62 protein-coding genes and 1 pseudogene (1 of these 63 running past the window's edge) are annotated in these 57671 nt (G+C 34.2%); 14 read left to right on the forward strand and 49 right to left on the reverse strand.

Annotation, left to right across the window (positions count from 1 at the left end):
- Nucleotides 1–52 precede the first annotated feature (52 nt).
- The 6 genes from BAQ49_RS12705 to BAQ49_RS12730 all read right to left on the reverse strand — a co-directional run bounded on the left by BAQ49_RS12705 (nt 53) and on the right by BAQ49_RS12730 (nt 4922).
- Nucleotides 53–664: a phosphoserine phosphatase 1 gene (locus tag BAQ49_RS12705; protein WP_071745609.1), complete on the reverse strand. Its 612-nt coding sequence runs from the start codon at nt 662–664 to the stop codon at nt 53–55.
- Nucleotides 665–677: 13 nt separating this feature from the next.
- On the reverse strand, nt 678–1223 hold the full coding sequence (locus BAQ49_RS12710) for a short-chain dehydrogenase (RefSeq protein ID WP_071745610.1): 546 nt from the start codon (nt 1221–1223) through the stop codon (nt 678–680).
- Nucleotides 1224–1235: 12 nt separating this feature from the next.
- Nucleotides 1236–1652, reverse strand: a complete 417-nt coding sequence (gene fosB, locus BAQ49_RS12715; RefSeq protein ID WP_000943777.1) for a FosBx1 family fosfomycin resistance bacillithiol transferase — start codon at nt 1650–1652, stop codon at nt 1236–1238.
- A 59-nt stretch (nt 1653–1711) separates the two neighbouring features.
- The gene (locus BAQ49_RS12720) at nt 1712–3373 is read right to left on the reverse strand and encodes a peptide ABC transporter substrate-binding protein (RefSeq protein ID WP_071745611.1); all 1662 of its coding nucleotides are present in this window, start codon (nt 3371–3373) and stop codon (nt 1712–1714) included.
- A gap of 84 nt (nt 3374–3457) precedes the next feature.
- Nucleotides 3458–4444 carry a DUF2628 domain-containing protein gene (locus tag BAQ49_RS12725; protein ID WP_071745612.1) on the reverse strand — a complete coding sequence of 329 codons (987 nt, stop codon included), beginning with the start codon at nt 4442–4444 and terminating at the stop codon, nt 3458–3460.
- Between the two features lie 25 nt (nt 4445–4469).
- Complete coding sequence (locus BAQ49_RS12730; RefSeq protein ID WP_071745613.1) at nt 4470–4922, reverse strand: methylated-DNA--[protein]-cysteine S-methyltransferase; 453 nt, start codon at nt 4920–4922, stop codon at nt 4470–4472.
- Nucleotides 4923–5055: 133 nt separating this feature from the next.
- Between BAQ49_RS12730 and namA the strand changes: the two genes are divergently transcribed.
- On the forward strand, nt 5056–6093 hold the full coding sequence (gene namA / locus BAQ49_RS12735) for an NADPH dehydrogenase NamA (protein WP_071745614.1): 1038 nt from the start codon (nt 5056–5058) through the stop codon (nt 6091–6093).
- 29 nt (nt 6094–6122) lie between these two features.
- On the opposite strand, the gene BAQ49_RS12740 is transcribed toward namA, so the two are convergent.
- Nucleotides 6123–6782: an oxidoreductase gene (locus BAQ49_RS12740; RefSeq protein ID WP_071745615.1), complete on the reverse strand. Its 660-nt coding sequence runs from the start codon at nt 6780–6782 to the stop codon at nt 6123–6125.
- Nucleotides 6783–6898: 116 nt separating this feature from the next.
- Nucleotides 6899–7042 (reverse strand): hypothetical protein, encoded by a 144-nt coding sequence (locus BAQ49_RS34265; RefSeq protein ID WP_002075573.1) that lies wholly within the window; start codon nt 7040–7042, stop codon nt 6899–6901.
- A gap of 278 nt (nt 7043–7320) precedes the next feature.
- Here BAQ49_RS34265 and BAQ49_RS12750 point away from each other — a divergent pair, with 278 nt between their 5' ends.
- Nucleotides 7321–8271, forward strand: coding sequence for a metal ABC transporter substrate-binding protein (locus tag BAQ49_RS12750; protein ID WP_016094218.1), 951 nt, complete (start codon nt 7321–7323; stop codon nt 8269–8271).
- A 138-nt stretch (nt 8272–8409) separates the two neighbouring features.
- The gene (locus BAQ49_RS12755) at nt 8410–8880 is read left to right on the forward strand and encodes a GNAT family N-acetyltransferase (protein WP_071745616.1); all 471 of its coding nucleotides are present in this window, start codon (nt 8410–8412) and stop codon (nt 8878–8880) included.
- 18 nt (nt 8881–8898) lie between these two features.
- Here the strand turns inward: BAQ49_RS12755 and BAQ49_RS12760 are convergent, their stop codons facing one another.
- From BAQ49_RS12760 to BAQ49_RS12770, 3 genes are all read right to left on the reverse strand, one after another.
- Entirely contained in the window at nt 8899–9645 is a 747-nt protein-coding gene (locus BAQ49_RS12760; protein ID WP_071745617.1) for a VOC family protein, read from the reverse strand.
- Nucleotides 9646–9663: 18 nt separating this feature from the next.
- Nucleotides 9664–10188 carry a PadR family transcriptional regulator gene (locus BAQ49_RS12765; RefSeq protein WP_071745618.1) on the reverse strand — a complete coding sequence of 175 codons (525 nt, stop codon included), beginning with the start codon at nt 10186–10188 and terminating at the stop codon, nt 9664–9666.
- Between the two features lie 107 nt (nt 10189–10295).
- Nucleotides 10296–11246: a CobW family GTP-binding protein gene (locus tag BAQ49_RS12770; protein WP_071745619.1), complete on the reverse strand. Its 951-nt coding sequence runs from the start codon at nt 11244–11246 to the stop codon at nt 10296–10298.
- Between the two features lie 165 nt (nt 11247–11411).
- Here BAQ49_RS12770 and BAQ49_RS12775 point away from each other — a divergent pair, with 165 nt between their 5' ends.
- Nucleotides 11412–12314, forward strand: a complete 903-nt coding sequence (locus BAQ49_RS12775) for an aldo/keto reductase (RefSeq protein ID WP_071745620.1) — start codon at nt 11412–11414, stop codon at nt 12312–12314.
- A gap of 24 nt (nt 12315–12338) precedes the next feature.
- Here BAQ49_RS12775 and BAQ49_RS12780 read toward each other — a convergent pair whose 3' ends face one another.
- Both BAQ49_RS12780 and BAQ49_RS12785 read right to left on the reverse strand, forming a co-directional pair.
- On the reverse strand, nt 12339–12923 hold the full coding sequence (locus tag BAQ49_RS12780; RefSeq protein ID WP_071745621.1) for a GNAT family N-acetyltransferase: 585 nt from the start codon (nt 12921–12923) through the stop codon (nt 12339–12341).
- An 84-nt stretch (nt 12924–13007) separates the two neighbouring features.
- A complete protein-coding gene (locus BAQ49_RS12785; RefSeq protein ID WP_071745622.1) occupies nt 13008–14471 on the reverse strand; it encodes a flavin monoamine oxidase family protein in 1464 nt (487 codons plus the stop codon).
- 177 nt (nt 14472–14648) lie between these two features.
- Here BAQ49_RS12785 and BAQ49_RS12790 point away from each other — a divergent pair, with 177 nt between their 5' ends.
- Nucleotides 14649–14840 carry a DUF3896 family protein gene (locus BAQ49_RS12790; RefSeq protein WP_071745623.1) on the forward strand — a complete coding sequence of 64 codons (192 nt, stop codon included), beginning with the start codon at nt 14649–14651 and terminating at the stop codon, nt 14838–14840.
- Between the two features lie 104 nt (nt 14841–14944).
- On the forward strand, nt 14945–15946 hold the full coding sequence (locus BAQ49_RS12795; RefSeq protein WP_071745624.1) for an LLM class flavin-dependent oxidoreductase: 1002 nt from the start codon (nt 14945–14947) through the stop codon (nt 15944–15946).
- A gap of 52 nt (nt 15947–15998) precedes the next feature.
- Here the strand turns inward: BAQ49_RS12795 and BAQ49_RS12800 are convergent, their stop codons facing one another.
- From BAQ49_RS12800 to BAQ49_RS12810, 3 genes are all read right to left on the reverse strand, one after another.
- The gene (locus BAQ49_RS12800; RefSeq protein ID WP_071745625.1) at nt 15999–16940 is read right to left on the reverse strand and encodes an alpha/beta hydrolase; all 942 of its coding nucleotides are present in this window, start codon (nt 16938–16940) and stop codon (nt 15999–16001) included.
- 263 nt (nt 16941–17203) lie between these two features.
- Nucleotides 17204–17659: a DUF3939 domain-containing protein gene (locus tag BAQ49_RS12805; protein ID WP_071745626.1), complete on the reverse strand. Its 456-nt coding sequence runs from the start codon at nt 17657–17659 to the stop codon at nt 17204–17206.
- Between the two features lie 108 nt (nt 17660–17767).
- Nucleotides 17768–18211: a Dps family protein gene (locus tag BAQ49_RS12810; RefSeq protein ID WP_000105200.1), complete on the reverse strand. Its 444-nt coding sequence runs from the start codon at nt 18209–18211 to the stop codon at nt 17768–17770.
- A gap of 242 nt (nt 18212–18453) precedes the next feature.
- Here BAQ49_RS12810 and BAQ49_RS12815 point away from each other — a divergent pair, with 242 nt between their 5' ends.
- Nucleotides 18454–19494 carry a YkvI family membrane protein gene (locus tag BAQ49_RS12815; protein WP_002075563.1) on the forward strand — a complete coding sequence of 347 codons (1041 nt, stop codon included), beginning with the start codon at nt 18454–18456 and terminating at the stop codon, nt 19492–19494.
- A 34-nt stretch (nt 19495–19528) separates the two neighbouring features.
- On the opposite strand, the gene BAQ49_RS12820 is transcribed toward BAQ49_RS12815, so the two are convergent.
- From BAQ49_RS12820 to BAQ49_RS12840, 5 genes are all read right to left on the reverse strand, one after another.
- Nucleotides 19529–19897, reverse strand: coding sequence for a DUF3979 family protein (locus BAQ49_RS12820; protein ID WP_016129214.1), 369 nt, complete (start codon nt 19895–19897; stop codon nt 19529–19531).
- A gap of 266 nt (nt 19898–20163) precedes the next feature.
- Complete coding sequence (locus tag BAQ49_RS12825; RefSeq protein ID WP_071745627.1) at nt 20164–20469, reverse strand: hypothetical protein; 306 nt, start codon at nt 20467–20469, stop codon at nt 20164–20166.
- A gap of 186 nt (nt 20470–20655) precedes the next feature.
- Nucleotides 20656–22638, reverse strand: a complete 1983-nt coding sequence (locus BAQ49_RS12830; protein WP_071745628.1) for a methyl-accepting chemotaxis protein — start codon at nt 22636–22638, stop codon at nt 20656–20658.
- Nucleotides 22639–22848: 210 nt separating this feature from the next.
- On the reverse strand, nt 22849–23898 hold the full coding sequence (gene rsgA / locus BAQ49_RS12835; protein WP_071745629.1) for a ribosome small subunit-dependent GTPase A: 1050 nt from the start codon (nt 23896–23898) through the stop codon (nt 22849–22851).
- A gap of 182 nt (nt 23899–24080) precedes the next feature.
- Nucleotides 24081–24608 (reverse strand): DinB family protein, encoded by a 528-nt coding sequence (locus tag BAQ49_RS12840; RefSeq protein WP_071745630.1) that lies wholly within the window; start codon nt 24606–24608, stop codon nt 24081–24083.
- 196 nt (nt 24609–24804) lie between these two features.
- On the opposite strand from BAQ49_RS12840, the gene BAQ49_RS12845 reads away from it, so the two are divergent.
- Nucleotides 24805–25152, forward strand: coding sequence for a DUF4257 domain-containing protein (locus tag BAQ49_RS12845; RefSeq protein WP_070141977.1), 348 nt, complete (start codon nt 24805–24807; stop codon nt 25150–25152).
- Nucleotides 25153–25236: 84 nt separating this feature from the next.
- Nucleotides 25237–25461 carry a hypothetical protein gene (locus BAQ49_RS12850; RefSeq protein ID WP_071745631.1) on the forward strand — a complete coding sequence of 75 codons (225 nt, stop codon included), beginning with the start codon at nt 25237–25239 and terminating at the stop codon, nt 25459–25461.
- Nucleotides 25462–25499: 38 nt separating this feature from the next.
- Here the strand turns inward: BAQ49_RS12850 and BAQ49_RS12855 are convergent, their stop codons facing one another.
- Nucleotides 25500–26675, reverse strand: coding sequence for an MFS transporter (locus BAQ49_RS12855; protein ID WP_071745632.1), 1176 nt, complete (start codon nt 26673–26675; stop codon nt 25500–25502).
- 48 nt (nt 26676–26723) lie between these two features.
- On the reverse strand, nt 26724–27659 hold the full coding sequence (locus BAQ49_RS12860; protein WP_071745633.1) for an aldo/keto reductase: 936 nt from the start codon (nt 27657–27659) through the stop codon (nt 26724–26726).
- 107 nt (nt 27660–27766) lie between these two features.
- Between BAQ49_RS12860 and BAQ49_RS12865 the strand changes: the two genes are divergently transcribed.
- Nucleotides 27767–28075, forward strand: a complete 309-nt coding sequence (locus BAQ49_RS12865; RefSeq protein WP_071745634.1) for an ArsR/SmtB family transcription factor — start codon at nt 27767–27769, stop codon at nt 28073–28075.
- A 40-nt stretch (nt 28076–28115) separates the two neighbouring features.
- Here the strand turns inward: BAQ49_RS12865 and BAQ49_RS12870 are convergent, their stop codons facing one another.
- The 3 genes from BAQ49_RS12870 to BAQ49_RS12880 form a co-directional block, all read right to left on the reverse strand.
- A complete protein-coding gene (locus tag BAQ49_RS12870; protein ID WP_071745635.1) occupies nt 28116–29066 on the reverse strand; it encodes a serine protease in 951 nt (316 codons plus the stop codon).
- A 335-nt stretch (nt 29067–29401) separates the two neighbouring features.
- Nucleotides 29402–29689: an AbrB/MazE/SpoVT family DNA-binding domain-containing protein gene (locus BAQ49_RS12875; protein WP_000648281.1), complete on the reverse strand. Its 288-nt coding sequence runs from the start codon at nt 29687–29689 to the stop codon at nt 29402–29404.
- A gap of 118 nt (nt 29690–29807) precedes the next feature.
- Nucleotides 29808–31688 (reverse strand): FtsX-like permease family protein, encoded by a 1881-nt coding sequence (locus BAQ49_RS12880; RefSeq protein ID WP_071745636.1) that lies wholly within the window; start codon nt 31686–31688, stop codon nt 29808–29810.
- 271 nt (nt 31689–31959) lie between these two features.
- On the opposite strand from BAQ49_RS12880, the gene nadE reads away from it, so the two are divergent.
- Complete coding sequence (nadE, locus tag BAQ49_RS12885; protein ID WP_071745637.1) at nt 31960–32778, forward strand: NAD(+) synthase; 819 nt, start codon at nt 31960–31962, stop codon at nt 32776–32778.
- 43 nt (nt 32779–32821) lie between these two features.
- Here the strand turns inward: nadE and BAQ49_RS12890 are convergent, their stop codons facing one another.
- The 4 genes and pseudogenes from BAQ49_RS12890 to BAQ49_RS12905 all read right to left on the reverse strand — a co-directional run bounded on the left by BAQ49_RS12890 (nt 32822) and on the right by BAQ49_RS12905 (nt 35596).
- Complete coding sequence (locus BAQ49_RS12890) at nt 32822–33283, reverse strand: NUDIX hydrolase (protein ID WP_071745638.1); 462 nt, start codon at nt 33281–33283, stop codon at nt 32822–32824.
- Between the two features lie 29 nt (nt 33284–33312).
- Nucleotides 33313–33429 (reverse strand): annotated as a pseudogene (locus tag BAQ49_RS12895) (DUF4083 family protein); the annotation flags it as partial.
- Between the two features lie 108 nt (nt 33430–33537).
- Complete coding sequence (locus tag BAQ49_RS12900) at nt 33538–34698, reverse strand: transglutaminase domain-containing protein (RefSeq protein WP_071745640.1); 1161 nt, start codon at nt 34696–34698, stop codon at nt 33538–33540.
- Between the two features lie 145 nt (nt 34699–34843).
- A complete protein-coding gene (locus BAQ49_RS12905; RefSeq protein ID WP_071745641.1) occupies nt 34844–35596 on the reverse strand; it encodes a YwqG family protein in 753 nt (250 codons plus the stop codon).
- 224 nt (nt 35597–35820) lie between these two features.
- Here BAQ49_RS12905 and BAQ49_RS12910 point away from each other — a divergent pair, with 224 nt between their 5' ends.
- Nucleotides 35821–35979: a YjcZ family sporulation protein gene (locus tag BAQ49_RS12910; RefSeq protein WP_002118476.1), complete on the forward strand. Its 159-nt coding sequence runs from the start codon at nt 35821–35823 to the stop codon at nt 35977–35979.
- A gap of 87 nt (nt 35980–36066) precedes the next feature.
- Nucleotides 36067–37032, forward strand: a complete 966-nt coding sequence (locus BAQ49_RS12915; RefSeq protein WP_071745642.1) for a patatin-like phospholipase family protein — start codon at nt 36067–36069, stop codon at nt 37030–37032.
- A 107-nt stretch (nt 37033–37139) separates the two neighbouring features.
- On the opposite strand, the gene BAQ49_RS12920 is transcribed toward BAQ49_RS12915, so the two are convergent.
- Both BAQ49_RS12920 and BAQ49_RS12925 read right to left on the reverse strand, forming a co-directional pair.
- A complete protein-coding gene (locus BAQ49_RS12920; RefSeq protein WP_000816371.1) occupies nt 37140–37307 on the reverse strand; it encodes a DUF3933 family protein in 168 nt (55 codons plus the stop codon).
- A gap of 12 nt (nt 37308–37319) precedes the next feature.
- Entirely contained in the window at nt 37320–38765 is a 1446-nt protein-coding gene (locus tag BAQ49_RS12925; protein WP_116733453.1) for an aminotransferase-like domain-containing protein, read from the reverse strand.
- A gap of 118 nt (nt 38766–38883) precedes the next feature.
- Between BAQ49_RS12925 and BAQ49_RS12930 the strand changes: the two genes are divergently transcribed.
- Nucleotides 38884–39501, forward strand: coding sequence for a LysE/ArgO family amino acid transporter (locus tag BAQ49_RS12930; RefSeq protein ID WP_071745644.1), 618 nt, complete (start codon nt 38884–38886; stop codon nt 39499–39501).
- Nucleotides 39502–39609: 108 nt separating this feature from the next.
- On the opposite strand, the gene bcbE is transcribed toward BAQ49_RS12930, so the two are convergent.
- The 17 genes from bcbE to BAQ49_RS13015 form a co-directional block, all read right to left on the reverse strand.
- Complete coding sequence (gene bcbE / locus BAQ49_RS12935; RefSeq protein WP_084667415.1) at nt 39610–40863, reverse strand: bacillibactin exporter BcbE; 1254 nt, start codon at nt 40861–40863, stop codon at nt 39610–39612.
- A gap of 218 nt (nt 40864–41081) precedes the next feature.
- On the reverse strand, nt 41082–41288 hold the full coding sequence (locus tag BAQ49_RS12940; protein ID WP_000113539.1) for an alpha/beta-type small acid-soluble spore protein: 207 nt from the start codon (nt 41286–41288) through the stop codon (nt 41082–41084).
- A gap of 124 nt (nt 41289–41412) precedes the next feature.
- Nucleotides 41413–42255, reverse strand: coding sequence for a sugar phosphate isomerase/epimerase family protein (locus BAQ49_RS12945; RefSeq protein ID WP_071745645.1), 843 nt, complete (start codon nt 42253–42255; stop codon nt 41413–41415).
- 37 nt (nt 42256–42292) lie between these two features.
- Nucleotides 42293–43276, reverse strand: a complete 984-nt coding sequence (locus tag BAQ49_RS12950; protein ID WP_071745646.1) for a DUF6005 family protein — start codon at nt 43274–43276, stop codon at nt 42293–42295.
- A 23-nt stretch (nt 43277–43299) separates the two neighbouring features.
- Nucleotides 43300–43575 (reverse strand): petrobactin biosynthesis protein AsbD, encoded by a 276-nt coding sequence (gene asbD / locus BAQ49_RS12955; protein ID WP_071745647.1) that lies wholly within the window; start codon nt 43573–43575, stop codon nt 43300–43302.
- Nucleotides 43572–44810: an AMP-binding protein gene (locus tag BAQ49_RS12960; RefSeq protein ID WP_071745648.1), complete on the reverse strand. Its 1239-nt coding sequence runs from the start codon at nt 44808–44810 to the stop codon at nt 43572–43574. The genes asbD and BAQ49_RS12960 overlap by 4 nt, the downstream gene beginning before the upstream one ends.
- Nucleotides 44797–46635: an IucA/IucC family protein gene (locus BAQ49_RS12965; RefSeq protein ID WP_071745649.1), complete on the reverse strand. Its 1839-nt coding sequence runs from the start codon at nt 46633–46635 to the stop codon at nt 44797–44799. Before BAQ49_RS12965 ends, BAQ49_RS12960 begins: the two co-directional genes overlap by 14 nt.
- Nucleotides 46636–46695: 60 nt before the next feature.
- Nucleotides 46696–48504 carry an IucA/IucC family protein gene (locus BAQ49_RS12970; RefSeq protein ID WP_071745650.1) on the reverse strand — a complete coding sequence of 603 codons (1809 nt, stop codon included), beginning with the start codon at nt 48502–48504 and terminating at the stop codon, nt 46696–46698.
- Between the two features lie 310 nt (nt 48505–48814).
- Complete coding sequence (locus tag BAQ49_RS12975; protein WP_071745651.1) at nt 48815–49357, reverse strand: GNAT family N-acetyltransferase; 543 nt, start codon at nt 49355–49357, stop codon at nt 48815–48817.
- An 85-nt stretch (nt 49358–49442) separates the two neighbouring features.
- A complete protein-coding gene (locus BAQ49_RS12980; RefSeq protein WP_071745652.1) occupies nt 49443–50123 on the reverse strand; it encodes an MgtC/SapB family protein in 681 nt (226 codons plus the stop codon).
- Between the two features lie 172 nt (nt 50124–50295).
- On the reverse strand, nt 50296–50952 hold the full coding sequence (locus tag BAQ49_RS12985; protein ID WP_071745653.1) for a YkyA family protein: 657 nt from the start codon (nt 50950–50952) through the stop codon (nt 50296–50298).
- A gap of 15 nt (nt 50953–50967) precedes the next feature.
- Nucleotides 50968–51789 carry a peptidoglycan-N-acetylglucosamine deacetylase gene (locus tag BAQ49_RS12990; protein WP_071745654.1) on the reverse strand — a complete coding sequence of 274 codons (822 nt, stop codon included), beginning with the start codon at nt 51787–51789 and terminating at the stop codon, nt 50968–50970.
- Nucleotides 51790–51892: 103 nt separating this feature from the next.
- Nucleotides 51893–53254, reverse strand: coding sequence for a sensor histidine kinase (locus BAQ49_RS12995; RefSeq protein WP_071745655.1), 1362 nt, complete (start codon nt 53252–53254; stop codon nt 51893–51895).
- The gene (locus BAQ49_RS13000) at nt 53251–53940 is read right to left on the reverse strand and encodes a response regulator transcription factor (protein ID WP_071745656.1); all 690 of its coding nucleotides are present in this window, start codon (nt 53938–53940) and stop codon (nt 53251–53253) included. The genes BAQ49_RS12995 and BAQ49_RS13000 overlap by 4 nt, the downstream gene beginning before the upstream one ends.
- A 13-nt stretch (nt 53941–53953) precedes the next feature.
- A complete protein-coding gene (locus BAQ49_RS13005; RefSeq protein WP_071745657.1) occupies nt 53954–55201 on the reverse strand; it encodes a hypothetical protein in 1248 nt (415 codons plus the stop codon).
- 164 nt (nt 55202–55365) lie between these two features.
- The gene (locus BAQ49_RS13010; RefSeq protein ID WP_071745728.1) at nt 55366–56367 is read right to left on the reverse strand and encodes an LCP family protein; all 1002 of its coding nucleotides are present in this window, start codon (nt 56365–56367) and stop codon (nt 55366–55368) included.
- Between the two features lie 320 nt (nt 56368–56687).
- Nucleotides 56688–57671, reverse strand: partial view of a glycoside hydrolase gene (locus tag BAQ49_RS13015; protein WP_071745658.1) — the final stretch only. The gene runs 1320 nt beyond the window's last position; the window shows 984 of its 2304 coding nt (coding positions 1321–2304); the start codon falls outside the window, past its right edge; the stop codon is at nt 56688–56690.

Here is a 57671-nt window from a genome sequence, read left to right on the forward strand (position 1 = left end):
TTGCTAGTTTTTTATGCCACAAAAAAGGCCGCTACTGCGACCTTTTTTACGTTTACTGAAAATGACTTATATCTGCAAATTGTTTTACTTTACCAAGATCTTCATCAAATTCAATCACACTAAGACTCGCGCTATGCATAAATGGCTCTCCCCATACATGTTCAATTTCAAGACCTGCAAAATGTCCTACAAGTAGTTTCGCTGCTGCAGCATGAGTAACTATTAAAATGTTTTCTCCTTTATGCTTTTCTAAAAGAAAGTGTATCCCTTCAATTACTCTTTTATAAACGGCCGCAAAGTTTTCCCCTGATGTTGACTGAAAAAGATGTGGTTCATTCCAAAATAAATGTACTTCTTCTGGATATTGCATTTCCAAATCAGCAATTGTTTGCCCTTCCCATATCCCCATATTTATTTCATAGAAACGTTCATCTTCTATAATTGGAATATCGCGTTCCCCTTTAATCAATTCTGCAGTATGAAGCGTTCTTTCGCTTGGACTACTATATATGGCATGGAGTGGTAAATCCTTCATACGCTCCCCTAATTGTTTCGCTTGTATCATACCATTCTCTGTTAATGCTGAATTTTTCCGTCCTTGCATCCGCCCTGCTACATTCCATTCTGTCTCACCGTGCCTTGTTACATATACCGTTGTCTCCATTTCCCATGCCTCCTTACCATTTTGGCCGCGATTCCCACGGCTCTACTCTCCCTACAATCCATTCTGTGCATTTACTTTCAATTCCTTTTATAACTCCGTCAGCAATCTCTTCATGAGTAAGCCATCTTGCATATGTATCTTCTAAAATAAACCCTAATATAATTCTATAATAGCTACATAATACCCCACCTATTTTTTGTGACTTCGTACGTGATGCACTACTACCTAATATATGAAATAAACTGTACTTTTCCGATGACAATTCAACCTCATTACAAATGAGTCGTAATGCATGCTTAGCACTCGAATGTATCCATGCAACAACTAATGTAATTGGACCATTCTGTTCAATTGTATTTGTAATAGATCGCTTTAGATCATCGTCATTTTGATAATCTAAAGGAAGACATGTTATATTTTCTGGTGCCGAACTCGCTTGCTTAACATTTTCTAATTTCACTTCATCTCGTCCAATAACAGACACACGAAATCCTTGATCACAAAGCCACATAGAAACTTTCTTTAACATTCCTGTTCCACCAATTACAAGTGCATGCAACTTCTTTCCCCCTTAGTAAAATGTCATATGAGGTTTCTCTTCCCTATAATAATTAAGTCGATCTTGTAACGTCCCTGAATGAAACTCAAATTTATGGCCATCTGGATCTTGAAAATATATAGATTCACAATCCCTCACATCTCGTTCTCTACCCTTTAAAATATGAACTTCATTTTCTTCTAATCGCTTTAACAAACAATTAAAATCTTCTTGTTCTACAGTGAATGAAATGTGCGTATAAGATTGATGAATCTCATTTCTTGGAATATGTACCTCTTCATTAAGTGCTACCCACACTCCGCATATATTAAAATATGCAAGCTTTCTTCCTTTGACCAATAATTCTCCTTCTAGTATCTTTTCGTAAAACACAATAGATTTCTCTAAATCTGAAACCGAAAAACAAAGATGATTGATTCCCCTTAACAACTATAGCTCCCCCTTATACAAATAAAAGATGAGTGAAAATTCACTCATCTTTTATCATACTATTTCTTTGTAATATATGCCCATTTATAACTAAAGTCCCCACCAAATGTATGGTTAGCGATACCTTTTACAAATGTCTTCTCTAAATAAGCCGTACTTTGCTGATAAGCAGGTGAGATTGCAGCGTCTTGACCAATTAAGATTTTTTCAGCTTCCGCAAGTGCTTTCCAGCGTGCTGCATCATCTTTTAATAATTCTCCTTTTGATTTTGCTACTAAATCATCATACTTCGGATTAGAATAGTCCATTTCATTAAATGAGCTTCCAGTTACAAACATATCAATATAAGTCATTGGATCTGGATAGTCTGGACTCCATGCCGATAATGAGAATTCATATTCAAATTTCTTTTCTAATTCTAGCTTCTGCTTATATGGTTGTTGTTTCAAATTCACTTTAATACCAGGTAAATTTTTCTCTAACTCTTCTTTAATAAAGTCGCCCACTTTTTTACGGCTACCGTTATCATCATTTAGAAACTCTACTGTAATTGTATCTTGGCCAAGCTCTTTCTTCGCTTCTTCCCATAATTTTTTTGCTTTTGCTGCATTATCTTTACTGTCACGGAAATTTTTATTAACAGCACGGAAATCTTTCCCATCTGGCCCTGTCGTAAATTTTTCAGGTACTAAGAAATATGCTGGCAATGATCCGTCATTTAAAATAACATTCGCAATTCCTTTTTTATCATATGCCAAATCAATTGCTTCACGGACTTTTTGGTTTTTAAATGTTGCATTTTTTTGGTTAAAACGCAAGAAATACATGCGTGGATCTAACTTCGTTTTAAATTCATCTGGCTTATTCTTTTTATATTTATCAACAAATTCAGAAGTTAAAATAACTCGATCTGCTTGATCACTATCATATAAATTTACTCCCGTGCTTGTTTCCTTCACAATACTTACATTAATTTCGTCCAACTTTACAGTATCTTTATCCCAATAATTAGGGTTTTTCTTCAACTGATAATTTTGTTCATGTTTCCATTGACTCATTGTAAATGGTCCATTATATAATAATTTATCTGCTTCTAATCCGTATTTATCTCCTTGCTCTTTCACATATTTTTCATTTAATGGGAAAAATGTAGGGAACGACGTAAGCTCAAGAAAATAAGGTGCTGGTTGCTCTAATTCTACTACCAACGTTTTATCATCCTTCGCTTTAACACCCAATTGATCTGATGGTAATTCTCCTTTATTTACTTTCTGTGCATTTTTCACATCAAATAAAATGAATGCATATTCTGCCGCTATTGCTTTATCTAATGTACGTTGCCATGCATATACAAAATCTTGTGCTCGAACTGGATCACCATTTGACCATTTCGCATCACGTAATTCAAAAGTATATGTCTTTTTATCTTCACTAATCTTCACATCTTTTGCCATGCCTGGTGTTGGTTTATTATCTTTATCTAGACGATATAAACCTTCCATTGCATTTACAAATACACGGAAAGATACAGAATCCGTTGATTTAGATGTATCCATTGAAGGAATTTCAGCTGTTTCTAGCAAATTTAAAACTTGTTTATCTGCCATTCCGTTATTCGATTCTTTCTTCGTTGTCGAAGCCTTCTCACCATTCCCACATCCTGCAACCAATACACTCGTCGTTAACGCAAGTGCAGCAATTGTTGTTGTCTTTCTCTTCATTCTTCCTTCCCCCAATCTATATGTATAAGTTAAATCCTATATAATATATTTTATTATACAAAAAATTCTGATTATTTTAAATATTTATTTTAACAAACATAGAAAAAAGCGGTCGGAAATTTCTTTCCAGCCGCTTTCTTGAATAGCATTTACTTGTAATCCATCCTCTATATCAAATGGATTTTGAACCTTAAATATTTCTTCCATCATCTTCAAAAACTCTTCTTCATTTTTAGATTCACCATTAACCGTAAGTGAGTATGGTTCCACTTCACCCAATTTATAATCGACAACAAATTGAATCGTCACCTTTTGTCTTGGCGTTCCGGCGTTATATCCTTGGAATTCTACTAATTCTAACCCTTCCGTTCCACGATAATATATCCAACCTGAATTTTGAAAATAATTTTCGAAAGATTCACCTATTGAAAAGAAAGGATATTCATAAAGCGAGCTTGTACGAACCTTTTGAATAACGTCTCGATCAGTTGGAAAAAAGAAATGGCTTAAAAGAAGGCTAGCAACTGCTAAAATAGTTACGATTGTTGCTCCCATTTTACTCGTTTCACCACTATCACGGATGAGATAATTTTCAACCGCTTCATCTTTAATTCCCCGTGCTTTTATTCGATATATACGCCTTTCTGCAAATTGATAATATAATCCATTCGCAAAAATCCCCATCCCAAATAGAATAAAAACGAGTAATAAAAACGTAAGAGGCACCATATTAATGATTGGCAATGCTACGTTGAACCCCATATAATAAGAAAACGCATCACATGCTACTAATAACAGTATAAATAAAGCAGCAGGTAAATAATACTTACGATATCCAAGCCAACCCACATTGAAAATAGCAGCCAAACCATTCCAGCTCCACCTAGCAATTCGCTTGTTTTCAAGCTCCCATTTTCTTTTGTAATACGGATATTGTCTCCCTACATATACTTCTAATTCTTTGTCTATTAACGAGCTACTTTCCCCTTGTTCATTATGCAAATTTCGTTGGCAATTTGCACAATTTAACTGATCATTAGTACAAGGTTGCCCACAATTTATACATTTCAAAACGATCCCTCTTTCCATCCACACTTCATTTTAAAATACCTTCATGCTTCAATAACCACTCTTTCCTCCATAAACCACCCGCATACCCAACAAGCTTTCCACTCTTTCCTATTACACGGTGACATGGAACGATAATTGAAATTGGATTCCGGCTATTTGCTCCTCCTATCGCTCGTACAGCTTTTGTATTGCCGACCTTCTCCGCAATATCTAAATATGAAGCACTTACGCCGTACGGAATAGTATAGAGCGCATCCCATACATTTTTTTGAAATAATGTTCCCTCAGCAGACAACGGAACCGTGAACTCTTTTCTTTTCCCCTTAAAATATTCCTCTAGCTCATTTATACACTGATCCATCATTTCATTTGTACGTTCTTCTTGTCGTTCATCAACAAATATAACAGACGTAATTCCTTTATCATTTGCTGTAATTTCCAGCAAACCTAATTCACTTTCATAATAAGCCTGATACATATGTCATCCTCCAATTCATTTCATATTAGTCATTGTAACACGAATAGACAAAATTTTTCGTATAAGCGTTTTGTTAGGGAAACAAAAAAGAGAATGATACAATGTAAGAAAATTCAATCAAGGAGGCTATTTGATGCATTCCCAACTTTTTTCACCCTATACAATTAAGGACGTTACACTAAAAAACCGTATCGTTATGTCGCCTATGTGCATGTATTCATCAGAAAACGCGGATGGTCAAGTAACTAATTTTCATCTCGTCCATTATGGAACCAGGGCCGCTGGTCAAGTAGGTCTAGTTATGATTGAAGCAACAGCTGTGTTACCTGAAGGACGAATTTCTAACAAAGACCTAGGCATTTGGGATGACATTTTAATTGAAGGCTTACATAAAACGACAACTTTTATACATGATAACGGTGCAAAAGCAGCCATTCAACTCGCTCATGCCGGAAGAAAGGCTGAATTAGAAACAGACGCTTTCGCTCCCTCAGCAGTTCCATTTAGCGACGGAATGAAAATACCAGTAGAAATGAATAAACAGCAAATTAAAGAAACCGTTTCTGCTTTTCAAAAAGCAGCTTTCCGCTCTAAACAAGCGGGATTTGACATTATTGAATTACACGGTGCTCACGGTTATCTTATTAACGAATTTCTTTCTCCACTTTCCAATAGGCGGACTGATGAATACGGGGGCTCACCTGAAAATCGCTATCGTTTCTTACGCGAAATCATTGACTCTGTAAATGAAGTTTGGAACGGACCGTTATTTGTTCGTATTTCGGCAAATGATTATCATCCTGATGGGTTAACGGTTCAAGATTATGTACAGTATACAGGATGGATGAAAGAACAGGGTGTAGATTTAATCGATTGTAGTTCTGGTGCTGTTGTACCGGCACATATTGATGTGTATCCTGGGTATCAAGTACAATATGCTAAACATATTAAGGAACATATTAACATTGCAACAGGCGCAGTAGGATTAATTACAACTGGATCACAAGCAGAGCAAATTTTAAAAACTAACGAGGCAGATTTAATTTTTATCGGACGTGAGTTACTTCGCAATCCATACTTCCCAAGAATAGCCGCCAATGAACTAGGCTTTGAATTACAAGAACCATATCAATACGGGCGAGCACCTGGAAACATTAAAACTAATAAATAAAACCGAGAAGTCATTCTTCTCGGTTTTATTTATTCTATCGTTGTAATTTCATTTGAATTATAAATATGGATACCCGATTCCTCTCGCAATGCAGTTATATACATTCCTTTCGCCACATCTTTAGCTGAAATTGGTTTGTACTTTTTAAAAGCTCCTTTAAATATAAACGGGAGAATACGAGATAATTTCTCGGCCATTCTTTCTCCAAAACGATATTCTTGTCGATTTCCTACTAATAATGAAGGCCTAAAAATGTGTATGCCACCAATAACTAGCTTTTTCAGCTCCTCTTCCATCCTCCCCTTCACTTGCGAGTAAAAGAAGAATGATTTAGGATTCGCTCCCATTGATGAAATAACAAGAAAATTTTGCACGCCTTGTTTTTCAGCTAAGCAAGCAGCTCGCAATGTATATTCATAATCTACTTTTTTAAAATTCGCCTTCGACTTCGCTTTTTTTATCGTTGTCCCTAAACAACTGAATACATCATCTACTGCAAAAAATTCTTTATATTCCTCTAACACTGAAAAATCCACCTGTTTCTGCTGTAATTTCTCATGTTGTAATTGTAATGGTTCCCTTACAAAAATAGTAACCGAATCGTAGTAATCTGAGTCAAGTAATAGTCGCGTTATTTCTTGTCCAACTAACCCACTTGCACCAAGTACTAACGCTGTTCGCTTATTCATATATGTGTATACCTCTTTATTTACTATTCTCCCCTATAGCTATTCGTCGCTAACAGGAGTTTCCATTCTCCTATTTTACCATAAGTAAAGCACTATGCGTACGCATAGTGCTTTACTTACTCTTTTTTCTTTTCTTTTTCTTCCATTGGTAATTTCGTTATTGTTGTAGCATCTCCTAAATTACTTATTAATCTCCTTAAAAAAATTAAAACAAAAGATAATGGCAAAACGACCGCAAGTATTAATAAGATGGCCTCCATGAAGTAACCCAAGCACTCATCCCCTTTTCTCTGCTCCCTCCCAATATATGAAAGTAACATTGTCACATATGCACTAATAATAAAAATTAATACCTTTCTTTTTGACAAATTTATAACAAAATCAAATCGTAATGATTATTATTTATTGCAACTTTCATAAAGATGTATTATACTAGGTTCGCGAACTAAAACGTAATTATTCCGTTTTGCATTAAAACGATATTTTCTTCTTATATTTGGAGAAAATATAATTGTAAAAAAGAAAAGAGGAGAATTATATGCCTAAAAAATTAGCTCTATTTTCATTTATACTTATTTTCACACTCATCTTTGCTGGATGTTCTAACAACAAAGAAGGTGCAGCGAAAAAAGATGGGAAACTTTCTGTTTATACAACCATTTTCCCACTCGCTGACTTTGCCAAAAAAATCGGTGGTGATTATGTAAATGTAGAAACAATTTACCCACCTGGTGCGGATTCTCATACATTTGAACCAAGTCAAAAGCAGACTGTACAAGTTGCGAAAGCCGATTTATTTGTTTATAACGGCGCAGAATTAGAACCCTTTGCCGAAAAAATGGAAAAATCATTAAAAAAAGAAAACGTAAAAATTGTAAATGCATCTAAAGATATCGAACTTCGTGCTTCATCTGAAGAAGAGCAGCACGATCATGGAGACGGTCATAAAGAAGATGAACATCATCATGATAAAGACCCACACGTTTGGATCGATCCTACTCTTGCGATGAAACAAGCAGAAAAAATTAAAAATGCACTTGTAGAATTACAGCCTGAACATAAAAAAGAGTTCGAAAAAAACTTTGCAGCACTACAAACAAAATTTACTGATTTAGATGATCAATTTAAAGCTGTCGTTGCAAATGCAAAAACGAAAGAAATATTAGTTTCACACGCAGCTTATGGCTACTGGGAACAACGATACGGTTTAAAACAAATCCCAATCGCTGGAATTTCAGCATCTGATGAACCATCTCAAAAACAGCTGGCTGACATTACAAAAACAGTAAAAGAGCACGGCCTAAAATATATTTTATTTGAAACATTCTCTACTCCAAAAGTAGCATCAGTGATTCAACAAGAAACTGGCACAAAAATTTTACGTTTAAATCACCTTGCTACTATTTCTGAAGATGATGCTAAGAACAATAAAGATTACTTTACTTTAATGGAAGAAAACGTGAATACTTTAAAAGAAGCAACAAACTAATCAACTATATTTTCTAGGCAGCTGAATATTTCATTCAGCTGCCTTTTTATGTATTTACCCTTGACTTGACCGAAATAACAAGTAAAATTATCCATATTAGCTTTTAAGCTATAATAATTTAGAAGGTGAGTTGGAACTATGAATCTTCACATTTGTGAAGTAACAGCAAATAATTGGCGTTCAGTTGCTGCTTTAGACGTAGCAAAAGACCAGCAGCAATTTATTGAAAGCAATGCGTTTTCTTTAGCAGAATCATTATATGAAGAAAACGGAACGTCAGTAGGCTTATATGACAAAGAAACACTCGTTGGATACGCAATGTACGGTTGGTATTCCCAAAAGCATGAAAGCGTATGGTTAGATCGTTTTATGATTGATCAGCATTTTCAAGGAAAAGGATATGCAAAACGTTTCCTTCGCTTGCTCATTCAATTCTTACAACAAAAATTCGAATGTAAAATAATTTATTTAAGTTTACATCCTGACAACAAACTCGCAATGGGACTTTATGAGTCATTTGGCTTCCGTTTAAACGGGGATATCGATGACGAAGGCCCAGTTGTAGGTGTTGTAATGGAATTACTAATAGATGAAAATACAAGCCTGTGAAAACAGGCTTTTTATTATTTATTTATTTATTAATGTCACATTTTCTATATTTAATTTTTTCTTCCTATGTGCTTCGCTTTTGCAATCTAGTATTATCTCCGTAAAATGCTCATTCGATTGAATTAGATGAATCATTTGATTGTTTAAACGTATTACTATTTCTTCTTCCTCATTTGTAACATCTGAAAATAGACAATTAATAATGTCTCTATCTTCATTTGTTATTTCTCCATATAATTTCACCGTATTTATTCCTGTAATTCCCTGTTCCAAACTATTTGGATACATATATTTCTCCATATATTCTCTGCTCTTTTGATCGTCCATTTGTTGTAGTAAGAATTGAAACGGCATCCCCTTCATCGGCTGTATGTATGCATTTTTCCACGGCATAGTTTTCTTAAATAAATTAAAAAACCACTTATATTGTAATGATTCTGGTTTTGTAATTTCAATTCCAGCTTCTATCATTTTTTCATACACTTTATCTATATTTTCAACATCAATTGCCAATCCGATGAGTCCTCTATGGCCAGCATAATATTTCTGAACCCACTCTTGTACCCAACCACCCCCATCTTTTGTTTTTACTCTTACTAATTCTAAATATTCTTTTCCAATCCATATGTTAGATACTTTAAACCCTTTCGTTCCCTTTCCCCATTTTGGAACATATGGAAGCCCGATAGAATGTACATTTTTAATCGTTTCCTTATTTTCTTGCATCTCTTTATTTACATTTATAACAAGATGATCGATTTTCATATTCTTCCCACCACATTTTTATTTTTTTAATAGTTTCTCTAACCTATGAATAAATCGAAGTTGCATCTCACATTGTTCATACATATTTTCGAAAATTAGTTTCACATACGCTGGCGCGTTATCTTTTAGTCTTTCTCCTTTCCTCATCTCTTCATAAGTAGATCGTATTTCACTTTTCTGCTCTTCTAAAGCTTCTAAAATCTCCTCTCTCATACTCTCTTCTTCTGACAGAAATGTTAACGCTGTATATAGATGTTTCGGAAACATAACTGAAGTTTTTTGAAACGACTCTTTTAATAACCTTTTAAATTCTTGACTTCCCTTTTCTGTAATACAATATATCGTTTTCGACCGTTTTCCGGTCATTTCAATTGCTTTAACTTGAATGAAATTTTCATTTTCCATTTTTTTTAATGCGTGATAAATAGAAGCTGGGAAAACTTCCGCCCATTTATTACTTTGCACCATATTTAGCGCCTGCTGTATTTCATAACCAGATAGCGACTCCCTTTTAGTAAGCAATCCAAGAATCATTAAACGCACCTTTTCTCCCCCTACCCTAACAAAATACTAAACGTTTAGTATTTTCAGATTATTTTAATACAAATTCCAATTTTAGTAAACAAAAAAAGCCTGCAATATACGCAGACTTATTTCACACACTCTTCAAAATGTTCCTGGAACCATTCTTTATTAATATCTTTTCCGATGAAAACTACTTCACTTACTCGCTCTTCGCCCTCTTGCCACTCTCTATCGTACGAAGCAGCAAACAATGTATGTACACCTTGGAATACGATGCGTTTATCTACTCCATCAATCGATAAAATTCCTTTGTAACGATATAAATACTCTCCTAGCTCTTGAACGACAGCTGACATCCACTCATTCAGTTTTTGTAAATCTAACGGCCGCTCTTCACGGAGTACAAACGATTTTACACCTTCTAAATGATTATGTTCTTTATGAGGGTAAATTTGTAACGTATCTTTCGTTTTAAACGTTTGAATTTGTAGTAACGATGGTATATCTACCTCACAGTTAGTCGTCTCGATTAATTTTGCAGTTGGGTTAATTCCTTGCAGTTCATGCAAGAGATTTTCCTTTTCACTTTCTTCAATTAAATCTAATTTATTCACCAGCACTACATCAGCAAATGCAATTTGTTCCTTCGCTTCTAGTCCCTTTTCAAAATGTTTATGTATATGATAACTATCTACTACTGTTACAACGCCGTTAATTTGGTATGCAGATTGAATAACTGGATCTAAAAAGAATGTTTGAATAATCGGACCTGGGTTCGCAAGACCGGTCGTTTCAATTACTAAACCATCAAAATCCATTTCCCCCTCTGCTTTTACATCCAGTAATTGTTTTAAAGCAACGAGTAAATCTTCACGTACAGTACAGCATAAACAGCCATTTGTCATTTCCATAATTTCTTCTTCAACATTCATAATCAATTGATTATCAATACCAATTTGTCCTATTTCATTTACAATCACCGCCAATTTCTTACCGTGATTTTCTGATAAAATACGATTTAATAAAGTCGTTTTCCCTGATCCAAGAAAACCAGTTAATATTGTTACTGGAATCATCCCTTACATCTCCTTATAGCTCTATGTTCCTACATTATAGCATATAGAGAAAATCGTTTTTGTAGCAAAACATATTTATTGTATGTACAACCGGGTAACTATATAATAGTATGTAGCAAGAAAGCCTTTTCAAAAATATTATCATTCATCAAGGGGGTACTTAAAATGGAACGAGTTCAAATGGCCGAAACACTAGAATTTTCTCGTATTATTCAAGGATTTTGGCGTTTAGCAGAATGGAATATGACGAAACAAGAATTACTTTCTTTTATTGAATCTTGTATGGATATGAGGATCACTACTTTTGATCACGCTGATATTTATGGTGGATATACGTGTGAAGAATTGTTTGGAGAAGCGTTACAACTCAAGCCTTCCTTACGCGAAAACATGCAAATTATCACAAAATGTGGAATCGCTCCCCCATCACCGAAATTTCCAGAGCGATATGTTGCTCACTACAACACGAGTGCTGAACATATCATAAAGAGCGCGGAGGATTCATTACAAAACTTACATACAGATTATATTGATGTATTGCTCATTCACCGCCCTGATCCATTTATGGACCCAAATGAAGTGGCCGAAGCGTTCTCACGCTTAAAGCAAGAAGGAAAAGTTCGTCACTTCGGTGTATCTAACTTTTCACCTTCACAGTTTAATATGTTAAGTTCGTATTTAGATTTCCCGCTTATTACGAACCAAATTGAAGTATCTGCGTTGCAACTTGAGCATTTTGAAAAAGGTACGATTGATTTATGCCAAGAAAAACGAATCAATCCAATGATTTGGTCACCTCTTGCTGGTGGAGAAATCTTTACTGGCCAATCAGAACGCGCCTTACGTGTACGTGAAACTTTACAAAAAATTGCTACTGTGCTAGGTGTTGATAGCATCGATACTGTTATGTATGCATGGTTACTTGCTCATCCAGCTAAAATGATGCCAATTGTTGGCTCTGGCAAATTAGATCGAGTAAAAACGGCTGCAATGGCAACAAAAGTTAATTTAGACCGCCAACAATGGTTTACAATTTTCGAGAGCTCTAACGGTCATCCTGTACCATAATATAAAAAAAGAAGAGCTATTTTCTTACAGCTCTTCTTTTTCATATGTATTTCTCGTCATTGCAAATACACACATATCTTTTAATCCATTTCCATCTACCGCAATACTGGCACTTTCTAAAATACCCTCTAATTTAAAGCCTAATTTCTCTGGTATCGCTCTACTCTTCTTATTTAGAGAATCACAACGAATTTCTACGCGGTTTGCTTTTAGTTCAGAAAAAGCGTAATCTGTTATACCTTTCGCAGCCTCTACCATATAGCCCTTTCCACTAAACCTTGAATCAATCCAATACCCGATTTCAAATTGAGGTATATCCCAATTAATACGATGTAATCCGGCAGATGCAATAAATTCACCTGTTTCTTTCGAAAAAACTAGTAATCTCAAATCCTCACGCTGCAAAAATTGAATATGTGATTTTCTAATACTCTCTTCTAGTTCTTCCGCTGTTTGCTCTTTTTGTGCAAAAGCCATCCAAGGTTTTAATTCTTGCATTGAAGCTTGAATTGCATCATATACAACTTTACCATCACCTGGTTTCGGCATTCGAATAAATAGCCTTTCAGTATAAAATTCAGAAGGAAAATCAAATAATAACGGATTCACTGTCAACACTCCCTATAATTCTTTTGTATATAATACTATCCATCTCAAGTTATACAGTAAAGAAATTTCTGAATTTTAAACATTTTATTCATTTACCTCTACCGCAACACGAACTCCAGACTCAATCGCACCTTGAATCCATCCGTGATACAGCGTTGTATGATCTCCAGCAAAGTATATTCTCCCCTCAGGTTTTACAATGACTGGCTGTAATTCAGACTCTTGACCAGCTTGAAAAAGAGCAAACCCTCCAAGTGCATATGGATCTAATGTCCAACTTTTTGATATTCCAGACATGAACTCATCATATACTTGACCGCCTAATATTGTTGCTAAGTTGTGTAATGTGTAATAAATACGATCACCCTTCGATAGCCCATCCCATAGTAACGCATCATAAGACCATGTATAGCTTCCTAACATCATAGCAGGTCCTTTCTCTCCAATTCCATGGCTTGGATAATAGGCGTAACGAATTGGCAAATCTGTTATGATTCTTCCGCCTAATTGTCCTTGTTCTTCCCAAAATCGACTTTTAAATTGAATTCCTATTTTCGTCGCAGGCATATAATGCAATTCACGAATTGCTTTCCACTTTTCATGAGATATAGAGTCAAATGGATCTACTTCCACAAAACGCATTGTCGAAAACGGAATTGTAACAATAACTAAATCCCCTGTAATACTACTATATTCAAAAGTTTCCTCGTTTCGATAGAAAGCCGTCACACCGTTATCGTGTTGATGTAGCTTCATTAATTTTTGATTATAAATAATATTCCCTTCTAATTGCGGTAAAAAAGATTTTGGTAATCTATCGTTTCCACCTATTATTTCACACAATCCACTCTCCTCTTGCATAATGTATAAAAAACGTAACGTCTCAACGAATGATCTTTCTAAAAAACCTTCTAAATCTAATAAAACACCAATCATCTCAATCGTTATTGGTGAAAAATACGTATTATATTGATAAGGATGGTACTTTAAAAATTGTCCTGTAGAGTATCTTCCAAAATCCTTTACTACAACATCCCAATTTTTCTCTGGGTTCTTTTTTATAAAATTTATTATGGGCTGTACCGCTAACAATAATAGTTCCTCAGACGTTTTCCCAACTTCATTCATTTCCACAGGATATCTTAAAATACTTGGATCTTTTTCGTATTGTTTTAATGTCGTTTTCCGACCATTTACGTAGATGATATCTGTCTCATTCCTATTAATAAAAGGGCTCACCTGTAACCCAAATTTTCTTATATATGCCATCGTTAACGTGTGCGAATATGGAATTCTCATCGCTCCAACATCTAAATATAATCCGGTATCTTCCATTCTAACTGTCTCTATGCGGCCGCCTACACGATTGTTTGCTTCAAAAATCTTCACTTCATGTCCTGCAGCCTTTAATAAAGATGCCGAAACTAATCCAGCCATGCCTGCCCCTACTACAATAATTTGTTTCGGACGTGTCGTCTTATTCAATCCCTTATTTATAACTTGTAACGTTTCATCCATCTCAGTGTTATACATTAAGTCTTTCTGCACAATTCCACCCCTTACTTCATAAAATGCGCGTTAGTGGTTTAGTGCATTTTATTCATAAATCCCCATAAACATAACACCATTGCAATTTGAATATTCACTAAAAGTACATAAGAGACAGATCTCACATTTCTTTATGCTTCGTATAATATAGCAACTGCAACGAAGGAGTGGTTGAAAATGAAACAGACTTATGATTACCACGCTACAAAAAAACATCTAGAATTAAAGAAACAACACCTATGCAAAAAACTTAGTAATATGAAATTATCTGAAATAGAGCGTGAACAAATAAAACTTGAGATTGATAACTACGAATATATATTAAACTTAGTCGAAATGAATCATTATGAACGAGGGTTTTCTCGTTAAAAGTGGCTATATTATCATCCTCTTTTTTGTGTGAGCATTTCATTACGCATTTTTCGTAAGTAAATATATAATAGAATGTACATTAAGATTGAGAGGTATATTCTATGATCAAATTAAGTGTATTAGACCAATCACCTATTTCTGATGGCAGCACAGCAACTGAAGCTTTTTCACATACAGTAACACTTGCACAAGAAGTTGAAAAACTAGGATTTACACGTTTTTGGGTATCCGAGCACCATAATTCTGTAAGCCTAGCAGGCTCAAGTCCAGAAATACTCATTTCACATATTGCAGCAAAAACGAATCGTATTAGAGTTGGTTCGGGTGGTGTTATGTTGCCACACTATAGTCCATATAAAGTTGCCGAGAATTTCCGCGTGTTAGAGGCACTTTATCCAAACCGTATTGACCTTGGTGTTGGTAGAGCGCCTGGTGGTATGCCGATAGCAACTCGCGCACTTCAAGAAGGTAAAATGGTCTCACTTGATCAATATCCAGAACAAATTGCAGATGTTGCTATGTACTTACATGATCAAGTACCAGAAAACCATCATTATGCAAATTTAAAGGCTACTCCAGTTATCACAACATCTCCTGAAATGTGGATGCTCGGTTCTAGCGGGGAAAGTGCAATGATTGCCGCAAAGCAAGGCGCTTCTTTTGCATTTGCACAGTTCATTAACGGATACGGTGGCCCTGAAGTAATGAAAGCCTATCAAGAGCAATTCCAACCTTCCTATTTAGGTGATAAACCAAAATCAATCGTCTCTATTTTTGTTATTTGCGGAGAAACAAACGAAGAAGCGGAGAATATAGCATCAAGCCTTGATTTATCGATTTTACTATTAGAACAAGGAAAACGGACTACTGGAACCCCTTCTATCGAAACTGCTCAAAATTATTCGTATAGTGCTTATGACCTATTTCGTATTAAAGAAAATCGTCAACGTATGATCGTCGGCGATCCGTCTTCTGTAAAAGAAAAAATATTAAACTTAAGCAAAGCATACAATGCTGAAGAGTTTATGATTGTCACAATCACTCATCAATTTGAAGATAAATTAAACTCTTATCGCCTATTGGCAGACGCTTTTAATTTATAATAACGAAAAGGAGATGCATCACATATGATGCATCTCCCTTTCTTACTACCAATCAATTGTTTTTGCTTCCTATATATTCAATAGCTTCTTTTAATAACTCATCAAAATTCTCAGGATAATCATGATTTAAGTTAGGCACAACTTTATACTTATGTTCTATATTTTTATCCTTTAATAACTTTACAAATTGCTGTGTACATTCGAAACAATCTTCATCTTGATCCCCACATATTATATATCCTTTTATGCTTTTATCATGTAATATTCCAATCATTTCTTCCCATTCTTCCATTTCCGGGAGCCACGGTGCCACAAAAATAAAACCGTTCACTTCTATTTCACCTTGTAACATGGAATGTAACGCTACTCTTGCCCCAGCAGAAAAGCCACCAATAATAATATTTCCAAATGTTTTATTCACTTTAATCTTATTGTAATGTTCTTTTAACTCTTCTCTTCCTCTTTCGATACTATCCCAAACATATCCATCTGAAAATTGAATTTGGGAAGATTGAGGCAATGCCAGCATAAAACCTTGTTCCATTACAGAGTTCCAATATGGTTCTATTATTTGTATATTTTCTTGATCCCCATGCAGTGTGATTAGTAGATTTTCATTTTGTTTGCTGTATTTATATTTCAGGTCTGCTTGTTCCGATTTCTTTGCTAATTCTTCTCTTTCTTTACATAATTGAACCATTCTATGAAACTCTTCAAATTTATGTAATGGTTTTAAATCATCATCGGAAATTAAATACTCACTTCCGTACCAAAACTCATTTTCTATAATTGCTTTCTTCATTAAATGCAACGCTTCTTCTTCAAGTCCTGCTGCACTTGCTAGCGCATATTTAAAGTTATATATTTGTGCTTCATTACCCACTACACCTTTAGCATGCTCCATTATATAAGAATATGCTTCAAAACTTCCTTTTTTTGCATAACAATCTAGCGTTTCATTTAATAATTGAATATAAGTCATACTATTTTTCATATAGAAATCCCCCGTAACCTTTTATAAAAATTTTTTCTCCAATCTTCCTATCATTCTAGGGTCACGGTATAATTAGTAAAATTCTACAATTCAACTTAACAATACCTGATTTTCAGAATGATATTTAATAACTAATGTATGTATACGCATAATACACCACTCCTTCCTATCCACTAGTTATAGTATAAAATTAAATAGACTGAAAAATCAATATTTTAAAACAAAAAAAAGACAACAATATATTATTGTTGTTCTCATAACATCTACCCGGTATTCTTTTTTTTCTTATCTGGTTTACTTGAAACTAAATAATGCTTTTCTGAAATATATAAATTTCTTTTTAATATACGATTTAAATATGGTCCTAGCTTTATTCCACATATGAGGCGATCTTCGCTATCTTCAACAATTGGGAACATTTCTTTTTCTGTTACATATTGATCGACGGCTTTTTGTACGATATCAATTTCTTTAACTAGGTTTAAATTTTCTTCTGTATGCTCAAATACCTCAAGCGTTTCCTTCGTAATAAGAAAAAAATTGGTTGGAAATGCAGGTAAATAGGGCTTTAATAAATCATAATTTACTGTGTAATCATCATTTACTAATACTGTATAAACGATATTAGCATTCGTTTCTAGAAACTTAGCCATCGCTTGTTCTAATTCGTCTTTCGTAATTTCCCGCTCTTCTTTTCCAGTTCTGAAAAAGCGAAACATCGCATCGCCTCCTTTTTACTATATTATAGCATAAAAGGAAACTGAAAAATCATAAAAAACTCTATTGAAAGAATTTTTCAATAGAGTTTTTCTTTAATCCATTTATGTTTATTTTAAGAATGCACTTAACATCCACACATGTTGTTCTAATGTCGTATGAATTGCTAATAGCATATCAGCAGATGTTTCATCACCAGCTTCACCCGCTACTTCCATACCTTCTTTCAATTCTTGAATGAGTGCAGAAAAATCATTTACTAAAGTTTGTACCATTTCTTCTGCAGACTCTTTGCTTGTCCCTTCACTCACAGTAGAAGTTGCTAGATATTCTTTCATTGTCGCTAACGGTTTTCCTTCTAGCGCTAAAATACGTTCCGCTAACTCATCAATGTAAGTCCCTGCTTCATTATAAAACTCTTCAAATTTCTCATGTAATGTAAAGAAGTGTGGTCCTGTCACATACCAGTGATAATTATGCAATTTCACATATAACACATTCCAGTTTGCTACCTGCTTGTTTAATACTTCAACAACATTTGTTTTCGTACTCATACAATCCACTCCTCTTAGCATTTTTATAATTATTATCTTTTAATAACCTAATTACATTTTACCATACATTTCCTACTCTTTTGAATGAACAGCTTATATGTAACAAAGTTTTAACAACCTTAATATTTCCCTAATATCATATAATTCATGTATTCTTTCAGCTACTTCATATGTCTAATTGTCCAAGCTCACACATATGCATAATAGTAAGTCAAGCTCATCATAGAAGAAAGAGGGATAACATGGACAATCAACAATGGCAAGTAGCAAAGAAAGTCGCTGCTACTTATATCGGAACTGTCGTTGGAGCTGGATTTGCTACTGGACGAGAAATTGTTGAATTTTTTACAGTGAACGGATTTTACGGAACCATTGGCATATGTATAAGTGGATTTTTTTTTATTTGGCTCGGCACAAAGATGATGTTGCTTTCATCACAAATAGGGGCATTTTCAGCTCAAGAATTTAACAAATATTTATTTGGGGATGTATTTGGAAATGTCGTAAACACATTACTATTACTCGTATTATTTGGTGTAACAAGCGTTATGTTATCAGGGGCCGGGGCAGTATTTGAAGAACAACTCCGCCTCCCGAGACAACTTGGTATTTTCATAACAGTCATCGCCTGTCTCATTATTGGGAGTCGGGGATTACAAGGTGTTTTTGAAGTAAATACACTTGTCGTACCTATAATGATGATTTTTATTATCGGTCTTGCTATCACAACCTTTATTCATGGTACAACTCCTCTTATTAACACCGTTCCTACAGAAAGTTGGAATATGAAATGGATTACTAGCCCGATTACATATGTTGCATTAAATCTTTCACTCGCCCAAAGTGTTCTCGTCCCATTAGCCAGTGAAGTAAAAGACCGAAAAGCTATTTTGTGGGGGGGGATTTTAGGAGGCGCAGGGCTTTGCTTCATTTTATTATGTAGCCATTTAGCAATATTATCAGTTGAACAATTTTATCAATACAACATCCCGATGGCTGAAGTTGTAAGAAGATTTAATGCCACTTTCCACTTTTTCTTTGTTCTTATTATTTTTGGTGAAGTGTTCACAACATTAGTTGGGAATATTTTCGGAATGACAAAACAAATGCAATCCATTACAGGATGGAAAAGTCATAACATTATTTACTTCATATTACTAATTAGTTATTGCTTTAGTTACATCGGATATAGCCAATTACTTCATATTCTATATCCAATTATCGGTTGGGTAAGCATCATTTTACTACCGATTATCGCTTTTAAACAACTTCAAAAAACATGAAAAAGCATCCGTTTATACGGATACTTTTTCATGTTCATTCACACTCTTCACATACTTCCCAATACGGTCCCATTTCTACTGCAAGATATGGCTTTAATTGCAAACGAATCATTCGACTTGGCATACGTTCTAATACAAATTGAATGCCTTCTTCCTCTTCATCTAACTCAACTTTTGAAATAGCAATTCTTTGCATTGTAGTAATGGGGCTTCCATCTTTATATAAAGTGATTTTCACCTCATCATATTCATTAAAATACAATTCAACATTCATTTGCTTTTTTAACATTTCATCAACAATTTCATAATTATCATTTTGTTCCTGGATTATATATTTCCAGCCGCCTCTATCCAATTCTATCGGAGCAGCTTGGAATAATGTCATCAAATCCTCGTATAGCATAAGATAACCCCTCTCTTACTAAAAAACGATGAGTATTTTATATACCCTTTATCTCTATCACTATCCATGTTTATTGTACCATATTTCACGAATCTTACCGCATTCATTTGCTTTATAAACACATACAAAACATATAGTATTTTTGATTCATTTTCTACTCACTAGTACATCCCTTTACTTATAACTTATCACTCTCCATATTTCCTTCACACTACTTATAAATCTAAAAATTCCACACAAAAGAAGAGTGATTTTTATCACTCTCCTCAAAAGACTTTTCCTGCGGCTACTAATGCTAATACTATAATTAAACTGGCAAATAATAGCGAGACAATTAAACTAAAAATCGGTAATATTTTCTTTTCATTCTTCTTTGATAATAATCTCAAACTAAGAATGATATTTAATGGGACAAATATAAAATAAAAATATTTAACGATTTGTAATGAACTATTTGAAAGTGTTTTAAATACAAACACTTCAATTACAAAAACAGCAAAGAATAAAATACTTAACCAAAACGAGACATAACTAAGCCAAGAATGCCTTTTCGTTCCCCAATACACTCCCATAATAATCTCCTTTATATGTAATCTATACAATATTCATTATACACAAACTTAACAAATCCCTCTATTTTTCGACAAATATTAATTAAAATAAAGCTTTAATTATTGAATCCCCCCGTTCCCCACAGGCTATTAACTAAAAGGACTGCCTCTAATAGCAGTAATACTATTTGAAGCAGCCCTTTCTATTTACACTTTAAATCTTTCAATTAATACTTGTAACTCTTCAGCCATTTGAGATAGTGTACCCGCCGCAGAACTAATTTCTTCCATAGAAGCTAACTGCTCCTCAGCTGACGCCGCAACACTTTGTGTACTCGTCGCGTTATTTTGTGCTGTCATTGCAATTTGGCCAACTGAAATAGATACTTCATTTGCACCTTTTGACATTCCATTAGCCGTTTCAACCATCGTTTTAATTTGATCAGCAATTTCATTTGTAGATTGTAAAATCTCAGTGAAATTTTGTTTTGTTTCATTTGCAATAACAAGTCCAGATTGAACTTCTTCATTTACATTATTCATAGATTTTACTGTTTTACTCATATCATCTTGTATTTCACAAATTAATTTACTAATTTCACTCGATGATACGCTAGATTGTTCTGCTAATTTTCGTACTTCATCAGCAACAATTGCAAAGCCTCTTCCATGCTCGCCAGCTCTTGCAGCCTCAATTGCTGCATTTAATGCTAGCAGGTGGGTTTGATCTGCAATATTTTGAATTACTTCTAAAATATCACCAATTTGCTTTGATTTATTATTTAATAACTGGATAACTGCATCTGATTGCGAAACAGATGCCGCAATAGACTGCATTTGATTTACTGTTTTTCCTACTAGTTTTCCGCCATCTTCTGCTTTTTCACGTGTATGAGCAGAAGCAGTATTAATAGATGATGAACTATTTGCTACATGCTGAATCCCTTCTGTTACACCAAACAGTAACATAGCACCATTTTCTACGCTTGCTGTTTGCGTCGTTGCACCACTTGATATTTCATCCATTGCTGATGTAATTTGTTCAGTCGCTTCACTCGCTTGTCTCACACTTGCTGTTAACTCTTCAGATGCAGCTGCAACATGCCCTGCTGAAGTATTAATTCTTCCGATTAATGTACGTAGTGAATGAGTCATCTCATTAAAACCTTTCGCAAGTTGTCCAATTTCATCATTTGAATGTATTTGAATCATTTGAGTTAAGTCCCCTTCGCTTATTTCTTTAGAAGTGACAACTAATTGTTTTAAAGGTTTGGTAATAGAAAGTGTCACGAAATAAATAAGCACTCCACCTACAACTAATGAAATAAACATTACAATTAACATATTATAAAATACAGGTTGAGCAGCCTCAACTACTTCATTTGAGTACATCGTCCCAGCAATTTTCCAACCTGTTTTTAAGTTTGTGGCAAATACCATTTTCTTGTCACTACCACTATAAGTGTATGAAAAAGTGCCATGGTTATCTTCGTATATTTTCTTTGCCCAAGAATCATCTGCCTTGTCACCTGGTTTTTCTTGAGGGTGAGCAATTATTTTTTTGTTCCCATCTAAAATGAAAGCATAGCCTTTTTTACCAATATTGATTAACTTTGTTGTTTTTAATAAATTATCTAAATTTAAATCTACTGCAACAACACCATTTTTATCTTCAGTTTGTTTTGCGATTGTTACGACAGTATGCCCATTTCCTTGTGCCTTATATGGTTCAGTGACAACAATTCCACCTTGCTTATTCACTGCATCTTTATACCAAGAACGCGCTGTTGGATCATAATCTGTTTCCATTTGTATTTTTGGTTCTTGTACAAATTTTTTATCGTTTCCGGCAACATACACTTGTTCTACACCTTTGTTCAAACTAATATATTGAGATAATGTTTTTCTTAGTTCATCCTGTTTATCCCCTTGATACATATCAGTATGAATCACTCGTGCAAAATTATTTACATCGTTGAATTTCGCTTCAATCATTTGATTGATTAAATTATCCAATATTTTTATATTATCCTGAGCACTACTCATAATTTGTGATTCAAAATTCTTTTTAGCTGTTTGATACGACATGCCCCCAATAATAGAGACTGCCGCAATTAATATAACAAAAAATGAAATTAATAGCTTTTTTGCTACTTTCATATCTCTAAACCAACTTACTAGTTTACGCATTATAAACCTCCTGCATTTCAATATTAAGCTCTAAAGATTAAATGAGCTAATTTTGAATATATCCCATTCCTTAGTTACTATTTTTATCACTTGTTTTGATGAACACTTTGTAAAGTTTAAACAAATCAATTCCATTTATCTATATATATGAATAATATTAATATAAAATTTACAAATACAAAAAACCAAAGGAACAAGCCCTTTGGTTTTTTATATTTTTTTATGTTGTTTAGAAATCTTTTTCCATCTATCTCGTTCCGCTCTTGCCAGAGTAATGTTTTGTTTTCTCATAACATATGCCAATTCTCTTTGCAGCTTTTTATAGCTTAGCAAGCGCTCTACAGGTATACTTCCGTTATCTATAGCACTTCGCACTGCACATCCTGGTTCACCGTCATGTTTACAATCTCGAAAGCGGCAAGTATGTGCAAGATCTTCAATATCAGAAAATGTAGTTTGGATTGCCCCGCTTCCTTCCCAAAGCTGAAGTTCTCTCATACCAGGAGTATCAATTACTAAACCACCACTTGGTAATTGGAATAATTCACGGTGAGTTGTCGTATGTCTCCCTTTACTATCTTCTTCACGTATATCTCCGGTTTTTGCTACAACTGTTCCTGTTAATGCATTTAACAAAGTAGATTTCCCTGCACCTGAAGATCCAACTAAGGCAATGGTTTTTCCTGGTGAAACAAATTGTTGCAATGATTCTATTCCGACGTACGCTAAGCTATCAACAACAAATACAGGAACACCGATTGCTACTGCTTCAGTTTCTGCAATTTTTTGTTCCACATCTTCACATAAACTACTCTTCGTTAAAACAATAATAGGCATTGCACCACTCTCATAAGCCAATAGCAAATAACGTTCCATCCTTCTTACGTTGAAATCATGGTTAAGAGCATTTACTAAAAAAAGATAATCCACATTCGTAGCTATAATCTGTTCCTCTGTTCGGTAGCCAGCCTCTTGTCTAGAAAAAGAGCTTCTCCTTGGAAAAATACGATGAATAATTGCCTTTCGCTCTCCTTCTATTTTCTTTATATACACCCAATCACCAACTGCCGGATAATCCCCTTTCGTTAACGCTTCATGACGAAACTTTCCAGACAGTTCCGCTACATATTCACCATCAGTACAAATAATCCGATATATATGCTTATGCTCAAGTAAAATACGTCCTACTTCATAGTTCTCTACAGCTTGTTCCTCAAAAAAAGAATCCCATCCGAACGATTCTAAAATATTTTGATCCAAATTGATATCCTCCCTAGTTTGAACTTAGTGGAAGGATTGTGCGCTCACTTATAGAGTATCGCCCTTTCCGTCCACCTTTGTATTTGGTTTATTATTCATATAAGTTAATTTCGCCATAATACATCACCCCGTTCTAATTTTAATTACTCTCATTATATGGAATATCTTATTAAAAAGCCACCTTATTTAACGTAATTTTCAAACAACTTGTTTTTTAGCATTTTAATTTGGCCGCGATGACTAATTTCATCTTCTAGCACATGAAACCAAAGGTAGTGCTGATTATACGCTACGCCATTAGGCCACTTTCTTTCTGACATTAGCCATTCGTCATCCTGTTCACTCAAACACTTCAGTGTTGCTTCTCGCACTTTTTGCAAAAGTTGTACATAATACTGTATTTCATGACCACGAATCGTTCTCCCCGCTTCTCCTAAATACAGTGCATCTTCCCATACTTCTAATTCTTCTTTTGTGAAGTCACGATTTTGAAATGAAATAAGCTGATGGACTTTTTCTATAGCTGCTATATGCTTTAATAAAGCTCCAATTGAATTTCCACCACTTGGCATAATTAAATCTAATTGCTCAACTGATAGATTTTCTATTTCCTGTAATGTTACCGTCCTCGTATGCTCCAGCATACTTACTAATTCACCTATATTTTTTGTATAACCATCTACACTTCTTACTCGATAATCTATATTCATATCACGCACCCCTTTCTGCATTCATATTATTGTAAAAGTTGTTCATATAATAGACTGAAATATATCGAAATTTTCTGTTATAATTAAATTGAATAAGGAATATACCCAAACAAACTTTCTCAATATGCTTATATGAAATATTAAAAGGAATCAATATGAAAAAATCGAATCTTATTCACTAAAAGGAGTGGATTCGATGGAAATGTATCAATGGCTAACTGCTGTTCTAGTTGGTGGCATTACTGGCTTCGTTTCCCATCTGATCAATAACCAAGGCAAGTTATTGCTTCCACGCCGTTTAAAAACGTTTTTCCACTTTGGGTTTTTAACCGATATATTGACCGGTTGCCTAGCTGCACTTCTTGGACTCGTTTTATTCGATGTCACCACAATAAAAGAAATTATAAAAGTATCTATTGTAACTGCCATTTCAGGTCAAACATTTTTACTTCATCAAGCCTTAGGTGGTGAACAGGCTAAAAACACGCAAATTGGGAAAGCTGATGAGAAAATTCAAGAAATTGACAAACTATTACGACGTTAATCTATACTTTCTTTAAAAATTATTGTTATAATGAAAAATAAATATTTTCTATTGCGTCGTTTGTCAGAAGAAAGGGTGTTTCGTATGACAAAAAAGAAAATAGAAGATTTCTTAACAAACTCCGAAAAAGAGGAACTGCTAGAAAACTATAAATGTTTACGAGAAGCCCGCACAAAAAGCGAAGCTAACCATTTTGGTGAAGCAGTAGACCATCTATTAAATAAAGTAAAAAAGCGAATTATTAAAGATGCAGGCATACATGATGAAAATGCAGCAACTATTCAATCAAAACGAAAAGCACTGTTTTAGACTTATCCCTAAAACAGTGCTTTTCGTTTGCAACACTTTTATGATGCAAGTCCTTTTTTATTTTCTTCAGCAAGCTTTTCACTTTTTCTAAAAAAGAATAACGCAATAATATACAGTAGCGCTGTAAAACATCCTACTAAAACAAAACTATGAGACGTAGCAAATAATACTCCAGCTACTGCCGCTCCAATCATTTGGCCAATGTACATAGAAGCATTAGCAAGAGCAGCTCCTGTTCCTCTTGCTACACTAGACATGTTTTGTAAGCGTCCCATCATCAATACAAACAAAATTCCTGTCACAAAAAATAAAATAAAGAAGAATAATTCAACAAATATAATGTTATTTAAATGAGGAAGTATTACATATAGCACTGCTGTAAATATAATTCCACCATAAAAAGAAATGTTATAACCGATTTTGTTTACAATTCTAGGACCAAAAATATTACCGGTCAAATTTCCTAATCCCAATATAATCATAGCTGTTCCTACTTCATTAACCTGTAAACCGAATTGAACTGCAAGCCATACACCAAAGAATGAGAATGCTGCGAAATTACCAGTTTGAAAAATAAAATATGCCAAATAAGAGAGTGGAACCTTTGAATCTCTAAGTAATTGTTTATAACGCCGTAAGATTGATTGTTTATTATCCTCTGTTTGAACAGGCTTTATTTCTGGTATAAAAACACCAATAGAAATAACAAGTAATGCTGACAGGATGCCAATGACAAAGAATGGCGTTGTATAATGTATCGTTGCTAAATAGGCCCCAATTGGCAGTCCAAGAATTTGAGCGACTGATAATCCCGCTGTTGCAATCCCAATTGCTTTCACAATTTGCTTCTTCTCTATAAGTAGTGGAATAGATGCCCACACTTGCGGAGATACAAACGCTGCACTTACACCTGCTAAAAATCGAAAAATCAGCATCCATAAAAAACTAGGTGCAATTCCGCACAAAAACGTACTAATTGCGAAAAAAATCATACCTAGTATCATTACTTTTTTTCTGTTTAATCCATCTGATATAGGACCAGCGATAAGTACAAATCCAGCGTATCCTAAAGCATATGAGCTTACCATCCACCCTGACAACTCAGTTGAAACATGATACACCTGTTGTAATGTCGGCAAAAGTGGTGAAATTAAGAAAGTATCTGTACCGATCATAAACATTATCGTAAAGAATACAGCTAGCACTCTTTTCATTTAAACCTTCTCCTTTATATAAAAAGAGGGTACTATCCCTCTTTTCAACTAATCTTCTAATATAGATTCAATTTGTTTCATATCCTGTTCATTCAATAAAACGTCCACTGCTCTAACACTTTCTCTTATTTGCGCTGCTCGCTTCCCGCCAGGAATAACAGTATCAATTCCTTCTTTATTTAATAACCATGCTAACGCTAAGTGAGATACTTCAATATTATTTTCTTTAGCTAAGTCTTTTAACTTTTCCACTTTCTTAAAGTTACTCTTATATGTATTTTCTTCAAATAGATTTACACTTTGGCGCCAATCGCCTTCATTCAATTTCAAATCTTCTGTATATTTACCACCTAATATTCCGAAAGCAAGTGGTCCATACGGAATAAATGAAATACCTGCTTCAATACAATACGGCAATAATTCTTCCCCAGCAGTGCGATCTAACATATTGTAAGGCGCTTGTACAACATCTATATCTCCATATCGATTTGCTTTTTTTAATTGTTCTACACTTACATTTGAAATCCCAATTGAACGAATTTTCCCTTCTTCTTTTAAACGGGTAAGCCCTCCAATTGAATCTATGTAACTTGTTTCAGGGTTTGTAAAATGTAAATAATATAAATCAATATAATCTGTCTGTAATCTTCTTAAACTATTTTCCACAGCATTTCTTAAATAGTTTGGTTCATTATTAATATGAACCTCTCCATTTAATAGCGGCTGTATTCCACCTTTTGTAGCAAGTACAAATTCGTGGCGTTTCTCTTTTATTACTTCTCCAACCAATTCCTCTGATCTACCGAAACCGTATGAATCCGCTGTATCAAAAAATGTAATACCTTGCTGAATAGCTTCTTCTATTAATCGCTTTCCTTCTTCCTCATTCACATCAGCGTATAAATTATGTCCCCCTACTGCATTCGTTCCTAACCCCAACTTAGAAATATTTATTCCTGCCTTTTGCAATTTTGTATACTTCATTTTTTATCCCCCTGTATTTCTATTGTTCGAATATAATCGAACAATAGAAATATACCACTTTGTATGTTATAGTGCAAATATCTTAACTTATACAAGCAGGTGAAAAAATGCGTACACTCTATCATCCGAACCGAGAGGAAATTCAATTCTCTTCAGTCTTATATGCACTTAGCGATCAAATCCGTTTACAAATTGTAAATATGTTACTTGAGAAAAATGAGCAATCTTGTGGTTCATTAAACATCACTATCGCGAAATCAACTTTATCTCATCATTTCAAGGTTTTACGTGAATCAGGTGTTATGTACACACGCCTTGAAGGAACACAACGTTTCATTTCAATTCGTGAAGAAGATTTAAATACTAGATTCCCTGGTTTATTAGATGTTGTAGTACATGCGACAGAACCATACTAAAAAACATCTCATATAAATATGAGATGTTTTTTAGTAATTACTATTCTTTTAATAAATCTATTAATCCATTCCCTTCAGATGTACGTTCATACCCTAAAGGCACAGTCCTTTTTATAAGTTGCGCGTATATTTCCGGCTCTGATAATTTTCTACCGTACTCTCTCTCACACTGCTTAATGAGAAGTGCTAACGCCCCAGCAACATGCGGCGTCGCCATTGAAGTACCACTTAATACTGCATATTTCCCCTCTGGATACGTAGACAGTATTTCATCACCCGGCGCTACTAAATCAATTTCTTGATTTGAATTACTAAAGCATGAAATTTTCCGCTCTAAATTAACAGCACCTACTTCGATTACTTCAGAATAAGCACCTGGAAAATCTAATTCTTCCGTATCATCGTTACAATCCCCATCATTTCCAGCAGCGCATACGACAAGTACGTCTTGTTTTACCGCATTTTGAATAGCTTCATGTAACTCTGGTACATCTTGTGGACCCCCAAGTGACATTGAAATAATTCTCACTTTCTCTTTATTCGGTCCTCTCCAATTTACAGCATAATGAATGGCCTCAATAATTTGCTCATAACTTCCAGAACCGTCTCCTGCTAATACTTTTAACACTAACATTTTAGCAAGTGGTGCGACTCCTAAAACACCGACACCATTTTCAGTCGCTACAATCGTCCCCGCTACATGAGTACCATGCCCATTATTATCAAGGTAAACTTTGGGATCTCCTTCATAATCTTTCGTGAAATTTCTTCCACCAATAATACGATCTTTTAAATCCACATGATTTATATCACAACCTGTATCTAAAACGGCAACGACAATGTCTTTCCCTTTCGCGCTCTTTTCCCATACTTGCGGAGCATGAATCAGTTGTACACCTGGTGGAATTTCATTTACTTGTTTAACCACCTTATTGACAGTAAACGGAATTAATTGTATACCTTTTTGTTTATTCGCTGTACTACTATTCATCGTAATCCCTCCTGAAAATGTATTATTTTCATTTCAGACCACCATTGAATACGTTTAAATTTAACATTCGTTTTATTCGTTCCATTTCCCTTCCTCTCAAATATTTCTCAATAAACAAAAGAAAAGGACCCATTAAATGGTCCTTTTCTTTTTCAGTTTTTCAATAGAATAATATAAAGTGAAACTATAATTAGTGGGGGTGTTCATCCCCCACTGATTATTAGCCCTCACCAATCGGGTGTTTACGGGCAGCAGGGTTTCCAACTAACTGCTTTGCTTCAGCCGAGTTTTGAGGTGGGAGTTTTACTGCCCACAAATAGCGGGATAAATTAAGACTAAATCTCACTCTTTTTCAAAAACTGCTCAATTTCTTTTATTACATGTTTTGCGCCTTCTATACTAACAGTAATGTTTCCATTTGCTAATGAAATATTTTGGTCTGAAACATCACCTGTTATTTGACAAGCATTGTAAGGCTGATATTTTTGTAAAATCACTTTGTCTTCTTCTACAAAAATTTCAAGTGGTGATTTGATCTGTATTCCTAATACATCTCGTAATTCTTTAGGAATAACTATCCGTCCCAATTCATCTACTTTTCGAATAATTCCTGTTGCTTTCATGTTACTCCCCCCTTACTCTCTATTATTTTTTCACCTCGCTATGTTCATTTTATCACTATATATTTGGTAATGGCTTACTCTTTTTAGAAAATATAGTACAAAAGTTAAAAAAACACATTTAACGAATTTTCAATCTTTCTTTCAATTGTTTTACATAACGAGCTCGTATAGTGACGAAATACAAAACTTGAATACTTACAAAAATACTTAATACAATCGTATTCTCTTTAAACAGTGAGTACTCAAACATTTGTCCTAACGCAGTTAATGCTACTGCCCCATGTAATGTTGCAACTCCAACTGGAACGAAGAATAAAAGCGCTAAGCGGATTGTGACTACTCTCGATAATTCGCCTCTCGTCAATCCAACTTTTCGAATCATTTCAAATAAACGAGTATCGTCCTCCAAATCCGAAAATAAGCGGAAGTAAAGGAAGCTTCCTGCACAAACAAAAAATACAATACCTATAAAGAAACCTACAAATAAAATTGGTCCTGCAATTTGTAAACTTTGATTTTGATCGTACTCTTCTGCACTAAGCGTTGCATGTTCTTGATAAGGCTTAATCTGATGTGTAAGCTCTTTACCAACCTCAATTTCATCTTTCGTTCCTTTTGTTTTATACATATAATCTTTTTCTTCTTTAAATCCATCTTGTAATGAATCATATTGATTATTAGAGATTACATAAACATTACCTCTTAATATTTTACTCAATGAAGACGAAGTAACTTTTTTCACTTTTAACTGTTCATTCATATTGGGTAAAGCGATTTCTTTTCTTTCTTTCATCGGTGGTCCAGGTATTTCAACTGACAAAAATAAAGCCTCTTTATTTGATACAATATTAAATGGTTCTCCTGTTAATTTTGCATATTCCTTATAATCCGATTCTTTTATAAAAGTAGCGCTTCTTAACGACTGCTCCTCCGTTTTTTTCGTAGAAATATTTATTTTTGAAGCTTCTATATTATATTTCTTTAATCCTTTGTCAATCATTTGTATATGCTGTATTTCGCTAGTATTTTCTTTCTTAGAGTGGTAATGAAACGCAATTGGTCTGTCCATAATTTCTTTCGTCATTGATGCAAATCCAACCAATGTACCTATTGCTGAAAATGCTACTGTTGAAATAATCGTTACAATAAAGAACATTCTTGCGTTATCTCTCATACGGTACGCTAAATCTGACAAAGTAATTATATTTGTTTGTGTCCAATAGAAACGTTTACTTTTTTTACATAATCGAATAATAAAGACGCTCAACCGCTTGTACAGCAAATACGTACCGATAGTGACTACCGTTGTAACAGGAATCATCATAATAAATACCATTGCACCATGTGACATAAGAGCGCCTACATACCCAACACTAAGCAATACTACTGCTAATATAGAAGAAATAATTGATGCTTTCGGTTCTGGCTTCGCCTCTGCTGATCCTCTAAACAACTTCATAATTTTATTTTTACGAACCATACCGGCACTAAATAAGGAAATGATAATAAATAATATGAAAAACATAATACTCGTTACAACTATCGCTTTCATCGGTATGTAATAGGATAAGGAAATATCTAGTTTTAATATCATTGGGGCTACAAAAATTAGTACTCCTGAAAACAGCATACCTGAAAGAATCCCGAAAATAATTGCCCCTATTCCAATCATGATATTTTCAAAGAAGATAAGACGCTTTAATTGATATTTCGTCATTCCAAGCATCATTAATATCCCTAGCTCACGTTTTCTCGTTTTTAAAAACATTCCCATAGAATATAAAATGAAGAAAAATGTAAACAAGTAAATAATAGACTGTGCAAAAGACATACTTACGAATACGTACCGTCCTAATTGTCCAGCACTTAATGCTGGATGAAACGCAAAAAATGAATACACAAAAAAGGCCATAATAGCAAATGCACTACTCAAAAAATATGCTGAATATGTTCGTCTATTTCGCGTTACATTTCGAAATGCAAGTTCTCTAATGTTCATACTACTTCTCCGCCCTTCTACTAACTTTGCTTTTTTATATTAGTAAAATTCGGAAATCCCTTCCATCGATTCAAATGACAAAAACCTTACAGTTTTGAAAGGTTTAAAAAAATTGCTTATACAAAACAGTTTATTTATAATAACTTCATTCATATTCATACACGCATCCTATTGTATATTCGTTAGTTTTGCGAAATAATAAAGGATAGAAGTATGTACCAATATACATATAAACTTATTTACCGCTTTAATACGAATAGGAGGAAACATAATGACATTACAAGAACAGATTATGAAAGCATTACATGTTCAGCCTGTAATTGATCCGAAAGCAGAAATCCGTAAACGTGTTGATTTCTTAAAAGATTATGTGAAAAAAACAGGTGCGAAAGGATTTGTACTTGGAATTAGTGGTGGACAAGACTCTACATTAGCTGGACGTTTAGCTCAGCTTGCAGTTGAGGAAATTCGTAATGAAGGTGGGAACGCAACGTTTATCGCTGTACGCCTTCCTTATAAAGTGCAAAAAGATGAAGATGATGCACAATTAGCATTACAATTTATTCAAGCCGATCAATCTGTTGCATTTGATATCGCTTCAACTGTTGATTCCTTCTCAAATCAATATGAAAACTTATTAGGTGAATCATTAACAGATTTCAATAAAGGAAACGTAAAAGCACGCATTCGCATGGTTACACAATACGCAATCGGCGGACAACAAGGACTACTTGTTATCGGAACAGATCACGCTGCAGAAGCTGTAACAGGATTCTTTACAAAATTCGGAGATGGTGGTGCAGACCTATTACCATTAACGGGATTAACGAAACGCCAAGGACGCGCTCTATTACAAGAGCTAAATGCGGACGAGCGACTTTACTTAAAAATGCCAACAGCTGATTTATTAGATGAAAAACCAGGTCAAGCTGATGAAACAGAGTTAGGTATTACGTATGATCAACTAGATGACTATTTAGAAGGTAAAGCAGTTCCAGCTGACGTTGCTGAAAAGATTGAGAAGCGTTACACAGTAAGTGAACATAAGAGACAAGTTCCAGCATCAATGTTTGATGATTGGTGGAAATAGAACATAAAAAAGAAGCTAATCTCTTTTAGCTTCTTTTTTTATGTTAGCGATATACTCCTACTCTTTTCTCCAATAAATCTTGCAAGCAATCTTCATGTTGTTTACAAAATAACGGAGGCATTTTGTCTAACGGGAAAAACTTCAAATCCAACGTTTCATCACCGTCTACTTTTTTCTCTCCTCCGGTAATTGAGCATGAAAAAACTATCACAATTGACTGGGCTCTGTCTCCATTTGGATATGTTTGAAAATATTTTGTATACACCCCGATAAGCTCATTTATTTCTACATCATAACCTGTTTCTTCTTTTATTTCTCGAATCGCAGTTTCTGCGGCAGATTCTCCGATTTCCATTGCACCGCCCGGAAATCCCCAAGCGTTAAAATCACCTCTTTTTTGCAGTAATACTTCTCCATGTTCATTCAACACACAACCACCTGCAAAGTTTAAGAAAACGCAGTCGTGCCCTACTTTTTCACGTAATTCTTTTATATAATTAGCCATGCTCTTCCCCTTTTCATACATCTTCTATCGCTGTTTTGCAATGATATTCTAATAAACAAAGTAAATGATATGAAAAACAAAACGATAAGTCCGATTACTAAACAATTATATATCAATGTAAATATATTATTTTCGAACAAATTCATTCAGCTTTCACATCCTCTATTTCCAATTATTTTATCACACAATTCAAAACAGTCAATATAATGATTATAAAACGCAAAAAGAGCACCTTTTAAAGATGCTCTTTTTCATTAATACGTAAATGTAATTGTCGCTAACGAATAACCTGTCATTGCACTATATGGCGCAACTTGATAAGATACACGCTTTGCACCTTTTGGCCAAGTTATTTCATCTAGTACTTTCTTTATATCTTGCATTGTTCCATCCATTGACTGCTTATATCGTACTTCTACTTTTTCTGGCTTGGAAGCAAATTGTTGCTGTAATTTTTTCTTAAACTCATTGTAATTTTCCGCTCCGTATTGTGCAGACAAGTACTTTAAATTTGTTTCTTTTAACATTTGTTCATATGCAGCAGTTTTTGAACTACCAGCTTTTATTTTGTTTGTTAATTCACCAAAGTAACTTGTAGTTGCTGCTGGATATTTGCTACGATCCCATTCGTGATCTTTACTTAACTGCTCGTCTGACATATTAAAATATGAATATGTCACACGCCCAGCTTTATCCGGAACTGGATCATCGAATGTAGTATCGAGGTGGTACCACTTGTTATCAATGTTCACTAAATTCCATGCGTGAGCTTGTCCATTCCCTGTACCTGTTACAATATGATTTTGAATACCAGCTTCTTTTAGTAACTCATATGTTAACAATGTATACCCTTGGCAAACGGCAGAACGATTCGCTAACGCTTCATATGCTGTATACGCTTGATACGACGTATCATAAGATACATGTTTTACAACGTAATCATGAATAGCTTTTACTTTTTCATGTGCATCCATCCCCGGTTTTACAATTGAGCCTATAATCGATTTCACCTGGGATTTTACATATTGTGTTTGTTCTTTTGATTCACGGTATTTCACTTGCAGAGTAAATGTATAGTTCCCGGGCAGTCCTTTAATAGAATACTTAGTAGACGCTACATTATATTTTACATACTCATCAGCATCTACAATTTTATTAAACTCGCCATACAATTGATCCATAATATTTCTAGCATTTCTATCTTTTGTTTTATATGTGATTGTAATATTTTCTTCTCGATTATCAATCTGTTTTTTTAATTCTTTTCTGAAATCATTTAACAACTTTGCATCTGATTGTGCTGTCGCTACAGTTGAATTCGTAGCTGCATATGATACAGATGACGCTTGTAAGCCTCCCACTACTATAGTAGAACAAAGCAGCGCAGCTGTCATATACTTACTTGTCTTTCCCATTTCGTCACTCCTTACATTCTATAACTATACGAAAAAGTATCGTATAGTTTCAGAGTATACAATACTTTTTCGTATAGGTCATATGAGATTATGCATATTTAACATTGTAAAAAGGTTGTTCTTTTTACAAGAACAACCTTTTTCATTAACAAGTTTGTAATACGCAGCATGCATTTTCAAAACGTCGATTTTTTAAGTCTTCATTTCCAATACAGAAATAAAGCATCCCTAAATCTCCCCACATCATATTACAATTTTTAGTATCTGAATCAATTTGGAATAAAAGCGTCATTTGCTGCGGATCTATGTTCATATATTGTCCAGTCTCGTACAATACCTCATCTTGTACAGAGAATGGCTCACCAAACATTTGATGGTTATCGTAGTTGTCTGGAATTAGCTCTTCAAGTAATTGCAAGAAACGATCTGAATCAGCCTCATCTTCAATGAAAAGCTCTGGCAATTTATACGTTAATTCAAATGAAATTGCACATTGGTTAAATTCCCCCTGAACTTCATCTACTCTTCGTAAATGCTCTACAGGGATATCATAATAAAGTACACGCCCGGCCTCGTTTGGATTTACATCTTCTTCAAAATAATTTTCAATACTAAAGAAATATAACATTCCTGCCTTAGGAAGATTGTGCTCCATACCAACATTTTGTAAATCATTTAAATTAAATTGAGCGATAAACTGTAACGGATTTCCTTTATATGTTGGATATTCAAATGAATCCGGTAAATCAGGAACTCCCCCCATTTTCGAACTACCTATCGCAATCATTTCTTGTTGCTTTGGCACAACTTTTACACAAGGAAATACAGTATTAATAAGTTCCTCTTTTAAATGTGACAGTCCATATTTATCAATTAATACTTCAATTTTTTTATCCATAAATTCTCCTTACATTTACATACTTATTTGTATCATAGCACAAAGATTATACTCCATTTATCGTAAAATCAACAAGCCTTCAAAAAAACGGGCTCATCCTTCATACGCGAACAAGTTTAAAAAAGCATAGTATACATTGTTCCTACAAACACGATAGTTCATTATTTCTTCCAGTACATTTTCCCCTCGTTCATTTTTATTTTTAATTTAAGGAGGAATTCCACATGGGTTACGGATATAGTTGCGGTGGCTACGGCGGTGGTTACGGTTACGGCGGTAGTTGCGGTGGTTGTGGTTATGGAGGTTTCGCTTTATTAATCGTTTTATTTATCCTTCTAATCATCATCGGAGCTAGCTGTTGGGGCGGCGGATTCGGCTGCTAGTAAACTTAAAAACTATTGTAAAAAAGCACGTACAATACGTGCTTTTTTGCCATTTTCAAATCTTTTATTCGAAAGGAAGTATGATTGATGAAGATTGATGGTGTTTTTGAAGGAGGCGGTGTACGCGGAATTGCGCATGTAGGGGCAATTTGCGCGTTAGCTGAAAAAGGCTATGAATGGGAGCGTGTAGCTGGAACATCAGCTGGTTCAATTATCGCAGCGCTCCTAGCAGCAGGATACTCTTGTTCAGAGTTAAAAACGATAATAACTGATATTGATTATAATAAATTTACGAAGAAAACCTTTATTGACAGACTCCCGTTTATCGGTAAAGGATTAAGCGCATGGACTACTCTTGGTATTTACTCTAATATTTTTATAGAAGAATGGATTGAAGAATTACTTCGAAAAAAAGGAGTTCACTTATTTACAGATTTACCTGATTTAAATAAGCTTAAAATTATCGCTTCTGATATAAGTAATGGTAAAATGGTTGTCTTCCCCGATGATTTGCCGAACTATGGATTTTTAAATTATCGCTTCTCTATTGCTAAAGCTGTAAGAATGAGTAGTACAATCCCCTTCTTCTTTGAACCCGTGAAATGGAGAACCCCAAAATGGAAGCAACCTTGTTATATGGTTGATGGAGGGATTTTAAGCAATTACCCAATTTGGATTTTCGACTCACCTACCTCTCCTCGCTGGCCGACTTTTGGGTTTCATTTTGTAAAAGATGCGATCCAAGCTGATCCTGCCCACTATAACGAACCTATCTCCATGTTCAAAGGACTATTTAAAACTATGATGCAAGCCCATGATTTACGTCATTTAGACAAGGAATCTAAAGCAAGAACGATTACAATTCCAACGGGATCCATTACAAGTACAAACTTTGAGTTAACAAAGGAAGAAAAAGAGTGGCTTTACAATTCTGGCTATAACGCTGCAAATAAGTTTGTACAATCTTGGAACTTCAGACAATATATTGATGAATATAGAAACGGAAATCAGGACCGAAAAACAAATCGGTATTTCCGGCAACTTGACTCATAATACTATTATTTTTCATATGAGAACACTTAACGCTTTCAAAAAAACAAGCCTAGTAATATCATATATTACTAGGCTTATTTACTTCTTGTATAATTATTATACGTTGCTTAAGGGTAAGTTAACCCTTCAGCTTCCTCAGCAGTAATAACTGTGTATCGATTTCCCGTTCGTAATCCTAACAATTCTGCTTTTTCAATTGCATCCTGCTTCGTCTCCGCATAAGCGGCTAAATATTTATCCCCATCGATAATTTGGCAAATTACATATTGTTTCATTATTTTCTCCTCTTACATTTTCATTAGTTGTGCAAGTTTTTTTATACCTATTTCAATTTCTTCTAACGTTGCGTATGAATATGATAGGCGCAAAAATTGGTTTGCACTTCTATCATACAAAGTACCTGGATTTAATAAAATCTTTTCTTGCAAAGCTTTGTCAAATAAGCTACGGTTTGAAACGGGTACATTCATATGTAACCAAATATAAAAACCACCTGTCGGTTCATACCATGTTGCTATATCATGACAATATTTCTCTAACATTTGTAACATAAAATCTCTGCGCTTTTTCAATTTAATTCTTACAAACTGTAAATGTTCATCATACAATCCATTTGTAAACCATTCCGCTGCAATTTGCTGGGATATAGAACTTGAACCATAATCTGTTTGCATTTTTATGTCTGCCAATCTTTGAATGACTGGCTCAGATCCAACAATCCATCCAATTCTTAATCCTGGACTAATTACTTTAGACATACTCCCTATATGTAGTACAATTCCGTTTTTATCATATGCTTTTAAAGGCTTTGAAACAGGCTCATCAAACCATAAGTCTTGGTACACTGCGTCCTCTATAATAGGCAATCCAATTTCATTACAGATTTCCATCACTTCTATGCGTTTCTTCGCATTCATACTAAAGTTCGTCGGATTATGAAAAGACGGGATTGTATATAAAATAGATGCATTAAATTGCTTCTTATATTTCGTAATATACGATGCATTTAAACCATTCTCATCCATTGGTATTCCAATTAAACGCATTCCTGCTGATTGAAATACATTAAGCGAATATAAATATGATGGTTTTTCTAATAAAATTGACGCTCCTTTCGGAAGAAGCCCCATAGAAATAAGTTGCAGTGCTTGAATTGCCCCTGAAACAATTAAAATAGAGTCAGGAGATACATATACCCCATGCCCTTTTAAGTATTCCGCAATTTTTTCTCTTAAATAAAGATTTCCTTTCGGTTCCTCATACCCAAGTGTAACATTTGATTGTAAAATTTTATTAATAATTTCCTTCATCTTTTTCTCAGGTAAGAGACTCGGCGCGAGCTCACCTGTTCCTAATCGAATTACATTGGGAGTAAATTCAGCTTGATTAATCTCTTGTACAGCAGGAAGATTTGGATAATGAAGCCCTGTTTCCACATAAGACCGCCAGTTAGGAGGGGGTGCATATGTGGCAGTACTCTCACTATTATTTATAACAATTGTTCCCTTCCGGCCATTCCCCTCAATATACCCTTTTGCTACTAATTCATCGAAAGCCATTACAATTGTACTTCGATTTACTTCAAACGTATGCGCCAAATCTCTTTGTGAAGGTAATTTAGTTCCAACTGTCCATTCCCCATTAACAATTCTTTCTTTTATATAAGATTCTATTTGTTTATATAATGGAATAGGTGAAAACATATTAGGTTTCCAAACTAACCTTTCCATCATATCACCTCACATTTTTTTGGTTGGTAACCTATCCAACCATATGGATGGATACAAACTTTCTTTTCTTTTATACAATATACACTATCATAATTAATCACATTAAGTAGGAGGTAATATGATGAATGAAGCAATTATTCACGGTATCATCCTTGCATTTGGTCTTATTATTCCATTAGGTGTCCAAAATGTTTTTGTCTTTAACCAATGTGCTAGCCAACCAAATATTTGGAGAGTAGCCCCTGTAGTATTAACTGCATCTATATGTGATACGTTGCTAATTTTAATTGCTGTACAAGGTGTATCCCTTGTACTCCTTACTTTTTCTTGGTTAACAACTACTCTGTATATGATTGGATTTTTCTTTCTTATGTATATGGGCTGGGTTATTTGGAGAAGCGATCCTTCAAATGATGTAAAACAAGAAAAAAGCATGCCTTTAAAAAATCAAATTATTTTCGCCGCATCGGTTTCATTACTAAATCCACACGCAATTTTAGATACAATTGGTGTAATTGGAACAAACTCTATACAGTACATAGGAAGTGAGAAATGGGCTTTCACTTTGGCAACAATTATAGTTTCTTGGATTTGGTTTATTAGTTTAGCTTTTGCTGGAAAATTTCTAAAAGGATTAGACTCGACAGGAAAAACGATTACAGTATTAAATAAATTTTCAGGACTAATCATATGGGGAGTCGGGCTTTATATGTTAATACAAGTTATTTTCCCTAACTAAATAGCGTAAAACTTTAATCAGTGGGGGTTTCCCCACTGATTATTAGCCCACCAATAGCAGACAAAGAGAACCGCATGTTAATCATATAACACGCAATTCTCTTTCTAATTATGAATTCGGTTCCGATTTCTGTTTTACCATCATTGTATCTTTTGCTGGTTTAATCCAAATGATCGCTATGACGGCACCAATAATGGCGAAGATACTTGTTAAATAAAATATTTCATGATCCGCCCCTTTCATAAAAAAAGAATAAAGGGGTGGTCCAGCTGCTACACCGATAAATCGCATCGAACTATAAAATGACGTAACTGTCCCTCTCTGCTCTTTTTCAATTCCTTGTGTAATCAGAGCATCTAAACATGGTAACGCGATACCAATCCCTATCCCCATAATAACGAGGCAAAGAAGTAACAAATAGATTCCTTTTAGAAATAAAGGTAAAATGACAGATACAGCAGCCAGTAAAAATCCAATATAAATACACTTTTTCATAATATCTTGTTTATCTCCAATTTTTTTACCAGCCATATATGAGCTAAGTGATAGTACAAGCAAAGGAATAGCGAGTACACACCCTTTCCATATACCATGAATGTCGTACTTCGACTCCAGTATAGTTGACAGATAAAAAAGAATTCCGAATAAAATAAGCATAATAATTGCACCTAATATAAAAATGGCAATTAACCATCTCCCCTTTTCTCGAAACGTTGAGATGATAGATTGAATAAATTCTTTCAATGGCGGGACTGCTTCTTCTTGTTTCTTCGCCTTTACTAGCACCAATAATAAAACAATCGATATTACACATAAAACTGGAATTGCCCAAAATGGTAAGAACCATACAATCGCCGCAAGAGCTGATCCTAATATGGGACTTAATACTTTTCCAAATGTATTTGACGTCTCAATGATTCCTAAGCCTGCACTAACCTGTTTTTCATCTTTGTATAAATCACCTACACACGGTATGACGACTGGCATAGCACCAGCAGCACCTATCCCTTGAATTGCTCTTCCGATAAGAATCCAAACGTAAGGGTTATCAACTTTCCATGATACCCATCCCGTTATCGCTCCTCCAATCGCTGCAATTAATAAACTTGGAACCATTACCATCTTTCTACCCCATCTATCTGATAAATAACCAGCAATCGGTATTAGGATAATTGCAATGATAGAATAAATTGTAATAATTATGGATACTTGGAAAGATGAAATATGTAATTTCTTTTCAATGGTTGGCAGGATTGGAATAAGCATCGAATTACCTAACGTCATAACAAGTGGAACTGATGCAAGTGCAATTAAACAACAGTTTTCTTTTTTTAACATGCTGATTTCGGAACCTTTCATCATATATTTCTTACCATATAATAGCCCTGCTGGAAATTATGTTCACATTCCACCAGGGCTATTTCATCTTTACTACATTCCATTTACAACAAAAGAAATTGGATAAAATATAGCATTACTCCTATTCTTTGAATCCTGTTCACAATATATCCATACCAATTAATTGAAAATAAATAAAAAAGAAAGGAAGAATCCTTCCTTTCTCCTATAACCTTCTACATTTAGCGAGTATATCCGCCACCAAGCTGTTGTTCTGCCATCGCTACAAGGCGTTTTGTAATTTCACCGCCTACAGAACCGTTTGCACGTGAAGAAGTATCAGCTCCAAGTTGTACACCGAACTCTTGTGCAATTTCATATTTCATTTGATCTAGAGCTGCTTGTGCTCCATGTGATGCCAATTGATTAGCGTTACGATTTCTAGCCATTACCGATCACCTCCTTATTTATATATAAATTGTGTTAAATTCGAAATTAAATACATGGTAATTTTTGGTTATTTTTAACTATAAAAAAAGAGACTCTAAATAGAGACTCTTTTATCATTTTATATTACGAAGTTACTACCTCTAATGTTCTACCTGTTAATACTTTCATTTCTTCTTTTAATATATCTTTCGCATTGTGTCCAAACCATTCTAGCGAAGCAAAATAATCAGTACCTCTCACTTCCCGGATGATATCATCATAATTTACAATACCTTCAAATAATGGAACCATACCAATACGACTTCCCGCTGCGGCATATACATTATTAGGTTCAAATACATGTAAATAATCCGCTGACGATATATTCTTAAAATGGTAATGTTGTATCCACGGCCTTAGTCGATGAAAACTGTCTATTGGATCTGCACCAGACTCCCATATATGAAGAAAATCAAGGTTTATTTTCAAATTCGGATGATTTACTTCCTCTAATAATTCCAAAGTAGAAGGCAACGTATCCGTTAATGTATTTGGATGTGTTTCTAAAAGTACATACATATTATGCTTAGCAAACAAATCACAAATGTTGCGAATTCGCTTTACGTACTCTTTCCTTTCCTGTTCCGAGAAATCTTCGCTTCCTTTTTGTCCAGCAAACGTACGAATTTTATTCGTTTTAAACCAGTTAGCTAGTATTGAAAGTTGTTCACATTTCTCTATCGTTTTTTCAAAATCTGCCGATAATGATATGTCTAAATAATCACTGATCATCGTAATTTCCAAGTTTTTATCCTTTAAACAATTCAATTCTCGTTCTGTCGTTTCATACTCTTGCATATACAAATTTTGTGCATGAGTCCCCCACAATTCAATTCCTTCAAAACCGTTTTCATATGCAAATTGAACAATATCAGTAAATGAAATTAATTGATGACGAAAGGAAATAGTACATAACGAATATCTCATAGGTTTGAACTCCCTTATTTTAAATTCAGCTAGCTTTTTAATACGCTAAGACAGACTGGTTTGTTTTCATTTCTTTCCATAACAAAAACTGTCTCTCTAATTCAGCCTTAATTTGCAGTTCAATTGCATTCATTTCATCCAGTTTTTCAACAATTGATACTAACATACCTTTATTATTCGTCATTGCCATTTTAATTGCACGATACTGTACATTTGTAAATCCTTGTACAATATCTTCCACTCGATCACACCAATAATCAAATTCTTGCTCTGCATATTGTAACGTTTCACGGAAGTATGCAAAGGCATGCTCATAACTATATTTACGAATCGCAAGTACTGGAATTTGCTTTACTGCTTCTACAAGCCTAGAAAGCTCATACCCATCTTCCTCATTTGCCATTTTTATAATTAAATTTTTCAGCTCCATAGTCAGTTCATTGTCGTCCTTTTTAAATGTTTCAGTGAAATAACTAGCTACCATTTCTTGTGTTGGCTCCCCAATTCCTTCTACATCAATGAAATATCCTCCACCAAATGGGTTGTCTTGAACAGAGTGAAGTACTTTTTCTCTTTCCATATTCCCTTCCCAGCGAAAATCAGGATCTAGCATGAACCATTCTTCTTCTATCTCTGTTTTCGATATCATTAAATAATGCGGAAACGGTTTTTGATGAAATTTATTTTCCCTCTCTGGTAATAGGGACATATCAACCATTACAATTACAAAACGATGTTCAGGCTTATTTTCTACTAATTCTAAAAATGTTTCTACATTACTACTTTTATCTTTTGCATGATCATACCATTCGTTCACTTTAATACCGTACAATTTTTCATACCAAAGTAAGTAATTATCATGGTTAATATTTTCGGAATGATATGAAATAATTCCGCCTTCTGTTATATCAAAATCTCCATCCCATAGTCCAAAATAAAATGGACGAAAATCTATATCACTACGCCTTTTTATAATTTCACAAAAACAACTCACTAAACAGTGCACTTTAATTGAAGTCATACTCTCACCCACTTTCTCCAATGTTAGTTATTCATATTTACTTCTTGTAATGGCTGTAACTCCTCCATAAAATCAAGTAAAGATCCTACAGTAAGAAACGCCTTGGGATCTACCTCATCCTCTGGGACACATAACTTCAAATCCATCTCTATGTATACGATAAGCTGTAACATCATTACCGAATCTATATATAAATCTTGATTTAATCGCATCGTTTCTTCTAGATGCGTTACATTTTTCAGTTCCATTTTTCCTGTCATAATTTTCAATACTGCATCCTTTAACGTTTCACGTCTCATACTGTAACCTCCCCCATCTCTAGTAACTTTCTACTTACTTTTCCAGTTTTATTTTTCGGAATTTCAGTTACACTTTCAATTTCATATGGGACTTTATAAGACGGTAAGTGCTGAATGCACCATTCCCTTATTTGCACTGGATCAATATGAGAGATTACTTTCGCTTTAACAATTTCGCCCATCACAGGATGTTTTCCTCGATATACAATCGCCTCTTGAACACCTTCTAATCGAAGCATCATTTCTTCTACCTCTATAGGAAAGACTTTTAATCCTGAAACGTTAATTACATCATCCATGCGCCCCATAAAATGAAGGCCACGCTCGGATTTATACCCCAAATCTTTCGTAAAAATTTCTTTATCGTTAATCTTTACTACGATTTCTTCAGGCACGTTTTCATCTGAACCTATGCTTATACTCGCATGAGGTAGTGGCTTTCCTAAATCCAAATGACTTTCCATATCATGGCATATACTAATACAACCAGCTTCAGAACAACCATATTGCTGCATCATATACGTTGTCATTTCTTTTAGTTTATAAAACAATGCTTCTGGCAAAGGGGATCCGGATGTCATAATTTTATGAAACTGAAACGTTCCTAACGGAAAACTCCCCATAATATGTAACATAAGTGGTACTGCATATATGATATGTTTTTCTGTATTGCGAACTATATTTAATGCGAATTTAGGGTTTTTATTGGTAATGATTATCGGTTTACTTCCCCTCATAATTGCAGATAACGTACCACATATTAAACCGTATGAATGTGAAACAGGGGCCATAACGATCGGCACTTCATCTACTTCACAGTTTAAAGCTTCATTATACGCAGTAATTTCTGTATCAACTTCCGCCCATGCTCTACGAATCAGTTTCGGTTCTCCCGTGGTTCCTGAGCTATATTGCAATAAAGAAGGCTCTTCTAGTAATGAATTCACTACTTCTAATTTTGTAAAGTCACTACATTCCCCATATAACAGTCCCGTACACTTTGCACGTCTTGCCATTTCAATAGCCGTATCTTTTGGCGTATCTTCATGTATAAGAAGTACAGATGATTTCTTTTCTTTTAAGAAAAATACAATCGTAATAATATCAAATGGGTCTTTCAAACAAAGTGCAAATCTAGTTTCCTTTGCCTCTTGAAATTGTTCCATCTCCTCGTAAACTTGTAATCTCGATTCAAAATCATTTTTGCTATACTCCTGTTTATTAACGATTAGCATAATTTCCCCCTGTAACAACTGATTTTTGTATTGTAAGTTGCTTTGCTTTATACAATGGATTTGGAACTTCATGAACAAGTGATTCCACATCCAAATATAATCGACGCTTCGTTAATTGCTCGGCATAAAATGTAGGAGTGTATAATTGAATGTTTTCAAATCTATCTTTTAAATGTGGATATTTGCTTAAATGATTTTCAATTTCTTCAACAACCATCATCCAAAAACTTTCTTCTTTCCATTCATATTCATCCGCAAGTACGAAAGCTAATTCTCCTAAATTAAATAAGAAAAGGGCATCTAATACCATTTCTTGCAAACATTCCATACGATCCATTTCAAAGAAATCATTCATTTTTCCATTCGCATACGTTTTATGCATTTTAATAAAATCAGGACATTTTTCAACTTCTTTTAAGAATGGACGATAAAACTCAATCCCTTCATGAAAGTCCTTTAATGCAATACGGACAGGGATCCCTTCTCTATGGACGAAAATCATATTTTGACCGTGGGATTCTAATGCAATTCCATGCTCTATAACAAGATGTAAAACAGGTATTATCGCTTTTCGAATGAGTAATTGCAGCCAATTTTCTATTCCATATTTGTTTAACCATGGATCAATAATTGGTGTCCCATCTTTCTCTTTTGCATATAAGCCGTTAAAGGGAATTGCATCCTCTTGTGTATCCAAATACTTGCGAACGCTTTCACGCCAAATACATCCTAATGAACCATATACAGATTTCTTATTCGTATCATACGTTACACTCGAAAACTCATGTAACAAAATTATGCGCGATTCATCTCGTAAATACGAATCATTGCTTACGACATCATTTAACCAATTCGATATAGCTGGTGCACTCACAACAGAATATGGTTTCAACGTACGGAGCGTTGAAGTGTTGAGTATATTCAGCGATAACTTTACATATGGTTTCTTTGGATTCGTAACATTTCTTAACGTCCTCATAGATTGTTGCGCGCAATATTCATCCTCTGATTTTCCTAAATAAATAATAAATTTATCCTGTATATGATCAGCATAATTCGGGATAATGAAATTCTCCCACTGCCATGGATGAACAGGTATAAACACGTACTGTTTTGGATTACATCCCACATTATGAATTCGTTCCAAATACTCTTCTAATTTACGCTCTCCAATCTCCTCTATTAAAATGTTGTCATAAGTCACTTCATTCTTATAACCTACACTTGAGTATTTTTTATGAGCTGCAATCCATATGAGTTTCATTGGCTGCATAAACTCATATCCGTATTGAAAATTGTCACGATATTGAAAACCAATACGTGCTTTATAACTAGGATGATAGGGATGACCATCTATTAAATGACTTTCAAACTCATCATAAGATTTTTGAGTGTATTCTTCCTTATTATTTCTTTCATATTGTGCAATCGTGTCTTTAAATATCGTTTGTTCTAATTCGTGAATAAAAGAATCTAATCTGGCTTGTTCCACGTTAACAACGCGAAAAATTTCTTCCAAAAATTGCGACACAGATTGTATTTCTTGTTGTTCATCTTGGACTCTTACTATTAATGAGTCTAAAGAAATACGACCGAATGTCATCCGCTCTCTTCCATAACATTGGTACGAAACACTTTTGTCTTCTTCATCAAGTCCTTGTATAATAAACAGAATTTGTCCTTCCTTCTCAACACGAACTGGCGTTATAATCCCCTCATAAATTAACGATTCTACTAATTGACGTAACACCCTTCTTCGCACTGAAATGTAATCTTTTGATTCGAGTGCCCTCAATATTTTCGTGTGATACATGTCCACTCTCATAAATCCCTCCACTTCATTACAAAATCCCATTATTTGTATTACGTGAAATTTTAACGCTATTTAGGAACGAACAGCCACTTCTCTAACGAGCGGATTATGTACTTGTACATAAATAGCTTGCTCTAACGGATTACTTAACTCATCGACATCGAAAAATCTTGTTAGCAAATTCGCTTTGCATGCCAACTTATCCTCGTCCAACAATTCTCTTAAAAATGTAGAAGGTTCCCGGTTATATGGAAGGAATGATTCGAGTACAGACCTTAATTCAGAAAGTAGAATTTCCTCCTTAATTAACCCTGCTGTACCAAAACCGTTAATAAGTCCAAACATATGATTAAAAATTAAATAGTAACGAAACCTTTCATCTACAATATAATCGTCATATAAATTTCCAGTACGTTCTCCAATACCAGCTAGCTCATTATTAAGTATCTCTTTCATTGAATTACAGAAATAAAACCCTTGATTATCACGAAAATAATATTTTACTGGATAACCATCCTTTAGCTGAACAACGCTATTTTGCTGGTGTGCCTCTAATCCAACTCCATACTGTAAATACATCCATACCATCGGCTTTAAAGAAATATTCATATACCGTCTAAACCACTCTAAACTTACCTCTTCACAGCTTCTACTTTCTAAATCTGCTAGGCGATGGATGATATTCGATAAACGATTACGTTCTCCAGGTATAGCGTCTTGAACTAGCCCAGCAATTAATGTAGCGTCATTTGCATGTTCACTATAAAAAGGATTCTCTCGAATAATCACTTCAAATCCAGATTCTTGTGTCCCATAATTTAATGTAATAAAGGCTGGGTCACAAATAAAATCAAAACCTGGAAACCTTTCTCGTACTTCACCAATTGCCGTATTTAACATTTCCTTCCCTTCAAGACCACTCTCAAGTTCTTTCAATTTATTAATACGCATTGAATTCGTTACTTTCACTGGAAATGAAAACTTAAGCATATACTTCGAATCAGGATGATATAGCGTTCTCAGTGATGATGTTGCCATATAATACTTGCCTATAGGACCAACATACTCAAGCAATTCTTGATCTATCCAATCCTGTACGTAAAGTTGGTGTAATAGCCATTCTGCTTGAAGCGGATGAATAGGAATTAATGAATACTCATCTTCCTTACAGTACTTCTCTATAAATTCCTTACTAACTATCTCATCATTACTTAATTCTTCTTTTATAATTGTTGTTGTAGAATCTGATAATAACGATTTTTCATTTACTATACTTTTATGTGCCCGAAAATAATGAAGCTGACATTCTCCTTTTAATTCTGGAGAATACATTGCACTTTTCCAATCCAATATACCCTGTCTACTCTTTGGGGTAGGATGAGTTAAATGCCCAAATAATAAAGACTGCTCCGCTTCTATAAAAGTTGTATGGAAACCATATAATGCAGATGTATCTTCTGTTCTACCTTTTGTAAATTCCTCAATATTTTGGCAACTACGAATGACTCGAAGCATAAGTTCAGCAGGATTCGTACCTTCTCCATAGTTGATAGACATCTCTTTTATTAAAAACGTAATAACTGTAACATAATCTGCTTTTATAACAGTTTTGCACTCTCCAATTTGATAATAAAACTGTCCTCCAAACAAATGGCGATCTGTTGATGATTTATATAAAACTTCTCCATACAAAGTAACGTTCTGTGCTGATAGGTGACAACATAAATATGTGGGGACTGTATCTCTATTTAACGTATTACTGAAGATACTTTCCATTCTTTCATCCTCTGTAATCCATTCTCCACTCCCTGTTTCTCTTAAATAACAGTTTAAAAAGCTTTGTATTGTTGCATGTTCTGCGATTTGTTTCGCATGCTGCATACTGGTCCTCCTCTTTATATTAAAGCTATCGAAATTTCATTTAATAAACAATAATTGAATATCATTATCAATTATGATTCTAATTGAATATCATTATCAATTCAAGGGTATATTTCAGAATTTTTTCATCTGACCAAATTTTTATTATTTTTCAACATATCTTTAATCTCATTAAAAACATGATTAAAAATATCTTCCTTTCAAACTAATTACTTAATATTTTCTGCATTTTTCATTATTATCGATCCAAAACAAGCAAGCAGGTATACTAAACGTATACCCGCTTGCTTGTTTACATAATATTATTATTTTATATTGAATCCTGTAATTTTTTATATAAAATATTCAAATCTCTCCAGCAATACGCTGTTTCTTCTACCTGTACTCTCTCTAAAAATTTCTTATCAATTTTTTCAGGGTTAAATTTTTCATAAAACGTTTTACGAGAATTATTAGTAACGACCCAAACTAAAAGAGATTGCATATCATTTTTTATACATTCTGATAGCAATGCTTGAAATAACTTTTGGCCTATTTTCAGTCCTTGATACTGTTGTAAAAGGTAAATTGCATATAATTCCCCATCACAATTATATGTACCGCTCCTTTCAACTCCCCCATCAATGAATCCGATTATAGTTCCATTTAATGTCTCTGCTACAAATCTAAATTGATGATTACCTTCTTTTGGAAAAATGCTTTCCCACTGTTTTTCTCGTTGTTCATATGTTATATTATCTAAAATTTCATTAGCGAATATCCCTTTATACGTTGTTTTCCAACTATCAGCGTGTACCTTTGCTATACCTAATATATCATCTTTTATCGCTCTTCTAATATGTACCTCCATCATTTTCTCCCCCTTATTTACTCCTCATTATGTCAATTTTTTTCCTTAAAAATCCAAATAAAAAAGAGTGAATTCACTTCACTCTTTTTTATCTACTTTCAACTTCAACTGAGACAACACGATCAATCTCTTTTAGAGAACTGTATAACTCAGTTGTATATAAATCTTCTGGAACTAAAATAACCATCTCCAATTGCTGAAACGCTCCACTATCTATATCTTTAATTTTCACTCGTTTCACATGCATACCTAAATTTTTAATTTGCTTAAATATACCATCTAATTCTTGATGCTCTTTTACAGTAATTTTTATAGATAAGTCTTTTTGTCTTAATGAATACGGGCCTGCAATTTTCACAATTTGAGGAAGTACATTAATCGCTAAAATAATTAAAACCATAGCAACCGTCGCTTGTATATAAAATCCTGCTCCAATTGCAATACCTAAAGCTGAAGCAGCCCACACCATAGAAGCTGTCGTTAATCCCGAAATAACGTCATTACTTCTTCGTAAAATGACACCTGCACCAAGAAAACCAATCCCACTAACAATTTGAGCAGCTAGACGCATTGGATCCATATTTGTATGACCCGGTACAGAATAAACATTCACTGATTCAATTGAAACCATTGTAATTAAACAACTCGCTACGGAAATAACCATACTTGTTTTCACACCAAGCGGTTTATTCTTTAGCTGCCTATCTATTCCGATGAATAATCCTAAAAAGAGTGCTAAACCTAATTTGAATAAAAATTCATATGACATATTTCAATCTCCTTACTTTACAATGTTTCCCTTGGAATAATTCACTATAACTCTTTTATGATATCAATTCCAGTCTTTTCTATTCATCCAGCAACAAAAGCCGAAAAAACATTTTTATTACAATGTTTTTTCGGCTTTTTCTATAGTTTTTTATCGAGATTAAGATACTCCTTTATTTCTGTTCTTTAATCTTAATCTGTGCATCTTTGTAAAATGCTAATTTACTGTCATTATACTCTTTTGTATGTTTGTTAAATTGTTCTTTCGCCTTTTGAGCTTCCACATTTAACTCATTAACAGTTTTAACTTTTTCACCAATTTCTTTTAACTTCGTTTCTTTTACTTTTAATTTTTCATACAGCTCTTTTTCATTCGCTAACGCCTTCGTGTAATCCTCATTCATTTTTTGGAATGCTTCATAACGGTTTTTATACGACTCTTCTACTGCTTTAGCTTGTTTTTGTAATTTCTTATCTTCAAGCTTCTCTATATTGCTTTGAACTGATTTCGTCTCCTTCTGAGCTTTCTCTAACAGTTCTTTCTCGTTTTTCAATACTTTCTCACGTTCATTTACATTTGCAGTAGCTTCCTCTATCTTCTTCGTGACTGCTTCATTATGTTCTTTACCCTCTTGTAAAATTTGAGAATATAGTTCTTGCCCTTGCTTTTCTAATTGCTCTAACTTTTTCGTATCATCAGCTAACGATTTTTCTTGTGTCGCTGCTGTTTCAAAAGCCGTATATAAATTTTCTTCTGGTTTTTCACCGAAACAACCTGATAATAATCCTACTGATAATGCTCCAACTACTGCTACTTTTCCATACTTCAACTTCAATTCCTCCAATTACATACGGTTATCGTGCCAGAAATTCACTGGGAAGTGATTCTCTTCATGGTATGCTTCAAATTCATAACCTTTTTCTTTTAGACCCTTTAAAATTGCTGGTACAGCAGCAACTGATTGCGGGTGAATGTCATGCATTAAAATGACCTCTTGCGGTTTTGTTGCACCAGCTAATACATTTTGAGCGATTTGCGCTGCCGCTGCATCAACTGGTACTTTATTGTATTTCCAGTCTAAAGAGTCAATTGTCCAGTCCCACACTTTTAAACCATCCTCAACTACTTTATTTCGGAGACCTTCATTTAAACCAGGCATCGATCCGTATGGAGGACGTGTTAATTTAGGGGCTTTCCCAATAATATTTGCGATTAAGCCTTGATCTTCTTTCATTTCATTAACATACTCGCCATTTTTATATAACTTCGCAAAATTGTGTGTCATACTATGCATTCCAACATAATGTCCTTCTGCATTTTCACGTTTTACTAAATCAGGAAACTGTTTCACATTCGCACCAATTAAAAAGAATGTCGCCTTCGCATCATGCTGTTTTAACATATTCAATAATTCAGCCGTATATTTTCCTGGCCCATCATCAAATGTAAGGTAAGCAACTTTTCTTTCCTGTCCATTAAAACGACTTGGTGCCGTTTTATTCATTTCAACTTTCGGTTGTTCACTTGCAAGCTGTATTACATTTTCTTGTTTCGCAACAGCTTTTGCTGGTGAAGTAATTGATTGAAACATAAAATACCCAATAGCTACTGTTGCAATCGCTATTATAACAACTACTACTTGTTTAATTTTAAAAGCCTTTTCCATTCTATCGAATTCCTCTCCCTATTAATCTTATATATAAATCACCCAATATAATTATACATCTATTTATTTTTATTACACTATATAAACATACTTTATGTAAAAATTATAGTGGGAGTGTTATCAAAATTGTTGTTCCTACTCTTTTTCTACTTGTAATACTAAGCGTACCACCATGAAGATCCACCATTTTTTTGACGATAGCTAATCCAATACCTGCGCCTTCAATATGGTTATTAATCTGATAAAATGACTGCTCTATAAATGGTAGATGTTCTTTAGCAATTCCAATACCTTGATCTGTCACCTTAATCACGGCTTTTCCTTCACTTTTGGCCGCTTCAATGTAAATTGTACCTTTTTCATTTGAATATTTAATAGCATTATGAATAATATTTAGAAAAACTTGTTTTAATCTATTTTGATCTCCTACTAGTTCTACTCGTTCTAAATTAGCAACTAGTTGAATCTGTTTCTCTTCTGATTTAGGAGTTAATTGCCAAATCGTCTCTTCTAGTATATCGTACAATTGCACCTTTTGTTTATATAAATTAAAATGATTTGACTGCAATCTTGAAAAATCTAGTAACTCTTCTACTAAATGTATCAATCGGTCTGTTTCACCTGAAATAATTCCCATACCTTGCTTTATTTCTTCATCTGTTAAATGATCTACTGTTTTTAACGTCTCACTCCACCCTTTAATTCCTGTTAAAGGTGTTCGTATTTCATGCGAAATAGAGGCAATAAATTCATTTTTCATTTGCTCAGCTTTTTCTATTTTATCGGCCATATAATTTAAACTATGTGCTAACTCACCTAATTCACCAGGATAATCTTCTTTAATTTGCTCCTTTAATGTACCTTCTGCAATTTGCGAAGAAGCATGAATAATAGATTCGAGAGGTTTCACAAACGAATTCGCCAATCGTCTACTTATTAAAAATACGATACCTGAGATGACAATTCCAACTGAAATAGTAAACATAATAATTTCAATAATCTTTGCATTTACATCCGTTAAAACAGTCATATATTTCAAAACACCGATAGTTTGTCCTTGATGAATAAGTGGACTAAACACTTCTAACTGTTTCACGTTATCTTTCGTAGTAGTAACTTGATGATACATTTCCCCTTCTAGTAAAGAATACGGAATAACTACTTTACCTTCTACCTTTTGTCCACTGGACGACTGTATAATCGTACCGTGACGATCAATCAATTGTAATTCCGTTCCTTCTAATTGGAAACTCTCAATTATTTCTCCGCTATATTCTTGCAATCGAATAAAATATAGTGAATTGTATTCCGAGAAAAAACGTGTACTTGTCTTTGCATGAGATTCAACATATTGCACAATACTATTATAATAATATCGATAAATTGAAACTGAAAATGCTACTTCAAATAATACAAGCATTAGTGTAATGACCGTCATAAAATATAAAGTCACTTTCCGTCTCATCTTATAGTTTCCTTCCACACATATCCTTTTCCCCACACAGTATGGATAAACTCTGGTTCTGACGGATTACATTCTATCTTTTGACGTAACCGTCTCATATTTACATCGACTACTTTCGTCTCGCCTACGTAATTAGTTCCCCAAATCATATTTAAAATTTCATCACGCGAAACCGGCTTCGAAGCCTGATTCATTAAATACTGTAGTATCATGTACTCTGTAGGGGTTAAATCAACTAATTGTCCACCTTTATATAATCTTTCTTCTATGATATTTAACGAAAACGGACCAGACGTGATTGTATTCGTTGTTTCTTCATGTACTTCTATCCTTCTTAATAAAGATTGTATACGTGCAATTAATTCTAATGGACTAAACGGCTTTGCGATATAATCATCTGCACCAATTCCTAGCCCCTGTACTTTATCTTCATCTTGTACACGCGCTGTTAACATAATAATGCCCATTTTTTTATTTTCTTCCCGGATAGCTTTACATACTTGAAAACCATCAATCCCCGGTAACATAACATCAAGTACCGCTACATCAACAGTATGTTCACTTAAAATCTGTAACGCTTCTTCTCCAGTACTAGCTTCTAATACATAAAATCCAGCACGTTTCAAATTTAAGACAATAAAGCTACGGATTGGTATTTCATCTTCTAAAACTAAAATTGCTGACATAATTCCCACCTCCCTACTCTTGTTGATAATCCGCTAGCGGTTTTATATATGCTTTTACTTTTTCAAATTTAGACTGCTTCGGTACTGCATATACGTGAGAAGCCGTTTTAACTGCTGCCTCGTATCCTTTTATTTTGAACCATTCTTTCCGCTTAAAAATATGGACTTCAAGCCATATTTTATTTGTAGTTACATCCATAAATTTTTGAACATCCGATGCTTCTTGCTGAACTGGGACAGTTATTTTTCCAATTAGCTCTTGAGGGATTTTGACAAAATAACCTTTATCTATATTGACATATCTTTCTTCTATCGGTTTAATTCCCTCTTCACTCCACTGTATATAACGTTCAAACATTGTGCTCTCTCCATACGATACCTCTTCCCAACCTTTTGGACGCACAGTACGAACAAATTCAATAATGCCGTCTTCATTAACGTCTTTACTTTCCACAACATAATCATTAAATAAATCTTCTTTCCCGTCTATAGGTAGTCCCTCATAATGATCCTTATCAAATTTCGCTACATATGTTATACCTGAATAAGCCCCCACTCCTGCATCAATTACAACTGCCTTTGACGTGTTAGAAATACGTCCCATTTGTATTCTTTGAATACTATTTATATAAGGATCAAATGTAACTTCTGACATTGTATTAAACTGCTCAATGAGCTCAACTTTCAATTGCTCATCTTTTTTATAAGTAACAAGACTTATATCATTAAGGCCATTTTTATTTAAATCCTCTATAAATAACTTCGTATATTGCCGATTATAAATCTCCTTCATATCATCATTTTCTTCCGAAAAAGCATACATTACATGTTCTAAAGATTCACGACTTACAGAGATTCCAATTAATAACTCCCGCTTCCCGTTCCCTGTAAAATCACCGACTTTAACGATATCTATATCCTCACCATCAAATGTATGAGTGGACTTTAGTTTCCAGCCCTTGCTGCTTTCCGCATAAATAGCTAAATATATACTCCGATCTTCATTTGGTAATTTATAAAAGACGATTGCTTCTTTTTTATTATCTTGTTTAAAATCCATTGACCAAATCATCTGTTTATCTTTATTAGACATTGGAGTAAGCAACCGATAATTAACAGGCAAATCTTTATCTATTTGCTCTCTTAATTCATTAATCCACTTTTCATTTGCAGGAGCTTCCATTAAACTCGTCGGAGCTTCAGATATTTTACATCCAGTCAATATAAAGACGATTCCCATAATGCTTATCCATTTCGGCATATGATATCTTTCCTTACTACAGATTTTAAGTATTTTTTTATACTTTTTGCTTCTCCAATATTCTCATACATATGAGTATAATTTTTCTAAAATAAAAAATCGTTACAGAAAAGTTACAATTGTATTCCCATAAAAAAAGATTGGCGAAGGCCAATCTTTTTTTACTATTCATTTCGAACTGGCTTTGGTGTTACACCTAAATGCTCATTTAACTTATTCGAAATATCTTTCACATTTTTTTCGTTTGGAATGTAATAATAAATACCGCCAATACGTTTATCAGTACCTTCAATTTGCATTTTTTCCATTTGCAAGTCAGATCCAGCCATATTTTTCGTAATAGCAAGCATGTCATCAAACGTTAAGTTTGTTTTCATATTTTTATCCACTGCATCAAGTAACGAGCCCATTTTGCTAATTGATTGAACAGACATAGCTTTTTTCGCAATTGCTTCAATTACAAGTTGTTGTCTTTGACCACGCATTGCATCACTATCAATTTTACGCGTTCTTGCAAGTGCAAGTGCTTGTTCTCCATTTAAATGTTGGTAACCTTTTTCTAAATGGATCATACCAGCTTGATCTTTACTATCTTGTTCAGTGAAAGTAACTGGTACATCAATATCAATACCACCAATTGAATCGACAATTTGTACGAATGATTCAAAGTTAAACTTCACATAATAATCAACAGGGACATTTAAAAATCTTTCCACCGTATCTCGGGTACTTTCCACGCCACCAAATACGTGAGCATGAGTAATTTTATCTAGTTTTTTTCTAGTTGGAATATAAACACGTGAATCACGTGGAATACTTACTAGCTTAACAGACTTATCATCTTTATTAATTGTTGCTAATAAAAGTGCATCTGTTCGAACCGCTTCGCCATATTGGCTTTTTCTCATTTCACTTCCATCTACACCCATAATTAATATTGAAATATTATCCTTTAAAGGTTCAACTTCTTTATCACGCTTTGATGACTTATCAATTTTTGCATACGCATCACTTACAACAGCTTTTGCTTTGTTATATATAAACGAACCATATCCTACTCCTCCAAAAATAAGTAGGAAAAATGGAATTAATATGAACCATTTCATTGACTTTCTTTTAGAACGCTTTTTATTACTTCTCGTATTTTGTTCTAATTCAGAGCTCATACCCATTCGCCTCTCTTTCTCTTTACCAAGTATAATGTAAGTCTATTTATCTTCATATTGAATTTCCTTTCAGTAACCTTACAATTTTGTAAGGTTACTACTTAAACCCAATATGTATTCCATTTCACATTATACTCTCGTACTTATTTTTGGCAAGTCACTATTTACCAATTTCAAAAATTTAGCACTTCGCAACATGTGAATTTTCAAATTTATTGACTCGTTCATTTTAAATTAGGATGTTTTTTCCCTAACAAACGATAAAAATAAAGAGTCCAGCTAGTTATGAAATCTCTATGGATACAGTATATTTCACATTATTATTTCTCAAACGGCGTATACATGCTTTTCTTCCCCTGATTATAAATGAAAGCCGACTTTGCTTTTATTTTCGTTTTTTCTACTTCCCTATCTTCATTTGAGAAGTTCACAATGATTTTAATATCTTTTCCATAAGAAACAGATTGTACTAGCTTATCTTCTGACAAATACGCAAAATTCGTCATCTCTTCTTTTACTGCTTTTTCATGAACTTCATTCCAAACTTTTAGATGCTCTGTAATTTCTTTTTTATGCTTATTCCACTCTACTTCATCTAAATGGTACAACGGAGGAACATTATACAATAATTCGGATAGCATTCGATTTCCAACTTCATCTTTTACTTTTAAACTTCCCCATTCCCAATGATGCGTTGTAATAACGGAATCGTTGTATACTAATTTATATAATGGTACCGAATATACTGGATTTAAATATACTTGTTTATATTCTTCTTTCAATGGCACTTGTTTTGCATATTTTTCAGGAACATTTTGATTTGGTGACCAATATCCGCCGACATAATACGGACTTGTTTTATTTTTCCTCATATCTTCATCGTCCCATTTAATAACGGGTGTTTCAATTCCGTGTGCAAATGCAATCGTATTACTAGCAAAATCATTTCCACCTTCAGAACCAACGACCATACCCTTTTCTTGCGCAATGTAGTCCATTCGTTTTAAACGTGCTTTTAAATCTTGCTCTTGTGTCGTTATATGTTTCGCTGAATAGTCATCGTAAATTTCACCCGTTGCATCACAATCAATAAACCATGAATTATATTTAGGACCATTTTGTAATATATCGTTCATTCTTTCTTTTACACTAGGAAGTGATAATGTCGGATTTAGTTTTCGTCCTCTACCTAAAAATCCTTGCACCTTTTCTCCATTTTTCTTCGTTACAGTTGCCTCTTCATATAACGATTGATCATTAAAAGATGCTGTATTCCAATTCTTATCACCTTTCTCATGAATTGA

It is taken from the genome of Bacillus proteolyticus, from assembly GCF_001884065.1.
GTDB classification, from domain to species: Bacteria; Bacillota; Bacilli; order Bacillales; family Bacillaceae_G; genus Bacillus_A; species Bacillus_A proteolyticus.

Bases quoted from the DNA above. Each gene is read 5' to 3' on its own strand.
- BAQ49_RS12705 (WP_071745609.1), bottom strand. From the start codon at position 664: ATGGAGACAACGGTATATGTAACAAGGCACGGTGAGACAGAATGGAAT.
- BAQ49_RS12720 (WP_071745611.1), bottom strand. From the start codon at position 3,373: ATGAAGAGAAAGACAACAACAATTGCTGCACTTGCGTTAACGACGAGT.
- BAQ49_RS12730 (WP_071745613.1), bottom strand. From the start codon at position 4,922: ATGTATCAGGCTTATTATGAAAGTGAATTAGGTTTGCTGGAAATTACA.
- namA (WP_071745614.1), top strand. From the start codon at position 5,056: ATGCATTCCCAACTTTTTTCACCCTATACAATTAAGGACGTTACACTA.
- BAQ49_RS12740 (WP_071745615.1), bottom strand. From the start codon at position 6,782: ATGAATAAGCGAACAGCGTTAGTACTTGGTGCAAGTGGGTTAGTTGGA.
- BAQ49_RS34265 (WP_002075573.1), bottom strand. From the start codon at position 7,042: ATGGAGGCCATCTTATTAATACTTGCGGTCGTTTTGCCATTATCTTTT.
- BAQ49_RS12750 (WP_016094218.1), top strand. From the start codon at position 7,321: ATGCCTAAAAAATTAGCTCTATTTTCATTTATACTTATTTTCACACTC.
- BAQ49_RS12755 (WP_071745616.1), top strand. From the start codon at position 8,410: ATGAATCTTCACATTTGTGAAGTAACAGCAAATAATTGGCGTTCAGTT.
- BAQ49_RS12760 (WP_071745617.1), bottom strand. From the start codon at position 9,645: ATGAAAATCGATCATCTTGTTATAAATGTAAATAAAGAGATGCAAGAA.
- BAQ49_RS12770 (WP_071745619.1), bottom strand. From the start codon at position 11,246: ATGATTCCAGTAACAATATTAACTGGTTTTCTTGGATCAGGGAAAACG.
- BAQ49_RS12775 (WP_071745620.1), top strand. From the start codon at position 11,412: ATGGAACGAGTTCAAATGGCCGAAACACTAGAATTTTCTCGTATTATT.
- BAQ49_RS12790 (WP_071745623.1), top strand. From the start codon at position 14,649: ATGAAACAGACTTATGATTACCACGCTACAAAAAAACATCTAGAATTA.
- BAQ49_RS12795 (WP_071745624.1), top strand. From the start codon at position 14,945: ATGATCAAATTAAGTGTATTAGACCAATCACCTATTTCTGATGGCAGC.
- BAQ49_RS12800 (WP_071745625.1), bottom strand. From the start codon at position 16,940: ATGAAAAATAGTATGACTTATATTCAATTATTAAATGAAACGCTAGAT.
- BAQ49_RS12805 (WP_071745626.1), bottom strand. From the start codon at position 17,659: ATGTTTCGCTTTTTCAGAACTGGAAAAGAAGAGCGGGAAATTACGAAA.
- BAQ49_RS12810 (WP_000105200.1), bottom strand. From the start codon at position 18,211: ATGAGTACGAAAACAAATGTTGTTGAAGTATTAAACAAGCAGGTAGCA.
- BAQ49_RS12815 (WP_002075563.1), top strand. From the start codon at position 18,454: ATGGACAATCAACAATGGCAAGTAGCAAAGAAAGTCGCTGCTACTTAT.
- BAQ49_RS12820 (WP_016129214.1), bottom strand. From the start codon at position 19,897: ATGCTATACGAGGATTTGATGACATTATTCCAAGCTGCTCCGATAGAA.
- BAQ49_RS12825 (WP_071745627.1), bottom strand. From the start codon at position 20,469: ATGGGAGTGTATTGGGGAACGAAAAGGCATTCTTGGCTTAGTTATGTC.
- BAQ49_RS12830 (WP_071745628.1), bottom strand. From the start codon at position 22,638: ATGCGTAAACTAGTAAGTTGGTTTAGAGATATGAAAGTAGCAAAAAAG.
- BAQ49_RS12840 (WP_071745630.1), bottom strand. From the start codon at position 24,608: ATGAATATAGATTATCGAGTAAGAAGTGTAGATGGTTATACAAAAAAT.
- BAQ49_RS12845 (WP_070141977.1), top strand. From the start codon at position 24,805: ATGGAAATGTATCAATGGCTAACTGCTGTTCTAGTTGGTGGCATTACT.
- BAQ49_RS12850 (WP_071745631.1), top strand. From the start codon at position 25,237: ATGACAAAAAAGAAAATAGAAGATTTCTTAACAAACTCCGAAAAAGAG.
- BAQ49_RS12855 (WP_071745632.1), bottom strand. From the start codon at position 26,675: ATGAAAAGAGTGCTAGCTGTATTCTTTACGATAATGTTTATGATCGGT.
- BAQ49_RS12860 (WP_071745633.1), bottom strand. From the start codon at position 27,659: ATGAAGTATACAAAATTGCAAAAGGCAGGAATAAATATTTCTAAGTTG.
- BAQ49_RS12865 (WP_071745634.1), top strand. From the start codon at position 27,767: ATGCGTACACTCTATCATCCGAACCGAGAGGAAATTCAATTCTCTTCA.
- BAQ49_RS12870 (WP_071745635.1), bottom strand. From the start codon at position 29,066: ATGAATAGTAGTACAGCGAATAAACAAAAAGGTATACAATTAATTCCG.
- BAQ49_RS12875 (WP_000648281.1), bottom strand. From the start codon at position 29,689: ATGAAAGCAACAGGAATTATTCGAAAAGTAGATGAATTGGGACGGATA.
- BAQ49_RS12880 (WP_071745636.1), bottom strand. From the start codon at position 31,688: ATGAACATTAGAGAACTTGCATTTCGAAATGTAACGCGAAATAGACGA.
- nadE (WP_071745637.1), top strand. From the start codon at position 31,960: ATGACATTACAAGAACAGATTATGAAAGCATTACATGTTCAGCCTGTA.
- BAQ49_RS12890 (WP_071745638.1), bottom strand. From the start codon at position 33,283: ATGGCTAATTATATAAAAGAATTACGTGAAAAAGTAGGGCACGACTGC.
- BAQ49_RS12900 (WP_071745640.1), bottom strand. From the start codon at position 34,698: ATGGGAAAGACAAGTAAGTATATGACAGCTGCGCTGCTTTGTTCTACT.
- BAQ49_RS12905 (WP_071745641.1), bottom strand. From the start codon at position 35,596: ATGGATAAAAAAATTGAAGTATTAATTGATAAATATGGACTGTCACAT.
- BAQ49_RS12910 (WP_002118476.1), top strand. From the start codon at position 35,821: ATGGGTTACGGATATAGTTGCGGTGGCTACGGCGGTGGTTACGGTTAC.
- BAQ49_RS12915 (WP_071745642.1), top strand. From the start codon at position 36,067: ATGAAGATTGATGGTGTTTTTGAAGGAGGCGGTGTACGCGGAATTGCG.
- BAQ49_RS12920 (WP_000816371.1), bottom strand. From the start codon at position 37,307: ATGAAACAATATGTAATTTGCCAAATTATCGATGGGGATAAATATTTA.
- BAQ49_RS12925 (WP_116733453.1), bottom strand. From the start codon at position 38,765: ATGATGGAAAGGTTAGTTTGGAAACCTAATATGTTTTCACCTATTCCA.
- BAQ49_RS12930 (WP_071745644.1), top strand. From the start codon at position 38,884: ATGAATGAAGCAATTATTCACGGTATCATCCTTGCATTTGGTCTTATT.
- bcbE (WP_084667415.1), bottom strand. From the start codon at position 40,863: ATGATGAAAGGTTCCGAAATCAGCATGTTAAAAAAAGAAAACTGTTGT.
- BAQ49_RS12940 (WP_000113539.1), bottom strand. From the start codon at position 41,288: ATGGCTAGAAATCGTAACGCTAATCAATTGGCATCACATGGAGCACAA.
- BAQ49_RS12945 (WP_071745645.1), bottom strand. From the start codon at position 42,255: ATGAGATATTCGTTATGTACTATTTCCTTTCGTCATCAATTAATTTCA.
- BAQ49_RS12950 (WP_071745646.1), bottom strand. From the start codon at position 43,276: ATGACTTCAATTAAAGTGCACTGTTTAGTGAGTTGTTTTTGTGAAATT.
- asbD (WP_071745647.1), bottom strand. From the start codon at position 43,575: ATGAGACGTGAAACGTTAAAGGATGCAGTATTGAAAATTATGACAGGA.
- BAQ49_RS12960 (WP_071745648.1), bottom strand. From the start codon at position 44,810: ATGCTAATCGTTAATAAACAGGAGTATAGCAAAAATGATTTTGAATCG.
- BAQ49_RS12965 (WP_071745649.1), bottom strand. From the start codon at position 46,635: ATGAGAGTGGACATGTATCACACGAAAATATTGAGGGCACTCGAATCA.
- BAQ49_RS12970 (WP_071745650.1), bottom strand. From the start codon at position 48,504: ATGCAGCATGCGAAACAAATCGCAGAACATGCAACAATACAAAGCTTT.
- BAQ49_RS12975 (WP_071745651.1), bottom strand. From the start codon at position 49,357: ATGATGGAGGTACATATTAGAAGAGCGATAAAAGATGATATATTAGGT.
- BAQ49_RS12980 (WP_071745652.1), bottom strand. From the start codon at position 50,123: ATGTCATATGAATTTTTATTCAAATTAGGTTTAGCACTCTTTTTAGGA.
- BAQ49_RS12990 (WP_071745654.1), bottom strand. From the start codon at position 51,789: ATGGAAAAGGCTTTTAAAATTAAACAAGTAGTAGTTGTTATAATAGCG.
- BAQ49_RS12995 (WP_071745655.1), bottom strand. From the start codon at position 53,254: ATGAGACGGAAAGTGACTTTATATTTTATGACGGTCATTACACTAATG.
- BAQ49_RS13000 (WP_071745656.1), bottom strand. From the start codon at position 53,940: ATGTCAGCAATTTTAGTTTTAGAAGATGAAATACCAATCCGTAGCTTT.
- BAQ49_RS13005 (WP_071745657.1), bottom strand. From the start codon at position 55,201: ATGCCGAAATGGATAAGCATTATGGGAATCGTCTTTATATTGACTGGA.
- BAQ49_RS13010 (WP_071745728.1), bottom strand. From the start codon at position 56,367: ATGAGCTCTGAATTAGAACAAAATACGAGAAGTAATAAAAAGCGTTCT.